The sequence below is a fragment of the Ideonella azotifigens genome, from assembly GCF_021043325.1.
GTDB lineage: Bacteria > Pseudomonadota > Gammaproteobacteria > Burkholderiales > Burkholderiaceae_C > Ideonella > Ideonella azotifigens.
Window position 1 is genome coordinate 1 of sequence record NZ_JAJNKD010000022.1, and the last position, 57,671, is coordinate 57,671.

Sequence of the window (57,671 nt, forward strand, 5' to 3'; positions counted from 1 at the left end):
CCGGCCAGCATTCGGGCATGGTCGCCAGCGAAGCAACGGCCTGATTCAACTGCCTGATTCAAATACCTCTTCAATTCACAAACGTCCTGGGAGAAATTCTGCATGTTCAAGAACCTGAAGATCGGCGTGCGGCTGATTGCCGGCTTTGTGCTGGTAGCCGCCATCAGTGCCGTGGTCGGTGCCATCGGCATCAACAACGCCGCGCTGATGAATGAGAAGGCCGACGCGATGTACACCAACGAGCTGATGGGGCTCTCGTACATCAAGGAAGCCAACATCAACCTGGTCTACATCGGCCGCGCGCGTGCGAACTTCCTGCTGGCCACCAGCCAGGCGGAACGCGAAAAGCACCTGGCCTCCATCGCCAAAAGCAGTGCCGCGATGAAGGAACTGCTGGAAAAGGCCCGCCCGCTGTTCTTCAGCGACCGTGCCAAGGAAATCTTCAGCAGCTACGCCAGCCTGACAACCGAATACGAACGCGAAATGCAGCAGGCGCTTTCGTTGGCGGCGACCAAGAAGCTCGCGGAGCGCGACGACGTCCTGGCCGCCCTGCTCGAAAGCGTGCGCGAGAAGGCCGACCGGCTGGACAAGATGCTGGACGAGCTGATCACGCAAAAGGAAGCGCGCGCCAAGAAGGCCTCCGAGGAAACCGAGGCCCTTTATCTCTCCGGCCGCACGCTGATGATCTCGCTGATTGGCGGCGGTGTGCTGCTGGGCGTTGCACTGGGCTGGTTGATCAGCCGCAGCGTGACCCGGCCGCTGAGCCGCGCAGTCGATGTGGCAAATCGCCTGGCCGAGGGTGACCTGACGGTCGACGTGCAGGTCGACAGCCGCGACGAGACCGGCCAGCTGCTGCAGTCCATGCAGCACATGATCACCAAGCTCTCGCAGGTGGTGACCGAAGTCAACGGTGGCGCCGAGTCGCTGGCCGGTGCTTCGGAAGAAGTGAGCGCCACCGCGCAGTCGCTGTCGCAAGCCGCCAGCGAGCAGGCCGCCGGTGTCGAGGAAACCAGCGCCTCGATGGAGCAGATGACGGCTTCCATCTCGCAGAACACCGAAAACGCCAAGGTCACCGACGGCATGGCCTCCAAGGCCGCGACCGAAGCGGCCGAAGGCGGCGAGGCTGTGAAGGCCACCGTTGCCGCGATGAAGCAGATCGCGCAGAAGATCGTGATCATCGACGACATCGCCTACCAGACCAACCTGCTGGCGCTGAACGCGGCCATCGAGGCCGCACGTGCCGGCGAACACGGCAAGGGCTTTGCGGTCGTGGCTGCCGAGGTGCGCAAGCTGGCCGAGCGCAGCCAGGTCGCGGCGCAGGAGATCGGCACTGTGGCCTCGTCCAGCGTGGAGCTGGCCGAGCGGGCTGGCCAGCTGCTGAGCCAGATCGTGCCCAACATCCGCCGCACCTCGGACCTGGTGCAGGAGATCACCGCCGCTTCGGAAGAGCAGTCTTCCGGCGTGGGCCAGATCAATGGCGCCGTGACCCAGCTCAGCCAGACCACGCAGCAGAACGCTTCCAGCTCCGAGGAGCTGGCCGCCACGGCAGAAGAAATGAGCAGCCAGGCCGAGCAGCTGCAGCAGACCATGGCCTTCTTCAAGCTGGCCGGCGGCCACCGCGACGCTGGCTTGCCGCGCCCGCGCCCCAACCCGCAGCGCCCTGCCCCCGCACGCCGCAATGCCTCACCGGGACGGCCACGCGCCGGCAATTTCCAGCCCGCCGCCAGCATGGCTTTTGCCGCGGCCAATGCCCATGTGCCCACAGAGAGCGTGGACGAATCCCAGTTCGCTCGTTTTTGACCCTGCCGCAGCGGGTGAACAGCAGATAAGCGGTCCTGCCAGACACCCTCCGCCCCCGCCCAGCAAGCCCAGCGCCTTCCTCGCCCCTTCTACCCAGAGACCGCCATGTTCCAAATCAAGACCACTCGCCAGACCCAGCAGGAAGCGTCGGCATTTGCCGCCGTCATCGACACCCAGCTGGCCAAGGTGCTGACGGCTGCTGCCGCTGGCGACCTGTCAGGCCGGGTCGACATGCGCGCACTGCCGCCAGCGCTGCACAGCACGGCGGAAGCCACCAACCGGCTGCTGGACGAATTGCAGGCCATGCGCGTCGACCTGGCCCGCATGGCCGCCGCTCACGAGCAAGGCGACATTGACGCGGTGATGGACACGACGCGCCCGCCCGGCGAGTTCGCCAACGTGGCGCGCCAGGTCAACGCACTGGTGGGCTCGCACATCGCGGTGAAGAAGCTGGCAATGGGCGTGGTGGCGGAATTCGGCCGTGGCAACTTCGACGCGCCAATGGCCGCGTTGCCCGGCAAGAAGGCCTTCATCACCGAGACCATCGAACGTGTGCGGGCCAACCTCAAGGGCCTGATCGCCGGCATGAACCACATGAGCGCCGAGCACGAGCGCGGCGAGATCGATGCGCTCATCGACACCCACAAGTTCGACGGCGACTTCCGCACCATGGCCCAGGGCGTCAATGAAATGGTCGGCGCCCACATCGGTGTGAAGAAGCTGGCAATGGGCGTAATCAGCGAATTCGGCCGCGGCAACTTCGAGGCGCCCATGGCCCAGCTGCCAGGCAAGAAGGCCTTCATCAACGACACCATCGAGCGCCTGCGCAGCAACCTCAAGGGCTTGATCGCCGAGCTCAACCACATGAGCACGGAGCACGACAAGGGCGACATCGACGTGGTCATTGACGCCAACCGCTTCGAAGGCGACTACCGCTCGATGGCCAAGGGCGTCAACGACATGGTCGCCGCCCACATCGCGGTCAAGAAGCTGGCGATGGGCGTCGTGGCCGAATTCGGCCGTGGCAATTTCGAGGCACCGATGCCTCAGCTGCCAGGCAAGAAGGCCTTCATCAACGACACCATCGAGAAGGCACGCAGCAATCTGCGCAGCGTGGTCGACGTGGTCGACCTGATGGGTGCGATGAGCCGCGGTGACCTCACCCGCACCGTCGAAGGCGAGTACGAAGGCACGTTCGCCGACCTGCAGACCTATGTCAACGCGATGATCGAGAAGCTGCTGCAGGTCGTCGGCGATGTCAACTCCGGCGCCGAGTCGCTGGTCAGTGCATCGGAAGAAGTCAGCGCCACCGCGCAGGCCCTGTCGCAGGCTGCCACCGAGCAGGCCGCCAGCGTCGAAGAGACCAGCGCGTCGATGGAGCAGATGACGGCTTCCATCTCGCAGAACGCCGAGAACGCCAAGGTCACCGACAGCATGGCCACCAAGGCCACCGCCGAAGCGGCCGAAGGCGGTGAAGCGGTCAAGGCCACCGTCGCGGCGATGAAGCAGATCGCCAAGAAGATCGTGATCATTGACGACATCGCCTACCAGACCAACCTGCTGGCGCTGAACGCGGCCATCGAAGCGGCCCGTGCGGGCGAACACGGCAAGGGCTTTGCAGTCGTCGCCGCCGAGGTTCGCAAGCTGGCCGAGCGCAGCCAGATCGCGGCCCAGGAAATCGGTGAAGTGGCATCGTCCAGCGTGGAGCTGGCCGAGCGCGCCGGCAAGCTGCTGGACCAGATCGTGCCGAACATCCGCAAGACCTCGGACCTGGTGCAGGAGATCAGCGCCGCTTCGGAAGAGCAGTCTTCCGGCGTGGGCCAGATCAACGGCGCCGTGACCCAGCTGAGCCAGACCACCCAGCAGAACGCCGCCAGCTCCGAAGAGCTGGCCGCCACCGCCGAGGAAATGAGCGGCCAGGCCGAGCAGCTGCAGCAGACCATGGCCTTCTTCAAGCTGGCGCGTGCCGAGCAGCGCCCGGCGCCCACCACCAACATTAAGCCCCGCGCCGCCGCGTCCGCCAGGAAATCGGGCACGGTGACACGCCGCAGCCCGGCAGTGTTCGCCCAGGGCCGCGCTGCTGCCGTGATGGCCACGGCCGAAGCGGTGGACGAGGCGCACTTCACGCGGTATTGAACCCCTCAAACGCCGGCATTGCGCTCGCGTACTTGCACGCTAGGAAAACCCTGTCATGTTGAAGAATCTCAAACTCGGACCAAAGCTGTTCGGTGCCTTTGCCGTGGTCCTGGTGCTGATGGCCGGCCTGGGGCTTTATGCCATTTCGCAGCTGGCTGCAGTCAACGCCTCCACTGTGGACCTGGCGACCAACTGGATGCCCAGCGTTCGAAACATCCTGCTGAGCAAATCCAACCTCAACCGGCTGCGGGTGCTGGAGTTGCGCAGCATCGTCGCTACCGAGGCCAATGAACTGGCCAACGCCGAGCGGGAAAGCAACGAGCGCATCGCCGCCACGCGCAAGCTTTGGGATGACTACGGCAAGCTGATTGCTTCACCCGAAGAGCAGAAGATGTACGACCAATTCAAGAGCGATCTGGACGTATTCCTGGCCGAGCACACAAAGATCGTGGCCCTGGGACGGCAAAACAAGAACGACGAAGCCAAGATGCTGCTCGACGCTGAATCCCTGCGGCGATACAACGCCTTGCGCGAGGTCGCCGACAAGCTCAGCGACCTGAACATCGATGGCGGTGTCAAGGCCTCCGAGCAGGCCGCCAGCAGCTACGCCAGCGCCCGAAACTGGGTCATTGCCATCCTGGGCATCTGCACGGTCTTGGGCATGTCCATGGCGTGGATCATCACTCGCGCCATCACGCGACCCATTGCCCAGGCGGTGAACGTCGCCAATCAACTGGCCCAAGGCGACATGTCGGTCCACATCGATGTCGAGGGCAAGGACGAAACCGCCCAGTTGCTGCAATCGATGAAAGACATGGCGGGCTCAACCGCGGCCAGCGTATCGGACGTGGTGCGGGTGATGGGCGCCATGGCGCAAGGCGACCTGACACAGCAGATCGAGGCGCAGTACCCCGGCGTCTATGCCGACCTCACGCGCTATGTCAACGCCACCGTGGTCAAGATGGCCGAAGTGGTGGCGGAAGTGAATTCCAGCGCCGAATCTCTGGCTGGCGCGTCCGAGGAAGTCAGCGCCACTGCGCAGGCCCTGTCGCAGGCGGCCAGCGAACAGGCAGCCGGCGTCGAAGAAACCAGCGCCTCAATGGAGCAGATGACGGCTTCCATCTCGCAGAACACCGAAAACGCCAAGGTCACCGATGGCATGGCCACGCGGGCCGCCACCGAAGCCGCCGAGGGCGGCGAGGCGGTCAAGGCCACGGTGGTCGCGATGAAGCAGATCGCGCAGAAGATCGTGATCATCGACGACATCGCCTACCAGACCAACCTGCTGGCGCTGAATGCGGCCATCGAGGCCGCCCGTGCCGGCGAACATGGCAAGGGCTTTGCGGTCGTGGCCGCCGAAGTGCGCAAGCTGGCCGAGCGCAGCCAGATCGCGGCGCAGGAGATCGGCACCGTGGCCTCGTCCAGCGTGGAGCTGGCCGAACGGGCCGGCCAGCTGCTGAGCCAGATCGTGCCCAACATCCGCAAGACCTCGGACCTGGTGCAGGAGATCACCGCCGCTTCGGAGGAGCAGTCTTCCGGTGTCGGTCAGATCAACGGCGCGGTCACGCAGCTCAGCCAGACCACGCAGCAGAACGCTTCCAGCTCCGAGGAGCTGGCCGCCACGGCAGAAGAAATGAGCAGCCAGGCCGAGCAGCTGCAGCAGACCATGTCCTTCTTCAAGCTGAGCGGCGGCGGCCAGCGCCGCCTGCCTCCAGCCCCGATTCGCCAGGCTGGCAAGCCGGCAGCCCGCAATGGCCGCCCGGCCCAGGCCGGTGGCGCGCGACCGCCCGTTGCACGCCCCGCCGCCATGGCCATGACCACGACCGACAGCATCGACGAATCTCAGTTCGCCCGCTTCTGATCGATCCCCAGCACTCAAGCCCACAGGACACCTCCCCATGAGCGCACTGGTTCCCCACACGTCTTCCGCCGCCCTCACCGCAGCGCAGGCACCGGCAACTGCCGAGCCCGGCCAGTACCTGACCTTCATGCTGGCTGGCGAGGTCTTCGCGATCGGCATCCTGGCGATCAAGGAAATCATCGAGTACCACAGCCTGACCGAGGTCCCGATGATGCCGGCCTGCGTGCGCGGCGTGATCAACCTTCGCGGCGCGGTGGTGCCGGTGATGGACCCGCTGGCGCGCTTCGGCCGCAAGTCCAGCGATGTCACCAAGCGCACCTGCATCGTCATCGTCGAGACCGAGGTCGACAACGATGGCCGGCTGGAACGCCAGGTCATCGGCGTGGTGGTCGACGCGGTCAACGAAGTGCTGGAAATCGCATCGAGCGACATCGAGCCGGCACCGGCCTTTGGCGCCCGCATCCGCAGCGAGTTCATCCAGGGCGTGGGCAAGGTCAAGGGCAAGTTCGTGATCCTGCTGGACGTGAACCATGTGCTGTCGATCGACGAAATCGGCCAGGCTGGCGGACCGGTCGCCGCCGAGGCGGCCTCGCTGGCGCACTGAGCGCCGGCCACCTTCTCTTTCAGTTTTTCCAAAGGTTCCCCATGAACTGGTTCCTCCGTCTCAAGCTGGCGCACAAGCTGCTGCTGACCTTCCTCGTCTGCTCGGTCCTGACAGGCATCGTCGGTGGCTTTGGCCTGCTGCGCATCACGGAGCTGGGCAAGTCGCTGGACAACACCTACACCGGCACCGTCGTGCCGGCGCAGTACGTGGCGGAAGCGGCTGCGCGCCTGACTGCGCACTCGCGCGCCATGGTGCGGCTGCCTGCGCTGAAGGAACCGGCCGATGTGAAGGACGCCGTCAAGCGCGCCGAAGCCCACATGGACAAGTTCCGCAAGGTGCTGGACACCTACCGCGCGACCGATCTGCAGCCCAAGGAAAGGGAACTGCTGACCAAGCTGGACGGCCTGATCCCGAACTACCTGGCGCAGAACAACAAGGTGGCGGACCTGGCCTCGGCCGGCAACTTCGCTGCCGCTGCCGAGCTGAGCAACGGCGATGCCCGCAAGGCCATCAATGCCGCCGAAGAAGTCGTCAGCCAGCTGATCGACGAACTCGCGTCGCAGGCCAAGGCTGCCAACGAAAACGGCCAGGTCACCGTCGAGCATGCCCGCATGGTCTTGATGGGCGTGGTCGCCGCGTCGGTGGTGCTGGCGGTGTTGCTGGGCCTGATGGTGACCCGCGTCATCTCGCGTGACCTGGGTGGCGAGCCGGCCCAAGCCGCCGAGCTGCTGCGCCGCGTGGCCGATGGCGACCTGAGCGCCGAGATCCACCTTCGCGAGAACGACACCCGCAGCATGCTGTTTGCCGTCAAGCAGATGATGACCCGCCTGGCCCAGGTGGTGGACGGCCAGCGTCAAGTGGTAGCCGCGGCCAACGCCGGCAACTTCGATGCACGCATCGACCTGAACGGCCTGCAAGGCTTCCAGCGCGACATGGGCGAAGGCCTGAACCAGTTGATGGCCACCACCGGCGCCAGCGTGCACGACGTCGTGCGGGTCATGGAGGCGCTGTCCGAAGGCGACCTGACGCAAGGCATCGAGCGCGACTACCAGGGCGCCTTCGGCCAGATGAAGGCCTATGTCAACCGCACGATGGAAAAGCTCGCCGAGGTGGTGACCGAAGTCAACAGCGGCGCAGAGTCGCTGGCCGGTGCTTCGGAGGAAGTCAGCGCCACCGCGCAGGCCTTGTCGCAGGCGGCCAGCGAGCAGGCTGCAGGCGTCGAAGAGACCAGCGCCTCGATGGAGCAGATGACGGCTTCCATCTCGCAGAACACCGAAAACGCCAAGGTCACCGACGGCATGGCCACCAAGGCTGCTGCCGAAGCCGCCGAAGGTGGCGAGGCGGTCAGGGCCACGGTGGTGGCCATGAAGCAGATCGCGCAGAAGATCGTGATCATCGACGACATCGCCTACCAGACCAACCTGCTGGCGCTGAACGCCGCCATCGAGGCCGCACGTGCCGGCGAACACGGCAAGGGCTTTGCGGTCGTGGCCGCCGAGGTGCGCAAGCTGGCCGAGCGCAGCCAGGTGGCGGCGCAGGAGATTGGCACCGTGGCCTCGTCCAGCGTGGAGCTGGCCGAGCGGGCCGGCCAGTTGCTGAGCCAGATCGTGCCGAACATCCGCAAGACCTCGGACCTGGTGCAGGAAATCACCGCTGCTTCGGAGGAGCAGTCCTCCGGCGTAGGCCAGATCAACGGCGCCGTGACCCAGCTCAGCCAGACCACGCAGCAGAACGCTTCCAGCTCCGAAGAGCTGGCCGCCACGGCAGAAGAAATGAGCAGCCAGGCCGAGCAGCTGCAGCAGGCCATGTCCTTCTTCAAGCTGGCCGGCAACGAAGTGCGCAAGCCGGTGCCTGCCCCCATGCCTGCCCCCAAGCCTGTGGCCAGGGCCAGCCGCAAGCCCAGCCCGCGCGTGGCGTCCGCGCCCGCCCCGGCGCTGGCCGTGGCGCACGGTCCGGACGAAACCCACTTCACCCGGTTCTGAACCCCTCCCGCAGCCGCCCACGCCTCGGCCCAGCATGACGCAGCACGGCAATACCCCCTGCCCGGTCGGCTCGCTGCTCATCGTCGATGACAGCGGCGTGCAGCGCATGCATGCCGTCGACCTGTGCCGGCAGTTCGGCGTGCCGCTGATCTACGAGGCCGCTACCGGCAGCGAAGCACTGGAACTGCTGGGCCTTCTGGCGCTGTCGCCGGACCTACTGATCGTCGACTTGGAAATGCCGGGCATGGACGGTGTGGAGCTGATCCAGCAGTTGCACCAGCGCCAGATCCACATCCCGCTGGTCGTGGCTTCGGTCCGCGAGCTTTCGCTGATCCATTCGGTGGAGCTGATGGCGCGCAACCTGGGGCTGCCAGTGCTGGGCGGGCTGCAGAAGCCGCTGACGCTGCCGCCGCTGCAAGCCATGCTGCAGCGCTTTGGCGAGCTGGCGCGCTGCCAGGGCGCCGCCGCACCGGCTCCTGCGAACCCGGCCGTCAGCATCTGCCGCGAGGAGCTGGCCTCGGCCATTGCCCGCGGCGAACTGGGCGTGCATTACCAGCCCAAGGTGGACATGCGCACCGGCATCGTGCGTGGTGTGGAGGCGCTGGCGCGCTGGCACCGGCACGGCACGGGCTTTGTGCGGCCCGACCTGTTCGTGGCGCTGGCCGAGGAAGAAAACCTGATCCACGAACTGACGCTCTCGGTGATGGGCCAGGCCCTGGCCCAGGCCGCGGAATGGAACGCCCGGGGGCTCAAGCTGTCGATGGCAATCAACCTGTCGCAGCGCCTGCTGGACCGGCCCACGCTGGTCGATGAAGTCTCGGCGCTGGTGCAGCAACGTGGCCTGAAGGCAGACCAGGTGGTGCTGGAGATCACCGAAAGCACGCTGGCCGACCGGCTGGGCACGGCGCTGGGCGCGCTGGCGCGGCTGCGGCTCAAGGGCTTCGGCCTGTCGATCGACGACTACGGCACCGGCTTCTCTTCGATGCAGCAGCTGGCCCGCATTCCGTTCACTGAATTGAAGATTGACCGCTCCTTCGTGCACGGCGCACACCAGCGCAGCAACCTGCGGGTGATCCTGCAGTCGGCCCTCGAACTGGCGCGCCAGCTGGGCCTGGTCACGGTGGCCGAAGGCGTCGAGACGCTGGAGGACTGGCGGCTGCTGCAGCAAGGCGGCTGCAACGTCGGCCAGGGCTACCTGATTGCCAAGCCGATGCCGGCCAGCGAGATGCTGCTGTGGATCAAGCGCCACCAGCCGCGCCTGCGCGAGCTGCGTCACGAATCGACCGGCGCCGGCCCCTCTCCCGAGCTGCCGCCGGAAAACCCTGCACTGCAGTAACCCGCGCAAGTTGCCGATAAGTTCTTCGATGAACACGACGATCACCGACACCGAATTCGGCCACTTCCAGCGCTTCATCTTCGAGGCCGCCGGCATCACGCTGTCGCCGGCCAAGAAGGCACTGGTGAGCGGCCGTCTGTCCAAACGCCTGGCCGCCCACCAGCTGTCCACCTACGGCGAGTACTTCAAGCTGCTGCGCGACGGCTCCGCGCCAGCCGAGGTGCAGACTGCAGTGGACCTGTTGACGACCAACGAAACCTATTTCTTCCGCGAGCCCAAGCACTTCGACCTGCTGCGCGAGCTGGCCACGGCCGCCGCTGCGGCGCGCGGCACGCAGCCGTTCCGCGTCTGGAGCGCCGCCTCGTCCACCGGCGAAGAGGGCTACAGCATCGCGATGGTGCTGGCCGACTGCCTGGGCAGCGCTCCCTGGGACGTGCTGGGCACCGACATCAGCACCCGGGTGCTGGCCAAGGCCCGCACCGGCCACTTCCCGCTGGAGCGCACCCGGCTGATCCCGCCGCCCTACCTGAAGCGCTTCTGCCTGAAGGGCCACGGCGAGCAGGAAGGTACGCTGCTGGTCGAGCGCGCACTGCGCCAGCGCGTCAGCTTCGTGCATGCCAACCTGAACACCGAGCTGCCGCGCCTGGGGCAATTCGACGTGATCTTCCTGCGCAACGTGATGATCTACTTCAATGGCGACACCAAGCGCCAGGTGGTGGCACGCGTGCTGTCGCTGCTGAAGCCGGGCGGCCACTTCTGCATCGGCCACTCGGAAAGCCTGAACGACATCAACAACTCGGTGACGCAGGTCGCGCCGTCCATCTACCGCAAGCCCCTGTGATGCCGGACTTCCGCCCCCTTCAACAGACGCCCGGCAGCTGTACGCTGGCAAGCCAAGCCCGCTGCGGCTGACTGGCCATGGACCCTTCCCAGAGCCCCGCGCCGCCGCCTTCCGGCAGGCAGGGCGATGTCTTCCTGCAGCCGGGCGAATTTTTTGTCGGCGACGCGCAGCACCGCATCCGCACGCTGCTGGGCTCCTGTGTGTCCATCACCTTGTGGTGCGCCACCAGGCGCATGGGCGCGATGTCGCATTTCCTGCTGGCCAAGCGCGGCCGGTCGCGCCACGCCGACGAGACGCTGGATGGCCGCTATGCCGACGAGGCCTTGCGCCTGATGCTGGACCTGCTGGCCCGGCGTGACGTGAAGCCCGCCGACTGCCAGGCCAAGATCTTCGGCGGCGGCGAAATGTTCCCCGAGAACAAGCCCAGCAGCCAGATGGGCATTGGCCGGCGCAACGGCGAAGCAGCGCGCAGGCTGCTGCAGGGCCATGGCATCCAGGTGGTGTCCGAAAGCCTGTTTGGCAACGGCCACCGCCAGATCATCTTCGACGTGGGCAGCGGCGACGTGTGGGCGCGCCAAATGGCGGTGCAGACCGAGTCCCCGGTGCTGCCTGCCCTGCCCTTCCCGCTTGGCACACCGTTGCCGTCCGCGCCCCCGTCCACTTCAAGCTGAGCGGCCCCGCGCCGCCGGAGACAGTCAACAATGCAAGCTGCTATCAAGGTCATGGTGGTCGACGATTCCGCCGTCGTACGGCAGGTCGTCGCCGGCATGCTGAGCGCAACGCCCGGCATCGTGGTGATTGCCGCGGTGGCAGACCCGCTGCTGGCCATGGAGCGCATGAAGCAGCAGTGGCCCGACGTGATCGTGCTGGACGTGGAAATGCCCCGCATGGACGGCATCACCTTCCTGCGCAAGATCATGAGCGAGCGGCCGACGCCTGTCGTCATCTGCTCGACGCTGACCGAAAAAGGCGCCAAGACCACGCTCGAAGCCATGGCCGCCGGTGCGGTGGCCATCGTCACCAAGCCCAAGCTGGGCTTGAAGCAGTTCCTGGTCGAAGCCAGCAACGACCTGGTCTCGACCGTCAAGGCCGCCGCGCGCGCCAATGTGCGCCGGCTCTCGCCGCGGGCCGAAGGCGCAGCGCCGCTGACCGCGCCGGTCAAGCACACCGCCGACGTGATCCTGGCCCCCGCCTCGGGCAGCCCGCGCGCGATGGCGCAGACCACCGAACGCGTGATCGCCATCGGCACTTCCACCGGCGGCACGCAGGCACTGGAAGAAGTCCTGACCATGCTGCCGCGCGTCTCGCCGGGCATCCTGATCGTGCAGCACATGCCGGAGAAATTCACCGCCGCCTTCGCGGCCCGGCTGGACAGCATCTGCCAGATCCAGGTCAAGGAAGCCGAGACCAACGACCGCATCGTGCCCGGCCGCGCGCTGATCGCCCCCGGCGGCAAGCACGTGCTGATGAAGCGCAGCGGCGCGCAGTACATGGTCGAGGTGGTCGACGGGCCGCTGGTCAACCGCCACCGGCCCTCGGTCGACGTGATGTTCCGCTCGGTGGCCAAGGCCGCCGGCGTGAATGCGCTCGGCATCATCATGACCGGCATGGGCGACGATGGCGCCGCCGGCCTGCTGGAAATGCGCAACGCCGGCGCCCGCACCGTGGCCCAGGACGAAGAGAGCTGCGTGGTCTTCGGCATGCCCAAGGAAGCCATCAAGCGCGGCGGCGTCGAGCGCATCGTGCCGCTGGGCGGCGTGGCGCAGGAAATCATGAAGCAGCTGTGAGCCAGCCTCAGGACCGGGCCGGCGGGGCCAAGGCCGGTTCGGTGCCGCCGGGCGCCGGCGACAGGTCCAGCGTCCGGAACTGCCAGCCGGCCGAACTGCTGTGCCGGCCCACGGCCCTCAGCAGCGCGCTGCCGCGTGGGCCGCTCAGCCTCAGGGTCAGCACGGCACTGTCGTTGTCCACCCGCGAAGGACCGCCTTGCGTGGCGCGCAGCGGCGTGCCCAGTTGCTCGACGATGTGCCGGTCCTGCCCTGCAGCGGCCAGGGCCGCCAGGAAAGCCAGGCTGTCGGAAATGGCCGGCACGGGCGGCAACATGGGCGGCGGCGGAGGCACTGGTGGCAGCGGTGGCGGCTCGGCGGCCCGCCTGGCCACCCACTGGCGCACAGCTTCGTCGATCGGCGCAGGCTCGCCGCCCACGCTGTAACTCTCCTTCACGCCGCCACCAAAGCCGGCCCACTGCTTGTAGACGCGCTCTTGGGCGCCCTCGCCTTCGTGCAGCTCAAACGAGTTGCCCACCGGGCTGTACCAGTGCCCGGTGACCAGCGGCAGCATCGCGCTGCTGGCAGCCGAGGCCGGTGCCGCAGCGGCCGCCGGCGCGGGCTGGGCCACGGGCGCCGGCTTTGGCAGGGCGGAATGGGCCGGCGCTGGCGCAACTCCGGCGACCGGCGCCACCCCGGCAACCGGCGCCACGCTGGCCACAGGCGACGGCGCGGCCACGGTAACCACCGGCTTCGCAGGGACGCGAACCGCAGTTGTCGGCGGCAGCTGCGCGGCCAGCAGCGCGCCGCCAAACAGCAGGCCGCAGGCCGCCAGCAGCCCGGCCTGCAGGCGCCAGTGCAGCCGCGGCTGCGGCCGGGGCGACAGCAGGCGCGTGACCCGGTCCAGCAGCGGGCCCTGCGCCGCCGTGAGCGCCAGCGCGCCGATGGCCCGCTGCCCGGCCGCTGATGCGCCGGCCAGCATTGCCAGCCCTTCGGCCAGCGGCAAGGCCTGGCCGCCGCAGGCCACCACGGCCAGGTCGTCACAGGCATGCTCGCGGGCCTGGCGGATGCGCCGGCTCAGCCACCACACGGCGGGGTGGAAAAACAGCAGCGATTCGGCCGCGCACTGCAACCCGTTCCACAGCCAGTCGCGCCGCTGCACATGGGCCAGCTCATGCGCCAGCACGGCTTCGAGCTGGTCCGGCGACAGACCTGTCAGCGCCGAGGCCGGCAGCCACACCAGCGGGCGCAGCCAGCGCGCGGCGCAAGGCGTCTCCAGTTGCGCCAGCAGGCGCACTTCGACCGGCCGCACCAGCCCCAGCGCACGGCTCAGCCGCCGCACCCGCTGCGCCCACTCGGCCGGCAACGGCTGGAACGGCTGGCGCTCCAGGGCCCGCACCTGGCGCAGGCCCAGCGCCACGCGCAGGCCCATCAGCGCCACGCCCACGAGCCATGCCCCGGCGAGCCAGCCCGGCAGCCAGCTGGGCAGCTGCATCAGCTTGGCGCCGATGACCAGCACCGCCGGCCCGGCCTCGGCCCAGTCCGTCGCCGCCACGCCACCGGGTGCGTCCGCCGGCCCCTGCGGGGCGAAGGCCGACACGAAAGTGGCCGCCATTGCCGCCGGCATCGTCAGCAGCGCCAGCATGCCCAGCGCATGCCGCGCCGCCGCCCGCTGCGGGCCCAGCCAGGCCATGCCGGCTGCCGCCAGCAGGGCCAACAGCGTGCCTTGCCACAAGGCATGCAACAGGCTCAGCGCGAGCGCGGCCTGGATGTGTTCGAAGAGATTCATGGGGGCACCTCTTTCAGGTGGATTTGCGCTGGCGCGCCTTGGCCTCGGCGATCACGCGGGCAATCGCGTCCAGCTCCGAAGCGCTGGCCTTGTCCACATCCAGCGCGCGCTGCACCAGCTGCAAAGCCGAGCCGGAAAACGCGCGCTGCATCAGGTCCTTCAGCAGCACGGCCTGCACCTCGGGCTCGGGCTGGGCCGCGCTGTAGCGATGCCGGCGGTCGCTGTCGTCACGTGTCACCAGGCCCTTCTCGGCCATGATGCTCAGCATTTTCAGCACCGTGGTGTAGGCCGTGTCCTTGGCCTGTGACAGCACCTCGTGCACCTGGTGCACGGTGCAGGGCCCGTCGCTCTGCCAGAGCACGCGCAGGATCGCGAGCTCGCCTTCGGTCGGTCGGGGTAAGGTCATCGCCAAGCCAGTCGCAGTAAAGTATTAGGCGAATAGTACTAAACGATTAGTAGATGTCAAGCGCCTGCTCGACTGACCTGTCGCGCGGTGTCGCCAAAGTGTCCTTTGCTACCCGGCTGCTCCTGCGGACGCCGCTGCCTCGAACCATCCCTTCGGAGACACGCATGCAGGTCGTCGGCCACGCTGCCCATCAACTCGGCAGCCCGCTGGCGCCCTGGACCCGCGGTGCCAGGCCACGAGATCATCGCCACCTCTGAAGAACGGCTGGAACGCGGCGAAGTGAAGGGCTGAGCGCAGAGCTGCCTTTGCTTTTCGCCTATTCCAGCTTCAGCGCTCGCAGCCGAAGCGCATTGCCGATGACGCTGACCGATGACAGCGCCATGGCCGCGGCGGCAACGACAGGCGACAGCAAGAGCCCGAACAAGGGATAGAGCACACCGGCGGCAAGCGGGATGCCGGCCACGTTGTAGACGAAGCTCAGCGTGAGGTTCTGCCGGATGTTTCGCATCGTGGCCTGCGACAAGGTCCTCGCGCGAACAATGCCCATCAGGTCGCCCTTGAGCAGCGTGATGCCGGCGCTCTCCATGGCCACGTCCGTCCCGGTGCCCATCGCGATGCCGACCGTCGCGGCGGCCAGCGCCGGTGAATCGTTGACACCGTCGCCGCCCATGGCCACGATCCTTCCCTCTTTCATCAGGCGCTGCACCACCGCGACCTTGTCTTCCGGAAGCACCTCGGCGACGACCTCGTCGATGCCGAGCTGCCTGCCGACCGCTTCGGCCGTGGTCTTGCCGTCACCCGTCAGCATCACGATGCGAATGCCCGCGGCCTTCAAGGCCTGAAGCGCCTGGGGCGTCGTGGCCTTGATGGGATCGGCGATGGCCACAAAGCCCGCAAGCTTGCCGTCGACCCCGACGAAGATGACGGTGGCCGCGTTGGCACGCTGCGCTTCTGCCGGCTGATTCAATGGCGCACAGTCGATGCCACGCTCGGCCAGGAACTTCGCGCTGCCGGAGACCACTCGCCTTCCGTCGACCGTGCCGACCACGCCCTTGCCGACGGGAGAATCGAAGTCGGTGACTGCCGACAGGTTCAGCCTGCCCTCCTGCGCGGCGTTGACGATGGCCGTGGCCAGCGGGTGCTCACTGGCCCGCTCGACGCTCGCGAGCTTCTGCAGTACGTCGTCCTTGCTGAAACCTCGGGCCGGTTCGACCTGAACGACGCTCGGGCGACCTTCGGTCAAGGTCCCCGTCTTGTCGAGCACCAGCGTGTCGACCTTCTCCATGCGCTCCAGCGCTTCGGCGTCGCGGATCAGCACGCCATGTTGCGCACCCTTGCCAACGCCGACCATGATGGACATCGGCGTGGCCAGGCCCAGCGCGCATGGACAGGCAATGATGAGCACGGCGACCGCTGTGACGAGCGCGTAGCTGAAGGCCGGCGGCGGGCCCCACACCAGCCAGGCGACAAACGTGAGCACCGCCATCAGGATGACCACCGGCACGAACCAGCCCGCGACCAGGTCGGCCATGCGCTGGATGGGCGCGCGGCTGCGCTGCGCCGCGGCCACCATGTGGACGATCTGGGCCAGCAGCGTGTCCGCGCCGACCTTCTCAGCGCGCATCACGAAGCCGCCTGTCTGGTTGAGTGTTCCGGCTGTCAGCTTGGCGCCAAGGGCCTTCGCGACCGGAATGGGCTCGCCAGTGACCATCGACTCGTCCACATTGCCCTTGCCTTCGGTGAGTTCACCGTCGACCGGCACCCTCTCGCCGGGACGCACGCGCAAGAACTCGCCAACCTGGATGGCGTCCACCTGAACGGTTTCGTCAGTGCCATCGGCCTTCACCTTGACCGCCGTTTTCGGCGCAAGCCCGAGCAAGGCCTTGATGGCACCCGATGTCTTCTCGCGTGCCCGGAGTTCGAGCACCTGGCCCAGCAACACCAGCACGGTGATGACGGCCGCCGCCTCGAAGTAGATCTGCACGGCACCAACAGCCAACCGGAGCTCGGCCGGGAACAGGCTGGGCGCAAGAGTTCCGACCATGCTGTAGATCCAGGCCGCCCCTGTGCCGAGCGCAATGAGCGAGAACATGTTCAGGCTTCGGTTCTTCACGGACGCCACGGCGCGCACGAAGAATGGCCATCCGGCCCACAGCACAACCGGCGTTCCCAGCAGCAGTTGCACCCAGTTCGAGGTCTGCTGCGCGATGAGGTGATGGATGTTGAAGAGGTGTCCACCCATCTCCAGCGCGAAGACCGGCAGCGTCAGTGCCGTGGCAATCCAGAAACGCCCCGTCATGTCGCGCAGCTCTGGGCTCTCTCCGGCATCCGCCGTCGCCAACACCCGCTCCAGCGTCATGCCGCAGATGGGGCAATTGCCCGGGCCCATCTGGCGCACCTGCGGGTGCATCGGGCAGGTGTACTCGACCTGGCCGTGGCCGCCCTCGGCCGACAGTTTTGCCGCAGCGGGGGTACCACCCATCACCATACCGTCAGGCATCACATGCTGGCCGTGATGTGCAGTGCTGCGGGGTGTATCCGTGTGGCTTGTCATGGCGCTCTCCTGTTCCTGTCTGCAGTCTCCCTTTACTGGGGTGCCGCGGCCTTCATTGCCTCGCGGTCCATCATCATCTGCATCATCATGTCCATCATGTCCATGCGGCGCCTCATCATCGAAGCGTCCATGGGCATTGCCGACTTGCCACCGGCCACGGCTTTGCCGCCCATCATTGCGCCGCGCATCTGGTCCATCATCCCCATGCCGTCCTGCATGGCCTTCATGTGATCCTTCATCAGCGCGGCGCGCTCCTCGGGCGACTTGGCAGCGGCCATTTGCTGGTGCATTTCCTGCATCTTCTTCATCTGCTGGTCGTAGCCGGCAGGCGCGGGCAATGCCACAGGGCTGGCGGGGTGGTGCGCAGCCTGTTCTTCAGCCTCGTTGGCGGCCCTTGCGGGCATCGCCGGATATCCGGCCAACAAGGCGACGGCCAGCGCGCTCAAACCGGGGGCGAGTTTCATGGTGACGATTCCTTGTGTTTTGGATGCGCCATCCGCGCCCCTTGAGGACAGGTTGCACCCGGCCCCTATGCCCGCCGTTGATGCAGGTCAAGTCAAGACCCGCAAAGGCAAGGGTCAGCGGCGGCAGCAAGGCCTGGCCCTGCGCGTGCACGAGCCCGAGCCCGAGAACATGGACCTGCGCACCCAGCGCACCCAGCGCACTCAGCGCGGTGATCGACATGGGGGCGGTGAGGGGTTGGGCGGAAAGAAAAAACGGCCAGCGCCTTTCGGTGCTGGCCGTTTTGCTCCGGGCAACAGGATCAACGGCCGCCGTTTGCGGTGGACAGCACGGTGCCGGCGTCGCCACCCATCCAACCCGTGAGTGGGTCGTCGAAGTAGACCGACCACAGCGTTCTACCTGTGCCTGTTGGCTGAATCACCCAGGTCTTGCCACCGTCGCGGGTACTCAGCACCGTGCCGCGGTCGCCCACGATCCAGCCATTGAGCGGTCCATTGAACTGGATGTCAGTCAGCAGCGCTTGTGTCGGCAACGGCACGCTCTTCCAGGTCAACCCAGCATCACTGCTGTGAAGCAGCGTGCCTTGAGCACCGATGGCCCATGCGTCCATGCCGGTAGAAAAGTACACACGCTGCAGACGAGCACCTGTGTTGGAAGCACGTGACGTCCAGGTGGCGCCACCATCCGCGGTGCGGGAAATGAGGCCGGCGTACCCCACCACCAAACCGACTTGGTCATCGAAGAAGCGCACGCCCAACAACCCGCTTGCTGCGCTGCCGATCTTTGTCCAACTCTGTGCGGCGTCGTTACTTTTGTAAATGGAGCCGTCGTCACCGACGCTCCATCCGGTTGCGGAATCAATGAATTGAAAATCCGACAGATTGCGTTCCACACTACCCGCCGGCTGCAACCATGATTGACCCGCGTTTGAACTTCGCAGCAGTCCACTCTCCCACGACAGCATCCAGCCGTTCACGGCATCGGAGAACTGAAGCTTCCCCAGCGATGGACCATGAGGTTCCACCGTGGCGCGCCGCTGCCAAGTTGCGCCTCCATCCGAGGTATCCAGAAGCCAGCCGCTGGAGGTGGACGCAAGACCTTTGCGGCCGTCAAACATCCAGATGCCGACGACGGCGCCATAGTCGTCCTTCGGATCATTGCCGAGCACACGCTGCCACGTCAAACCGTTATCAGCAGAGCGATAGGTTCGTTCGTTGACGGTCAGCAGCAGCACGTCACCCAGTTGCCGAATCGTTGGCGTATAAAAAAGCTGCTGGTCTTCGATCACAAACGAAGTCCAGTTGGCACCACCATCCCTGGTCAGATGAAACCTGCCGTCACCGCTGCCCGAGGTAGAGACGGACTGGCCATCAAGAAAGTCGACATTCGACAGTAGATAGTCCGAGCGCTCGCCGCTGAGCGCCCAATTGATACCGCCGTCCGTGGTGCGATAGAGCTTGCCGGCGCCGGATAGACCCCAACCAATTTTTTGGCTGAAAAATTTTGCGCGCCAGGTGGCTCCATCGGTCGGCAACGCGGCAGGCCGGATGTCTTGCCAAGTGATCCCGCCGTCAGCCGTATCCATGTACTCCAGCTTGCCGGAGAAATAGTCATAGGTGTGCAGCTTGGCATGTTGATCGTCGAAGAAATTGGCGTCGACCAACTGCCTGCCCGGGTATCCTGGCAAGCCCTCCTCAGCATCCGCCAAACTCACAGAAAAGTGCTGGCCAGCATCGGTTGAACGAAGAACCTTTCGGCTGGGTCCATACGATCCGTACGACCAAATCGTTGTGGGGCTGGTGACCACCGGATGATCCACTGCCTCGATCACCGCCCAATGTTCACCACCATCAGCAGTGACTCGAGACTCATTGCCCGACAGCAGGGCATGTTGAGCATCTGACACAACGAGTTGATGATCGTAGTCGTGCAGCGACTGCAATCCCAGCGCCTGCTGGATCCAGTGCTGGCCTCCATCTGTGGTGTGCAACAGGGTCGCGCCGTCGCCAAACACCCAACCATTGTTCGCATCCGCGAACACCACTTGCAACAGGGTGCTGTCAACGCCGGATCGTTGTGCTTGCCAGGTAGCCCCAGCGTCGATGGTTTTCAGGATCTGGCCCGCACTGCCCACCGCCCAGCCGATCTTCGCGTCCAAAAACCAGATGTTGGGCGTGTCATTGCCAACCGGCAGCGGATGCTGCCAGCACCAGCCACCCTGCTCGGCGCCACTGCAAACGGCACCGTTCACATTCGCCAGGTGCCGCACCGAAACCGGAACGCTGATCTTGTAGACCCCGCCAGCGGCGTCGGTCGCCGCGAGCGACACCTCGTAGTCGCCGGCCTTGGCGTACCGGTGGGATGGCTCAGCTTCATGGCTGGTGCTGCCGTCGCCAAAGTCCCAGCTCAGGGTCAGGCCGGTGGTACTCCCCAGCGTGCTCCTGAATGCCACAGGCTGGTCTGCGTCTGCCACCGTAGGCGCAACGATCTGGAACTTCTCGGGCGCTGCCCCCCCGGGCTCGTCCCCGCCACCGCCCCCACACGCGCTCAGCGCGATGCTGACCACCAGCCCCATGCCCAGTTGCAGGCACGCATGCGCCCACCCGGGCCTTTTTTGTCGGCTCGTCATTCCTCACTCCCCGTGGTCTTGTTTGAACCGGCGGGATTGTAAAGACGCGTGAAGCGGCTCAGATCCCGCTGGCGAAGCCCGCGCTGTCTTGCTGGCCCCAGCGGGCGGCCACGGCTTGGATGGCTTCGGGGATCTGCTCGGGGGGCACCGGGCGGCTGAACAGGTAGCCCTGGGCGTGGGCCACGCCGCGCTGGGTGAGCCAGGCTTGCTGGCGCTCGGTCTCGACGCCTTCGGCCACCACCTGCAGGCCCAGTGCGTGGGCGAGCGAGACGATGGCTTCGACGATGGCGCCGTCTTCGGCGGCGTCTGGCAGGTCGCGCACGAAGCTGCGGTCGATCTTCAGCTTGTCGATCGGCAGGCGCTTCAGGTAGGCCAGCGAGGAAAGGCCGGTGCCGAAGTCATCGATGGCGATCTGTACGCCTCGCGCGCGCAGTGCAGCCAGCGTGCCGACATTGGCCGCCACGTCTTCGACCAGCGTGTGCTCGGTGATCTCGATCTGCAGCCGGCCGGGGTCGGCGCCGCTGCTGGCCAGCGCGTCGGCCACCTGCTGCTCCAGCAGCCTGCGCTTGAACTGGCGGCCCGAGGCATTGACCGCGATGAACAGCTGGCCCAGGCCGGCTTCGCGCCAGGCCGCCTGCTGGCGCGCGGCGGCCTGCAGCACCCAGGCGCCGAGGTCGCTGACCAGGCCGGTGCGTTCGGCCATGTCGATGAAGGCAGCCGGCATCAGCAGGCCGCGCTCGGGGTGCTGCCAGCGCACCAGCGCCTCGGTGCCTATGACCCGGCCCTGGCGCAGGTCGATGATGGGCTGGTAGTGCAGCAGCAGTTCGTCGCCGCGGATCGCCCGGCGCAGCTCGGCGTCCAGCTGCAGCTGCGAAGACGCAGCCTCGTTCATCGAGCGGCTGAAGACCGCGAAGGTGTTCTTGCCGCTGGCCTTGGCGGCGTACATCGCGGTGTCTGCCGCGCGCAGCAGGGCTTCGGCGCTGTCTGCATCGGACGGGAAACGTGCCAGGCCGACGCTGCCGCGGGCATGGATCTCCTGCCCGCCGGCCTGCAGCGGTGCGTCCAGGCAGGCCAGCGCGGCCCGACCCAGCCGGTCCAGCGCTTCGTCATCGCCCTGGTGCTCGCACACGACGATGAACTCGTCGCCGCCAAAGCGGAACACCAGGTCATTGCGGCGCAGGCCGCGCTGCAGCCGCCCGGCCAGCAGGCGCAGCACCTCGTCGCCGACGACGTGGCCCAGCGTGTCGTTGATCAGCTTGAAGTCGTCGAGGTCCAGCAGCATCAGCACGAAGCCATGGCCCAGTGCGCGGGCGCTGTCGACCATGGCGCGCAGGTGCTCGTTGGCGGCGTGGCGGTTGTACAGGCCGGTCACAGGGTCGAAGTAGGCCAGCTGGTCCAGCCTGGCCTCGGTGTGGTCGATGGCCCGGCGGACCCGCCGCACCCGCAGGTAGGCGATGACCAGCGCCAGCAGCGCCGAGACCACCGTCAGCAGCGCGAAGATCAGCGCGCGTTCGTGCAGCGGCGTCAGCGAGACCCGCAGCACGATGCGGCCGACCACCCGCTGCTTGAGTTCGACCAGCGTTTCCACCACCATGCCGTCATCGCTGCCGCCCGCGTTTCGCCGGTAGCTGGCAAACAGCCGGCCATCGGGGGTGTAGAGCAGCGCCTCGGCGACGGCCGGCGCCGCGCGCAGCGAGGCCAGGGTTTCGGTGGCCGCCTTGACATCGGCAAACAACAAGGCCGCGGCGCTGTTGTCGGCCGCCATCCGGGCCTGCACCAGCGCATCTTCATGCAACGCGACACGCGACCAGGCATGCAGCGACAGGTTCAACACCAGCCCGGCCACGGCCAGCGCCACGCCGGCCGATGCCACGGCCGCCCGGGTCAGCTGGCGGCCCAGGCCGCGGCGCTGGGCACGGGCCAGCAGCGGCACGGCAGGTGTCTCGCGAAGGGCCTGGAAAGGCAGCGGGGCGGGGTCTGGCCGGTTCATCCAGTGACCTTTCGTGCCAGCCGCAGCAGGCGTGAGCTGACCTGCAGCCTGGCTTCCCGGGCCTCGACCAGGTCGATCTCGAACACCATGCGGCCATCGGCCTGCGCCAGCCGGATGGTGATGCCGTCGTCGGGCTGGGCCGGGCCGTCGCCGATCAGCAGCAACGCAGTGGCCCGCGGTGGGCGGTGGCGGGCGGGCGGCTCGCCGTCGATGAACAAGGCATGGCAGCCATGCGGCGCCTCAGCCGGCTCCAGCGTGCGCACCGCCAGCCGCAGCGGCCCCACCGGCCGGCCTTCCAGCGACTTGACCGGGCCGCGCAAGGGGCTGCCCTGCGCCAGGCACAGCACCAGCGCACCACCGGCAGCCGGCAGGGCCTCGGCGGGCCATTCCACGTACTGCAGCAGGTTGTAGACGATGGCCGACTCCAGGTCGGCCCGCTCGACGGCGTGCGCCAGCGGCAGGCCCAGCACGGCCAGGCCGGGCAGCCAGCACAGCCGCCTGAAGAAGGACGTGCAGGACAGGCGCATCGCGTCAGAACGCAAAGTCCAGACGCAGCTCGACGCTGCGGCCCGCCTGCGGCAGCACCGGCTGGGTCGTGGCGTCACCACCAGGGTCCTGATGGCGCCGGTCGAACAGGTCGAACACGCTGGCCGAGAAGGACCAGCCGCGCGAGGCCAGCGGTGTCGAGAGCGTCAGGTTGCTCAACTGGTAGGCAGCCGCTGCGCCGCGCCGGCCGATGCCCTGCCATTCCAGCCCGGCCTGCCAGCCCCGTCCCAGCGGCAAGATCGCCGCCAGCTTGGCCATGCGCTCGGCCGAGTAGCCGGCCACCTGGGTGTCCATGTCGCTGTCGCGGCCGTGCTGCAGCGTCAGGTTGGCGCGCAGCCTGCCGCCGCTGGCCCAGATGCGCTCCCATTCCAGCTCGGCGCCGTGGGTCCGCACGCCGCCCTGGTTGTCGAAGCGATAGCGCTCGCTGTCCGGGTCGCGGTTGAGCACCAGCAGCTGGCGCGCCCGATTGCTGAACAGCGACAGGCTGTAGCGGTCCTGCGAATCGGGCCGCCAGTCCAGCGCCAGCTCGCTGCCGCGCACGCCTTCGCTGGTCAGCTTCGGATTGATTTCATAGCCACCGCTGCCGGGGACCTGGTAGTGGGCCTCGAAAGCATTCGGCGCACGGTAGGCGGTGCCATGGATCAGCTTGGCCACCAGCGTGTCGTCGGCCCGCCAGATCAGCCCCGCGCGCAGGCTGAATTCACGCGCGCTGCCACTGGTCTGGTCCCAGCGCAGTCCCGTGTCCAGCGTCCAGTCGCGGGCCAGCGCGTATTGGTCCTCGACGAACAAGGCATGGCGCTGCAGGCTGCGGCGGTCGTCGAGCAGCGGCGCGGTGGGGGGATCGATGTCGGCATTGCGCTGCAGCAGCAGCGGCAAGACCTGCAGCTCGGCGCCCACCAGCAGCTTATGGTCCTGCCAGCGGGTGCTGAGCCAGCGGCCTTCCAGGCCCCACCAGCGGCCCACCGCAATGTCCTGGTTCACCGTCACCGGCGGATAGTCCATCGCATAGCGGCCCTCGAAGCGGTAGCGCCCGGCAAAGCCGCGCGCCGTGAGCTCGTCGCCCTCGTCGGTCGCATGCACCCAGCTCAGGTCCAGCAATGACTGCTCGTCATGGTTGACGGTGCGCGGGTCGCCCTGCACACCGTCTGGAAACAGCGGATTCCCTTTGGTGCGCAGCGCATGCAGCACCGTGGCCCGCCAGTCGCCCTGGCGGACGCGGGCGAACAGCGTGGTGCGGCCTTCCGCGTCGCCATGGCGGGCCGAGCCGCCGTCTGGCAGCGGCACCGTGTCGCCGGCCATCACTGCGCGGCTGATGGACCATTGCAGCGCCGCGCCGCCGGGCAGCTGCACGCTGTCGGCCAGCCGCAGGCTGCGCGCGCCGAAGCTGCCGGCCGAGACGCTGGCCAGCGAAGTGCCGGCCGCACCGGGCTGGCGCGTGACCACGTTGACGACGCCGAACAAGGCATTGCCGCCATACACGGCCGAGCCCTGTCCGGGAATGAATTCGACACGCTCGACCATCGCCAGGTCCAGCGGCATCTCGCTGCCGAGGTAGGCCTGGTCGTAGATGGTGTCGTTGATCCGGTTGCCGTCGATCAGCAGCAGCACGCGGGTGTTGTAGTCGCCCGGCACATAGAAGCCGCGCACGCCGATGTAGCTGTACGAGCGGTCGGTGGTCACCATCACGCCACGCATCGAGGCCAGCACATCGGCCAGCGTGCGGTAGCCGAGCGCGCGGATCTCCTCGGCACTGACCACTGTCACCGCAGCAGCCGCGCTGCTGGCGCGCGAAGCGAATTTGGAGGCGCCGGTGACCGGCAGGTCCAGCAGCGTGTCCAGCGGCAAGGCCGCCAGCTCGGCCGCGCTGGTCGGCTCGGCGGCGCTCAACGGCAGGCTGATGACGCCGCAAGCCAGGGCACAGGCAGAACCGAAAAACTGCAGGGACGACAGGGACAAACGCATGGCGGCACGCGGCTGCAGCGCGGCGGGCACTGGACCCAGCGCCGCGTAGCGCAAAAAAAGAGAAGTTCAAAACCGGGCGGCACGTGCGGCCCACCCGGTCCGGCCGCGGGACCGACCCCACAGCATCTCGACTATATCGACCGCCAAGGTCAGGCCTTGAGGGCCGGCGCGGCGCCACCGCGGGCCCTGGCGCGCCGCTGCCAAGCCTCTCAGCCCATCAAGTCATCCAGCACCTTGCCTGAGGCCGCATCGGCCAGGCCGTCGAAGCGGCCTTCGGTGGCGATCAGGCTGGCGGCGCGCATCAGGCCGCCCCATGCGGCGCGGGCCAGGCCGCCGCCAATGCTGACGCGGCGCACGCCCAGCGCGGCAATGTCCTGCAGCGTCAAGGGGCTGGCGGAGCCGACCAGCAAATTGACGGGCTTGGGGGCGACCGCGGCAACGACGGCGGCGATCTCTTCGGGCGTGCGGATGCCGGGGGCATAGAGGCAGTCGGCGCCGGCCTCGGCGTAGGCCTGCAGGCGCCGCAAGGTGTCGGCCAGGTCCGGGCGGCCGAGGAAGAAGTTCTCGGCGCGGCCAACCAACAGCGTGTCGCCCCCGGTTTCGTCAATCGCCCGGCGGGCGGCGCGAATCCGGGCCACGGCGTCGCCGATGTCGCGTACCGGCTTTGCGGCGTCGCCGGTCGAGTCTTCGATCGACAGGCCGGCCACGCCGGTGGCAACGGCCAGCCGCACGCTCTCGGTCACGCCATGCGGATCGTCCGCGTAGCCGCTCTCGAAGTCGGCGTTGATCGGCAGGTCCGTGGCGGCCACCATGTCGCGCAAGTGGGCCAGCACCTGCGCGCGGCTGAGGCGGCCATCGGGCAGGCCTTGCGACCAGGCGAAGCCGGAACTGGTCGTCGCCAGCGCCTGGAAGCCCAGGCTTTGCAGGTAGCAGGCGCTGCCGGCATCCCAGGGATTGGGCAGCACGAAGCAACCGCTTTCGTGCAGGCGCTTGAACTCGCGGCGCCGGACGGCGATGCGATCGGAGGTGTTGTTCATGGTGGAACCCTCGGCTGGGGTTGGCGGCGGGACCGGCAGGGAGCCGACCAGTGTGCCGCAAGCTCAGCTGGCTTCCAACTGATGTCGATGGACGAGCGCAGTGCGGAGAACAGCGCCTCAGGGCGCCACGCGCTGCGCGTCCAGCGCGCGGCGCAGGCCTTCGGCTTCGTCTTCCAGCGTGACGGCGCCCAGCGCCAGGAAGGGCTCGCTGCGGGCGCGCATGGCTTCGGGGGTGCGCTGGGTGTAGGCATCCACCGCCTGCAGGCCCAGGCCGTGCAGCGTGCGGTTGGCCTGCTCGGCGCGGGCCAGCGAGGCCACGCTTTTTTCCAGCAGTGCGGTGACGGCGGCGGTGACCTGGCGCTGCGATGCGAGCGCCTGCTGGCCTTGCGCAGTCGCATCGGCCGCGGCACGTTCGGCCCGCTCGCGACGCTGATGTTCGGCTGCCAGCTCGGTGCGCAACTGCGCCAGCTCGGCCTGCGCGACCGTCAGTGCCTGCGCTTGTTGGACCTTGGCGGCCTGTTCGCCGCGCGCCGCCCCTTCGGCGCGGGACAGCCGCTGGGCCAGCTGTTCCTTCTCGGCCTTGTCGGTGGCCTGCTGCTGGCGCAGCGTGTCGCGCTCCTGCTGGGCTTGCTGAAGCGCGGCCTGGGCGGCGCGGGCGACTTCCTTGGCCTGGGCAAGCCGCTTGTCGCCACCGTCTGCGGCGTGGGCCAGCGCAACGCTGCAGAGCACGGCCAGTGCGGCGCAGCGGATCATTGAGAGACCTGATTGCATGCTCAGAACTTCAGGTTGGTTTCGAGCTGCAACACGTCGATCTTCAGCGGCGCGCTGCTGAGGTTGCCGCTGATCGAGCTGGGGTCGCCGGGGATGCTCAGGAAGCGCACGTTGTCGTCCAGGTTGCGGGTGCTGGTGAAGCGCAGGCCCAGCGTGGCCTTGTTGTCGAAGGCGTACTGGCCGCCGACGCTGAAGCCCTTGTAGTTGGTGCCGCCCAGGTGCCAGGTGGTGTCGGTGTAGGCATCGATCCAGGCGTCGCGCTCCAAATGGCGGAAGGCCGCGAAGACCTGCCACTGGCCGGGCTCGATCAGCTTGGCATGGCCGAACTGCAGCCTGGCCTGGTAGCCCAGCGTCTTGTCCTTCAGGTCGGCCACCGCGGTGGTGCCGGCGCGGCGCTGGATGTCATCGTTGTCGAAGCCGGTGTTCTTCACCACATGGAACGAGAAGTTGACTTCGTAGGGGTTGTAGTGGCGCGCGGTGAGGCTCAGGCTCAGGTCCACAGGCTTGAAGCGCGAGGCCAGGCCCCAGACCGGCGCGGCGGTCGAGGTGGGCGCGTTGAGGTTGATCAGCGTGTTGCCCTTCTGCCGGATGGCCGCCGGGTAGGCGCTGTTCTGGTACGGCGCAACGCCGGCCAGCGCACCGGTGGGCGGCAGCTCGTTTTCGCGCACGCCCTGCACGTTGCGGAAGTTGTAGGCGCCTGCGGCCACGCGCAGCTGCCAGGCGTCGCCAAACGCCCAGTCCAGGCCCAGCTGGCCGCCGACCAGCGCCTTGTCCTTCTGGCTGTTGGCGAACTCGGACAGCGCGAAGCCGCCCGCGGTGGCAAAGCCGTACAGGCCGCTGGCCATGTCCAGCTCGCCGTGGCCGGCCAGGCCGTCCAGGCCCATGTCGTCCGGCCAAGTCAGGTCGCTGCCATCGAACGGCACGCCCATGCGACCGGCGTCCAGCCGATTGCCCTGCAGCGGCTCCCAGCGCACCGAAGCGCGGTCCACGCCAATGCTGAACCGGTTGCCGTCATTGCCGGCGGTGACCGACTCGGAGGTGGGGCTGCCCGTCGTGCTGCCGGTCGCCAGGCGCACGGTGCCGCTGAAGCTGTCGCTGGCCTTGGCATGGAAGCCGACGCGGGCGCGCAGCGTGGCGCGCTGGCGATCATTGCGGGTGTTGGTCAGGTCTGGCGCCCAGGCGGGCGAGTCGGTCTGGGCGTGGAAGATCTCGGGCGCGACGTTGTCGTTGGCGAACATCTCGTCCTGTGCACGCACGCGGATGTCGCCGTCAATCGACACCGAGCGCAGCCAGCCCGGCAGGCGGCGGCCGTCGGTCCAGCCTTCTTCGCGTGCGGCGATCAGCACCTCGTTGCGCACCTCGTCCTTGATCCTGGCGCGCGTGCTGTCGCTCAGGTAAGGCACGCGCACCACCGAGCGCGGCGCGCCCCAGCCGGTCTCGGCCGGCAGCGGTGCCGGGCTACCGGCGGCCACCGCATCGCCAGCAGCCTTGGCCCTGCGCAGCAGCTCATCGGCCTTGGCGCGGGTCAGCAGGCCTTGTTCGACCAGCGCGTCGATCAGCGCCAGCGTGGTGGCTTTCAACTCGCCCAGTGCGGCAGCTTCGCTGGTGGTGGGCGCCGTGTCGGCATGGGCCTGCGGCAGCGCAGCCAGCAAGGCCAGGGCCAGCGGCGCGAGGCGGAAGGAGATTCGGGTCATGGGGTTCTCGAAAGACATGGGTTGTTCTCACGCACCGGCGCGCACGGTCAGGCGAAAGCGCATCGGTTGGGCCACAGCCGGCGGCACCGGCAGGCGCAGCGCTTCGGCGCTGGCGTCCAGCGCGGTCTTCAGCGCGGGGGTGCCGCCGTCGGCTTCCCAGCGGGCGATGTGGCCATCGGGGTTGATCCACAGCGCGAAGTTCGCGCTGAGCTCGCCGGCCTCAGGTGCCAGCCGGCGCTCCATCTCGGCCAGCAACAGTTGGCGCACGGTGTTGGCATACAGCCGCTCGGCCGCACGGTCGGCCACACCGGGCGAGGACGCGCCGCCGCTGCTGGTGGGGCCGGCGCGGTATTCGTTGTTGACGGCACCGGCCGCGAACGCGCTGGGCCCGTTGCCAGCCGCGCCCTCCATCTTCAGCGGCTCGTTGGCCGGCTGCGGCGGCTTGGGCGCCTGCTCGGGTTGGGCCTGCGGCCGCGGCTGCGGTTTGGGCTCTTCCTTCTTCTGCTCCTTCGGTGGCGGCGGAGGGGGTGGCGGCGTGTCCGGCAGCAGCGCAATGCGCGCCACCTGGCGCTTCGGGCCAGCCGTGCTGCCGCTGGCGAAATGGACCAGGGTCCAGATCACCAGCGCGGTGCCGGCGCACAGCAGCAAGCCCAGTGCGAGCCGGCGCAGCAGCGGCTGCGAGACGCGGCCGGTTTCCTGCTGGCTGCTCAGGCCCAGGCGCTGGCGGCGGGCGATCAGGGCGGTGGTGTGGTGCATGTCAGGTCCCGCTCATGTGCCGATCCGCGACGTGACCAGCGCCATGTCCACCGCCAGCCGGTTGCACAGGTCAATCACTTTGACCACCGGCTCGTAGCTGGCCTGGCCGTCGCCCTTGATGGCCACGGTGATCTTCGGGTCCGCGGCCTTGGCTGCGGCGAGGCGTTGCTCGATCTCCTGCGCCGTGAGCGCCGCGCCATTGAGCAGCAGCGCGCCCTCGGCCGTGATCTGCACCACCAGCAGTTCGTGGTGCTCGCTGCTGGGCGTGTTCGACGGCTTGGGCAGCGTGATGGACAGGCCTTGCACCGAGGCGGTCGTCATCAGGATGAAGACCACCAGCAGCACATAGGCCAGGTCCAGCATCGGCGTGACGTTGATCGTGTCGTAGGGCTTGGTGTCGTTCTGGACTTGCATGGCGTGCGCTCCCGTTTGTTCACTGCGCTTCGCGCTGCGTCACCAGGCCAAGCTCGGTGATGTCCAGCTTCTTGGCCACTTCCAGCACCTCGGTCACCTTCTGGTACTGGGTGCGCGCATCGGCCTTGAGCACCACCGGCAAGGAGGGGTTGGCCGCCTTCATCGCCGAGAGGCGCTGAGACAGTTCCTCCAGCGTGACCGGGTACGCGTCCAGGTAGACCGCGCCTTCCTTGGTGATGGTCACCGCGCGCGTCTGCGGCTTGGCCAGCTGGTTGGCCGCCAGCGTGCGCGGCGAGTTGACCTTCACGCCTTGCACAGAGGCGGTCGTCAGGATGATGAAGGTGACCAGCAGCACATAGGCCAGGTCCAGCATCGGCGTGATGTTGATGTCGTCGTACGGCTCATTGCCGCTCTTCACGTCAGCTGACATGGCCTGTTAGTCGCTTATTGCGGACCATGCAGCTCGGCTGCGCGGGTCACGAACTCGTCGACAAAAATTTGCATGTCGGCCGAGATGGTCTTGATGCGCGAGGCCAGCCAGTTGTAGCCAAACAGCGCGGGGATCGCGACGCCCAGGCCGGCAACGGTGGCCAGCAGCGCGGCGGCAATGCCGGGGGCAATCGCGTTGACGTTGACGTCGCCGGCCGCGGCAATGGCGGCGAAGGTGATCATCACGCCGACCACGGTGCCGAGCAGGCCAAGGAACGGGCCGCCGGAGATGGCAATCGTCAGCAGCACCATGCGGGCGTTCAGCACGTGGTTCTCGCGCACCTGCACCGCGTCCATCGTCGCCTTGATCGAGTTCAGCGAGGCGCCGGTCAGCGTCTGCATGCCACGCTCGCGGCGCTTGGCGATCTCGGCCTCGCCGGTGGCATAGAGCCGGTACAGCGTGGAGTGCACGAACTCGCCCGCAGTCTTCAGGCCCTGGCCGGTGAAGTCGGCACGGAAGCGTTCCAGGAAACGCTCGTTGTCGCGGCCCACGCGCTGGACCAGCATGGCCTTGGTGACCATCACCGCAGCGGCGATGAAGAACATCACGATCAGCACGCCAATCACCGCCCAGGCGTCACCGGTTAGGTTCTTCAACAGGATGCCGAAGTAGCCGCCACCGCCGGACTCGCCACCGCCGTCGGCGCTTTCCTTCTGGCTCTTGATGAAGCTGCCGTCCATGCCTTGCGCCGCGGCGGCCAGTCTGACCCAGCCGGCGTCGCGTGCGGCCGGCAGGATCTGCAGTTCGTCCACCAGGCCCTTGTAGCCCTCGCCCAGCACCATGGCTGGCGTGGCTGCTGCGGGCAGCAAGGCATCGGCCTGGCCCACCGGCTTGCCGTTGATGTAGAGCTGGGCCTTGCCCTGCCCCACCGTGAGCACCACGTGCGACCAGGCCGAGCCGGGCAGCGCCGCGCCGCCCAGGCGCTCGTCGCCGATGCGGGCTTCGAGCTGGTCCAGCACGCGCATCAGCTTGACGGGGCCCAGCGCCAGCAGCGTCGAGGATTCGGTCGGCGCGTCGGGCTTGAGCCACAGCGCAATCGTCAGCCCGCCTTCGGGTGACAGCACCAGCCGCGCATTGGGGCCGAAGCTCAGCGGCGTGCCGGCCAGGCGCACCGCACCGCCGAGCAGGCCGTTGGGCTCGCGTTGCATCACGGTTGTGCTGACCGCGCTGCTGGTGGCGTCATGCGCAGGGCCGTCGGCCGGCTCGCTGAAGTGCAGCACCGCGGCATGGTCGGCCGCGAACAGGCCAGGCTTGGCTTCGGCCGTGGCCTTGTCGTTGCCGGCGTAGACGTGCAGCAGGTTCTTGTCGCTGCCCTGCGCCACGCTGGGCATGCGCACCCACAACACAGCCAGTTCGTTGATCGCGTCGAAACGCTCGATCTCGAACGGCAGTGGCGTCTTGTCGTCGGCGCCGACGACGCGCAGGTCCGCGCCGTCCGGCAGCGCCAGCGCGAAGTCGAAGTTGCCCGAGTGCAGGCGCACCGGCACCAGCACATCGGCCTGCGCATTGGGCAGCGCCAGGCCCTTGGCCGTCGTGTCCAGCTCGACGCGGGTGCGGGTGGTCCAGGCGTCGTTCCACCAGGCGTGGGCCGGCGTGGCGAGGACCGTGGACAGGGCCAGGGCAGTCAGCAGTTGGCGAATCATGGGTGGGTTTCTTTTCTTCGGATCGGAATGGAATCAGCCCTGGCCAAAGCCAAGGAACTCGAGCAGCAACTGGCGGCGCGCACGGCGCTTGCGGCGCCGCTCCTCTTCGTCGTCGCCGGCTGCCTTGGCGGCGCTGGCGCTGGCCTCGTTGACCTGGGCCAGGCCGGCGGTGAGGCCCACGTTGGGCGCGGCCGGCGGCGCACCGACGACCGAGCCACCGACGATGTCGTCCGCGCCGCGCACCACGTCCGCACCCAGCGTCACCGTGCCCAGCGCGCGGATGCCGGCCTCGCCAGCATCAATTGCGCCGGCCGGCGCGTACAAGTCCAGCGCGCTGTTAGCGTCCAGCACGGCAATGCCGCTGCCGCTGAACGAGCCGCTGGTGTCGACCACGATGCGGCCGTTGCCGTCCAGCCGGAACACCGGCGGCGGTGCGCCGACGACCGTCTTCGCGCCACGCCCGGCGTCCACGTCGCCTGTGGACGACCACAGCAGGATGTCGCCCTGGGCCAGCGTGAAGATGCGGGACTGGTTGACCAGGATGTCGCCATGCGCAATGCCATCGATGTCGCCACCGGCGACGGTGACGATGCCCAGCTCGCTGGCCGGCTTCTGGCTGCCGCCGCTCTCGCCGGCATTCACCGCGCCACCGGGCGCCAGCAGCGTGATGCCGGAGCCCTGCAGCGTGCGCGCCTGGGTGGCAGGCAGGCGGATCTCGCCGCCCGGCCGGCCGTTGCCTTCCAGCGGGAACAGCGCGTTGATGGCCGCGTAGCCGCGGTCGTAGGCGGCCTCCTTGTCGTCGGCCAGGCGCGCGGCGACCGCGGCGCGGCCCTGGGTGCGCACCTCGTCGACCAGCACCGCGTTCAGGCGCAGCAGCTGGCGCTCCTGCGGCAAGGCCTCGAAGGCGACCAGCGCGGCATCCAGCGACAGGGCCTGGCCAGTCTGCGCCTGCATGAAGTCGACCAGCGCCTTGGCGCCGGCCGGCGTGTCGGCCTTCGCGACCGCGGCGATGAAGGGCTGGCGCCGCGCGGCGTCGGCCCGGCCCAGCGCCTCGGCCAGCAGCGCGGCCGGTGCGGCCGCCTGCTTGACGGCCGACAGCGTGCCCAAGGCGGCGAGCGCCTGCGCGTCGCTGTCGCTGGCATGGCCCGGCAGGCTGCGCACGTAGCGCACCACTGCGGCCTGGTAGCCGGCGTCGCCCAGCAAGGCCTTCACCTGCGCGAGCTGTGCCTGGGTGCCCTGCGCCGCAAACGCCTTCGCGGCCTCGCTGCCCAGCGCGGGCACCTGGCCGTCGGCTGCGCTCAACAAGGCATAGACGTCGCCTGCGCGGGCCGCAAGCGCAGCGGCGCCCAGCACGCCAAAGCCGCGGCGGGCCGCGTCGGCGTAGTCGGCACCGTCGGCGCGCAGGCCGGCCACCAGCGTCAGGTGGGCGCTGCCTTCGGACAGGCGCGTGCTGTTGTCCACATTGCCCACTGCCTGCAGGCCGGCGGCGCTGCCGAGGTCGATGTCGCGACCCGCCGTCAGCACCAGGTCGCCGGGGCCGGCCACGCGGATGGAGGCCAGACCGAGCTGGATGTCGCGCCCGGCCTGCAGCAGGCTCAGCTCGCTGGCGGGCGCGTTGATGGCTGGCGTGTTGCCGTCCAGCCGCACAGCCTGCTGCTGGACCTCCAGGCCGGCGTTGACATTGCTGCCTGTGAGCAGGATGTCGCGTTCTGCCATCAACCGCACCGGGCGGGCCGAGCGCAGCGAGCTCTGCACCTCCAGGTCGCCACCCGCGGCGATCATGCGCACCGGCGTGCGGTCCGTGCGGTCCAGGCCGTTGCCGTCGCCGCGCGCGAGGTCGCCATAGCCCAGTGCGAGCCAGGCGCTGCCAGGCAGGCCCTGACCGTTCAGGCTCTGCGCGTCGATGCCGCTGTCATCCTGGTACGACACGCCTTGCGTCCAGCTGGCATTGACCTGCAGGCTGGTCGCCAGCGTGAGCTGCTGGCCGGCCAGCAGGTCCAGCCGTGCGGCAGCCGCTTCGGCTTGCTGGATGACCGGAGCGGCCAGGTAGCCGCCAACCTGCAGCGAACCGGATGGCGCGGCCATCAGCACCTGCGTTGGCAGCAGGTTGACGGTCTGCGCGTCGCCGGCGGTGTTGAGCGGTGTGTCGGGTTCGGCATCGGCCCGGTAGCGCAGGTCACCGCCTGCGGCGCGCAAGCTCAGCGAGGCCTGGCCATCCAGTCCGCTGATCCAGCGGCCATCGACGGCATGGCTGCTGACATCCGAGCCCAGCGTCAGGTCGCGCCGCGCACTGATGTCCATCGTGGTGTTCTCGTGCGCCAGCTGCAGCCCGGCAGTGATCGCACCGCGCTCGGTCAGCGCCTGGTTCTCCTGCCAGGCCACGTCGCGGCCGGCCTGCACCGTGAGCTCCCGGCCGCCGGCCTGGATCAGGCCACCGACCACGTCGCGCCCGGCCTGCACATGCACGCTGCCACCGCCGTAGCTGTGCGCGCCGTCGGCATCAATGAAGCCTGTCGTCGGCGCAGCCAGCATCAGCTCACGCACATCCGTACCGGCGCTCACGTCGATGCAGCCACCGCCAAACGACGCCAGGCCGTGCTGGAAGCCGGCTTCGTAGGTGTCCGGCTCGGAAGTCCAGTAGACCAGCGGGCCGCGCTCGGTGATGCGCGTCCAGCCGTTGGCATGGGCCGACTGCAAGGTGTTGGTGTAGTACTGCTGGTACGGATCCGCGGTCACCGAGCGCGAGCGCACCGACTGGCCGGCGCTGACGCGCAGGTCGCCCGCGTCCACGCGGAACAGGTCGGCCTGGCCTAGCGTCTTGCTCGCGGCCAGCGCCGCCGCATCGGTGCTGCCCACGCCCCAGCTGTAGAGCCGGGTCTGGCCCTGGGTCAGGTCAATGTCGCGGGCGGCGGCCAGCGTGATGTCGCCGGTGGTCGTGCGCACCGTGGTGACCGCCGGCGTGCCGCTTTGCATGCGGCCGATGCTCAGGTCGGCATTGCTGCCGCGCTGCACCGCGTTGACCGCTGCCGCGTTCAGGTCTGCGCCGGCGACGAAGCGCAGGCTGCCGCCGGCGCTGCTGAGCCCGCTCCAGTGGAAGCCGGCGGCGATGGACGAGCCGACGCTCAGGCTGCCTGCTGCGCGCAGCGTGATGCTGCTGTCGCCCACATGGCTGGCCTCGCCGTCGTTCTGCTGCACGGTCGCGCGTTCGGTGGGCGTGGCCCAGGTGCCGCCCTGCATGGCCACCGACAGGTCGCCTTCGCTGCGGATCTCGGCGCCGGCATGGATGCGCAGGGCAGCCAGCAGGTCGGCATTGCCACCCGCGAGACGGTTCGCAAGCAGCTCGGCCTTGCCGCCGTTGGCGCCGATGAAGTTCTGGCCTTCGGTGGCCAGCGTGCTGGCCAGCAGGGTGCCGGCGGCCGGTGCCGCGTAGTCGGTGACGGTATCGATGCCGTCGTAGACCTTGACGGCTTCGACGTCGATGCGACCGGCGCCGGTGATGCTGGCGGCCAACGGCGCGATGGCCACGCCGGCGCCGTCGGGGTTGTCGGCGGTGATGCCTTGCCGCGCTGCACGCAGCAGCAGCCGGCCCGCATCGCCGTTGACGCCACCGGCCACGTCGATGCGGCTGCCGGCCTGCAGTTGCAGCGCGCCGGCGCTCGCATTCAGTTCGACCCGGCCGCCGTCGCCGCTGCCGTCCACGGCCTGCGCCGAGGCCAGCAGCGCCGAGCCGGACGCAAGCGTCAGGGCATCGCGTGACGCCAGTGCGATGCGACCACCGTCGGCGCCGCGGGCGTCCAGCGTGCCGCGCACGGTCAGCGCGCCGCCATCGGTGCTGAGCTCGATCTCGCGTGCGGCCAGCTGCGTCTGCGCGCCGATCAGCAGGTCACCACTGCGCTGGTGCACCCGGATGGCGCCGGCAAAGCTTGCCGGGTCACTTTCGCCCATGCGCTGGGCCAGTGCGGCCAGGTCCACCGCCGCGCCGCTGTCGACCGACAGCTCTGCGCCGGTCTGGCCCTGGCTGCTGCCAACCAGCTGGCCAGCCAGCAGCTGCACCGCGCCCTGCGGTGCGGCCAGACTGAGCCGGCCGCCTTCGGCATTGCCGGCAGCCGAGACGTTGATCACGCCGCCCTGCATCATCACGTCGCCGGCCTGCGCGCTCAGGTTCACCTGGCCGCCGCCGAGGTCCACGCTGGCCTCGCCCACCGCCACCGTGCGGCCGGACACGTCAATGCGGCTGCCGGCGCCCAGCACCACGCCATCGCGCGCGCTCAGGCTCACGTCGCCGGACGGCAGCACGATGCGGCCGTCCTGCTGGATCTGCGCGGCTTCGAGGTGGAAGGCCGCGCCCAGTGCGGAAGGCGGGGCCACGCTGTCTGCAGTGGCCGTCAGCCAGGCCTTGCCACCGGCTTGCAGCGTGGCGTCGGCACCGGCGGTTTCGGCGACCACGCCGCGCGATTGCAGCGTGAGGTCACCGGCGCTGGCCAGTGCGGCGTCGCGCCCGGCAATGGCGACGGCGTTGTCGGCCTGCAGCGTCAGCGAAGCCGCACCCTGGGCGACCATGCGGCCGCTGGCCAGGCGAATGTCGCCGCTGCCGCCGGCCGCCGCGCTGGCATGCAGCGTGACCTGGCCGTCGCCGGCCTGCGCCGCGCCTCCGGTCAAACCGGCGCTGTTCGTGAGCGTGATCTCGCCGGCGGTGATGCGTGCACCGGCGCCGGTGGCTTCGATGGCACGCAGCGTCGGCGTGTCCAGCACCAGGCGGTCCAGCGTGGGCGTGCCGTCCGCCGCTTCGCCAAGCACTGCGCCGTCCTTGAGGTTGATGAAGCGGTAGGCGTGCAGCGTGAGCTGGTTGGCCTGGCTGGCCTGGGCCAGCAGCGCGGGCGTGAGCGACAGCACGCCAGGCCCGCCGGCCGGGCCGCCGATGGTCAGCGTCGGCGCGCCCAGCGTCAGCTCGCTGGCCAGCAACTGGGCCGAGCCGGCGATCTTGGCGTCCTGGGTCGCGTCCAGCAGCAGGCTGCCACTGCTGGCCTGCAGCTGCACCTGGCCGCCGACGCTCAAGGCGCCGGCCTGCAGCGTGGTGCCCTGGCGGCTCAGCGTGGCGCCGGGCGCGCTGGCCAGGCGTAGCGCGGCACCGTCGCCCTGCAGGCTGTAGGTGGCGGGTGCGTCGGCCGCAGCGCTGGCAGGTGCTGCGCGCAGGACCGAGCCGGCAGCGATGTCGACCTTGTCGGTCGCGGCGATCACCAGGTCCGGCACGCTCAGCACCTCGCCGTTGGTGGCGACGGTGACGTGTTGCGCGTTGACGTTCAGCGGCACGCTGCCGTCTTCCGCGGCACTGCCGCTGCGTGCGCCCAGCACCAGCGTCTGCGCGCCGAGCTGGTTCAGCGTGGCAACACCGAGCTGCAGTGCACCGTCGCCAGCGCCGCCTTCGACGGCGCCCACGGCGATCTCGGCCGCGCTGAATTCGGCCCTGCCGCCGCGCCCTGCGGCCTGGCCGGTGCCGGCCTTGGCGCCGGCCATCGCCACCTGGCCCTGCAGCGTCGCGTTGACGGTGGACAGCGCCAGCGTGCCAGCGTCCATCGGGCGCTCCAGCGTGGCCGTGCCGGCAGTCGCCGCACGGTCCGTGAAGGTGGTGTTGGCGGATGCGCTGCGGACCTCGCTGCGCGTGCTGGCAATCTCCCGGGTGGTGATGCGCCAGGTGCTGGTCTGCTGGTCCGCCGCGCCGGTGCCGGCGGTGGACAGCCGGGCGCCGACCCAGACTGAACCGTCGGTCTGGGTGACGGCGGTGTTCAGCGCCAGCGGCGTGCTGGCCTTGACTGGCTCGACCAGGAAGGCGCCGGGCTGCAGCGCGTAGCGCGCCGGCAGCAAGGTGTAGGTGCCCGCCGGCACCGGGCCGCCGGTGCCGATCTCGATCTGCCGGCCCTGGGCTGCGGCGCCGGCCAGCGTGCTGTCGTACAGCGCTGCGCCGTGCACCGTGGGCACCAGCGCGTAGGCGCCGTTGCCGCCGGCGAACACGTCGGTCGAGCCGCCACGGCCGGGCACGAAGGTGTAGGCCGCGAGGTCGCCGCCGCCGGACAGGTCCAGCTGCGCACCGGCGGCCACGGCCACGTCGGGCGAGGCGATGTCGATGCGCTTGGTGGGCGCCGCCGCGAGTACGCTGCCGTCCGGTGCCAGCCAGCGGTCTTCGCTGCCGGTGCCGTAGGGCAGCAGCAGGCCGGCGGCCGAGACCGAGGTGCTGCTGCCGGCCTCGAAGCGCACGGCTTCGCTGGCTGTCAGCAGGATCTGGCCCTGCGGCGCGCGCACCACGCCGCCCTGGGTGATGGTCGCCGCCGTGATGCCCAGCGTGCCGCCGGCCGACAGCGGCGCGGCGATCTTGGTGGCGTCCGCGCCGTTGCCGGCGATGCTCACGTCATGGTCCACCGCGCTGATGCGGAAGTCCACGCCGGTGCCGGGATAGAGCTGGCGCGCGCGCAGCGACAGGTCGCCAGCGGTGACCAGGCTGCCCTTGAGCGCGCTGCTGTTCAGGCCCTGCAGCATCAGGTCGCCCTCGGCCGCCAGCGCCAGCTTGGCCAGGTCTTGCGTGACCCAGTTGCCCGAGACCAGCAGGCCATCGCGCGAGTGGATGCCCAGCGTGGCATCGCCAGCGCGGGCCTGCATCACCGGCATGGCGGTGCCGTTGGCCCCGCTCACGCCCCCTTGAAGCTGCACCTGGCCGGCATTCAGCTGCACCGCCTGGCCGGGCTGCACGCCCAGCGAGCGCGAGGCAAGTGTCAGCGTGCCGGTGAGATCCAGGTTGGCGCCACCGAGGAAGCGCAAGCTGTCGCGTGCGCTCAGGCCCAGGTTGGCCACACCGGAGGCGCGGATGGCGGCGGTGGAGATCGAAGCCGTGTCATTCAGACCATCGATGGCGGCGGTGTCGCCCAGCGTCACGCCGGCGGTCTTCTCGGTCGGGCCTGTGGCAATGCGCAGTTCGTGCCGGACGTTCTCGGCATTGCCGGGCTGCTGCGTGGCGGCTGCATTCAGCGTCACGTTCAGCGTGCCGCCGCTGGCCTTTGCACCCCCCGCGTGCAGGTCGATGCTGCCTTCGGTGACCAGCGCGCGGCCGGCCTCTATGCTCAGCGTGCCACCGTTGCTGTCGACCTGCTGGCGCGCCCAGCGCACGCCGCCTTCGCCCAGGCTGCTGCGGTCCAGCTCGGCACTGGCGCCATGGGCGGCCAGCGTCGCGCCCTGCTGGATCACCAGCACCGGAGAAGTGGCCGGCACATCGCTGCCGACCTTCAGCGCGATGCTGCCGCCGTCCAGCACCTGGCCCTGGCGCAGGCCGTTGGTGGTCGGGCTCGGCAGCGTGGTGCCGGAGACATCGACGCTGCTGTGCGAGCCCAGCCACAGCATCGTGTCGCTGGGCGCGCCTGCAACTTCTTCCTTGGTGGCCGAGACCGCCAGCGCCACCTTGCCGCCGGCGGTGTGCAAGGCACCGTCCATCAGCAGCTGGTTGCGCGCGCTCAGGGACAGCGTGGACAAGGCAGTCGACTCGATCACCGCGCCCTGGTTGACGACCAGCCGGCCGTCGGTGCTGTCGGTGCCGCTGGCACGCAGGCTCAGGTTCACCGCGGCCGGCGCCACGCCGGGCAGCGGGCCGGCGGTGGCCAGGCTGCGCCAGTCGCTGCCGCTCGCCGCCAGCACGGCCAGGCGCGGGTCGAGCTGCCATTCGTCGCGGTGCAGCGTGACATGGCTGCCGGCCGCCACCCGCAGTTCGTGCCTGCCGTCCAGCACGAAGCTGCCGAAGCCGCCTTGCTGCAGCAGCGAAGCGTTCACGAGCTGGGTGCCGGCCGCTGGGGCGACGGCCGAGCTGCCGAGCTGCAAGCTCGGCGCGGTGAGGCTCAGCGTGCCGCCGGTGGCCAGTGACTGGCCCAGCAACTGGCCGCCCAACTGCAGGCCCGGCGCTTCGGGCAGGTCGAGCGCGGTATAGGCCAGCGCGATGCTGCCGGCATTGCCGCCACGCAGCGTGCCGTCGGTGCCGACCACGGCGCCGCCGGACACGTCCACCACACTGCCCCGGCCCAGCTGCACACCGGTGTTGCCCGAGGCCGAGAAGCTGCCGCCGGTGCTGGCGGAGGTCGCCTTCGGCCCGTCGATCAGCGTGTTGATGAAGCGGCCTTGCAGCTGCACCGTGGTGCCGTTCGCCAGTGTTGCCTGACCCTGCTTGCTGTTCAGCTCGACCTTGCCGCCAGCGCTGCGCACCTGGCCGCCGAGCTGCACGTCGCCACGGCTGGACAGCAGCCGCAACGTGGCCTGGTCGCCCAGGTCCAGCGCGGCGTTGGTCGACTGGCCGAGCACCGAGACATTGCCGTTGGCGGCAATCGCCACCTGGCCGAAGCCGGCGTCCAGCAGCGTGTCGCGCGACATGCCCGAGGCGGCAGGCAATGCTGCGGCCATCGCGTCGGTCCACAGGCCCTCATCCACCTGCGGACCCTGGGTGCTGAGGTTGAAGAAGTCCAGCACCGCGTCGCCGTTGTACTTGTCGCTGCTGAAATCCTGCTGCCGCTGGACCACTGCGCCGATGTTCAGGCTGCCGCGCACGGCCTGCGCGTCCAGCCCCTGCTGCTGGCGCGTGCCCTGCATCACGTGCGCGTCCATCGCGCCCTGCGCGACCACGCGGGGCGCGACGATGGCGACGCTGCCGGCGGCGCGGCCTTCGGTGTAGCCGTCTTCGTGGTGGGTCGGCGTCAGGCTGCCGTAGTTGACCTTCACGCCCCAGCGGTCGTAGCCGGCGGCGCTGCCCTTCTGCAGGTTCAGCGCGCTGTTGTAGACCAGGTCGGCCGGGGCGCTGTTGAGGTCGTAGAGCTGGCCTGTGCTGCTGATCAGCTGGGTCTCGCGCACCTCGGCCGCCGTGTAGGCCACCTGGCCGCCGGACACGTCGATGCGCGAGCCGGCGCGGATCAGCACGCCGCTGCCGGCCGTCAGCCGCACCTTGCCGCCGGCCGAGAGCCGCTCGCCAATCGTCTGCTGGATGCCGTCGCGGTAGCCTTCCAGGCTGCCGAGCAGGGCAGAGTCCTGGCGCACGTCCACGGTGACCTTGCTGCGGTAGAGCAGGCCGTCCTTCTGGATGGGCGCGTCCTTCAGGTCGTTGCTGCCCAGCAGGCCGGTGGTGACGAAGAATTGCGAGACGCTGGCGACCGTGTCGGTGGTGCCGGAGACGTCGATCAGCGCGTCCTCGGCCAGCACGATGCGCGAAGCCTCGTCCACGCCCTTGTCGGCCGCGTAGCCGCGCGTGGCGGTGGGCTCGTAGTTGGGCACCTTCTCGGCCCGCACGTCCACCGTGGCGCCGGGCGCGATGATCTTCGCGCCGGTGTCCAGCAGCACGCTGGCGCCGGCCAGGTCGATGCGCGGTGCGACGAAGGTGGCGTTGCCGTCGCTGGTCAACGGCTTGTTGCCGTTCTGCTCGGCCGCGTTGTCAGGGGCAATCGTCGTCTGGCTGCCGGCACCCAGCACCAGCGCGCCGGCCTGGGTCGCGTCCACGCTGCTGGTGCCGGCCTTGGCGTTGCCCTGGGCGCGCAGGATGATGCTGCCGTTTTCGGTGACGCTGGTGGTCGCGCTGATGCGGCCCATCTGGTTCACCGTCATGCCCACCAGCGTGGTGTTGCCGCGCGCCGTGCTGATCAGGCCGCTCGTGGTGTTGACGACGCTGCCCTGGCGGTCTTCCGCGTCCTTCGGGCCCGCGCCCACCTCGACCAGCAGGCCGCGCAGCGCGGGCACGTCCGGGTTGGTCTCGGAGGCATACAGCGGCCGGCTGTCGGGCCGCTGCAGGTAGATGGCGCCGCCGCCGGCCAGCAGGGTCTGGCCGCCGGGCGTGCTGATGCTGCCGGCGTTTTCCACCCGCTTGGCGAACAGGAAGACCCGGCCGCCGTTGTCGGTGGTGATGGTCGCGCCCTCGTCCACGCGCACGAAGTTCTTGCTGTCGACGAAGTTGGCGGCCTCGCCGTCGTACTTGAAGGTGGGCGAGAGGGTGTTGTAGAGCAGGCTGTTGGTCAGGCCGGACTTGAACTCGTCATCCGTGAGGTTCAGCGCCGAGGCGATCAGCGAGCCGGTGTTGACCTGCGCGCCCTTGCCGAACAGGATGCCGTTGGCATTGATCAGGTAGATCTCGCCGCCCTTGGTGGCCGTGAGCTTGCCGAAGATCTGCGACGGCGCAGTGCCACCCATCACGCGGTTCAGCGCGCTGTAGCCTTTGTCCGCCATGTCGAAAGTGACGCTGCTGTTGGCGCCGATGTCGAAGCTCTGCCACTGGTAGATGGCGCGCTGGCTGGTCTGGCTGATGCTCTGGTTCACGCCGCCACTGGCATTGGGCGTGTTGACCGGCGCGGCACCGCCGCTGCCGTAGACCCGCCAGCTGGCCGAGGGCACCGGCACCGCCGCGACCGGTGGGGCGGCCGGCCTGGCCTGGGCCGCGACCCACAGCGGCCAGCAGGTGGCCAGCGCGGCCATCAGCGGGGTCAGCGAAGACGGGAAGCGGAGCGCGCGGGGGGAAGCCATGCCGGAAGCCATTGGTGAGGTCTCTCAGAAGCGCGCGGCCAGGCGCGCATGCAGGTGCAGGTCGTACTTCGCGGCGTTGGTGCTGGCGCGCAGCGGCCAGGCGAAATCCAGCCCGCCTTCGGTCGAGCCGCTGGTGTCGCCGCCGGACCAGCGCAGCCCGAAGCCGGCGCCGCTGAGCGACTGCCGGGTGAGCTGGCCGACCGGGGCGTCGGTCGTGAAGACACGGCCGGCGTCGATGAAGATCAGCGGCGTGATCTCGCGCCAGCCAGGGATGTCACTCGGCGCCAGGTTGGCCACGCGCCATTCCATCGAGCCGAGCAGCGCGTGGTCGCCGGTGGCCTCGCTTTCGTCGTAGCCGCGCACGCTGTCGGCGCCGCCCAGCGAATACTGCTCAGGCCCGACCAGCGCATGCGAAGCCGCCTGGCCGCCCAGGCGCCACGACAAGGCGCCGCTGCCCAGGCGCTGCTGCGCACGCAGGTCCAGCCGGCCGATCAGGAAGCTGCCGTCGCCGCCCTTGCGCTTGCAGGCGAACTGGTCGTCCTGGCCGGTGCCGCTGTCGGCCGCCGGGCAGTCCACCTGGCGCTCCAGCAGACCACGCGCCGCGGCGGTGACGCTGGCGTTCCACTGCATGCGCCAGTCGCCGTCGCTCATCTGGTCGCTGTAGGCGAGCTGGAACGGCAGGTAGTGCAGCGGCGTGGCGATCTCGCCGGCACCGAACACGGTGCGCTCGCGCAGCAGCTTCAGGTCGGCGCCCCAGCTCAGCGTGGCGGTGCGTTCGCCGCCGTGATGCGAGAAGACGGTGGCGCGGCGCAGGCCCAGCGTCGTGCCGCGACCCAGCACCTGGCTGCCGCCCAGCGTTTCCACGTCGCTGTTCGACAAGGTCAGCGAGAAGTTCCAGCTCTCGGTCTCGCTGTCGGGAACCGTGTAGTTGGCCACCAGCACCTTGGACTGTTGCGGTGCCAACGGCGCGGTGATGAAGTTCAGCTGCAGCGCATGGTCGCGCTGGAACAGGTTCTCGTAGCGCAGCGTGGCCTGCAGACGGATCGGCTCGGTGCCGGCCGAATGCTGGTTGTGCACTTCGACCGAGCCGGAGAACGGCAGCTTGTCGTCGACCTGCAGTTCCACGTCCACAGTGCCGGGCAGGCGGCCGGGCTTGAGCACCGGCTGCACCCGCCTGTCCTCGCTGCGGTTGACCTCCGCCAGCTGGGTCTGCACGCGATTGAAGTCCGGCACGCCGCCAGGCTTCAGTTCGGTCACCTTGCTGCGGATGTAGCCCTGGTCGTGGTACTTCGAGCCGACGACATAGAGCGCGCCGACACGGCCTTCGATGACGACCAGCCGCACCACGCCGCCGTCCACCCGCTGCTCGGGCACGTCGACCAGCACCGTCAGGTAACCCGCCCTCTGGTAGACCGCCTCCAGCGCGGTGCGCGCCGCGTCCACGCCCTTCATGCCCTGGCCGGGGCCGAGGAAGGGCTCGACGGTGGCCGCTATGAGCGCATCGGGCAGCACGGTGTTGCCTTCGACCTGCAGCTCCAGCAGATCGAAGCCTGCAGGCTGCGCCTGGGCGAGAACCGGCAGAGCGGCCAGCACCAGCGCAAGCGCGGGCGCGAGCAGACGAGCGCAAAGGACAGAAGCAGCGGCGAGATGATTCACGCTTCGCATGTTCGGTGGATGGGGTGACGCAGCGGGCCTGGCGGCATGGCCCGAACGGCCCATGCCAACCCGGCCCGCGAGGCGGATTTGTGACGGAGGCAGCGCCGGCTGCAGCAGAAGAAAAAACGGGTGGGGCCGCGCGATGTGGCACCCACCCTGCATGCGGCCCGGAGCGAGCTCCGGGCCGGCCCGGCGCGAAGCCGGGAAGCGTTGTCGTGACTTACTTGACGATGCGCATCGGCGAGCACGAAGCCGCGATGTTGCGGTCCATGCGCGAAGCGAACTTCAGCGTGACCGGGTCGGTCTGGTCTTCGTAGGCGCCGGTGTAGCTGGCCGGAGCGGCCATCACGCCTTGCTGGGTATCCACGTCTGCAACGTTCAGCTGCGCAGCCTTGCCGCCGTTGGCGCGCAGGGCCGTCAGGAAGGCCTTGACGTCCGCGTCGGTCAGCGTGGTCTTGCTCCACTGCATCGTGGCGTTGTAGACGAACTTGTAGTTGCCGACCTTGGCCGAGTCACGGGCCGGCGAAACGCCGTCCAGCTTGACGAAGCGGTAGCCCTTGTCGGTGCTGGTGCCCGTCGGGGTCGGGGTGTTTTCGCGGCTCAGCATGCCGATGGCGTAGGCGGTGCCAGGCAGGCCTTCGACGGTGGTGCCCAGGCAGGTCTCGACGGCGCCGGAGCCCGAACCGAGGTTCCAGGCCAGCGTGCCGGTTTCGGCCAGCGCGGGCGAAGCGACGACGGTGGAGTTGTCGGTGCCGACGGTCTGGCCGACCGGTGCATAGGTCGCCGTGCCGGTGCCGCAGCCGGCGTTCAGCAGTTCGACGTTGAAGCTGGCCTGGGTGCCCGAGCCGATGTTGCGGCGGCAGACGTTGACCTGCTTGCCCAGCACGGCGGCGTCGACGCTGGCCGGCACGACGATGTTCCAGCCGCGCTTGTCGGCGGTGCTGCCGGTCAGTTGACCCGACATGGCCGAAGCGACGAAGGTGCGCGACAGCGTGGGCATCTTGTTCGGGGCTTCGTCGATCACGCCACCGGCGGCGATCAGGCCCTGGGCTTCCTGCAGCGCGCGGTACAGCTTCTTGTTGACCACCACACCCATGATGGTCTGGTTGAAGGCCTTGGAGTCCAGCGTCGTGGTGTCGACCTTGACTTGCGGCGCGGGCAGGTTGACCGGCTTCTGGAACAGCGCCGGCTCGACGTCGGAGACGCCGGCATCGGCCAGGCGCGAGACGGTGTTGTTGCAGGCGAAGCTGGGGACCAGGATGTCGGTGGCCGGCGAAGCGTTGCCGGTGGCGGTGCAGGTGCCGTTGACGGCCATCAGGTCCTGCGGGGTGGCGGTGGCGATCGGGTTCACGCCCTGGAACGAACCACCTGCGTCACGCTTGACGAACAGCACCGGGGTGCCGACCACCCAGTTGCCAACCTTCTTCTTCAGGTTGCAGGAATAGGCGCGGTAGTTGCTGCCGGAAGGCGCGGCACCGGTGCCGTTGAAGAACACGTCGAACGTCGACGGGTTGCACTGCGCCTGGAACCAGGCACCGACGAACAGGCGCTGGGCCGAGCCGCCGGCCATGTAGACCTCTTTCAAGGTGCCGGCGGTGCGGGCTGCGTCGATTTGGGCGGGGCTCAGGGCGTGGGCGCTGCCAACAGCAGCCATCGCGGCCAGGGCGATCAGGCGAGTTTTCATGTGTGACTCCATCAAGGGAATTTGGTTGTCGGGCAGTTGCGCTTCATACAACGTGCAACAGGCCTGACTATCTCCAGCGGGAGTGACACCGCGAGGGGCACGCAGGCCGATTGCGATGCGGCATTCGGACCATGCGCAACCGGCCAGCTGTCATTCAAGGGGGAATGGGCTGGCAACCCCCTAATGCAGCGCGGCATGCCCGTAAATCGCCTCTGGGCTGACCCTGTGTGCGCGGGCGCACGCTGTCACGATGCTCGGGCGCCCGTCAGATCTGCACGCGCGTGCCCAACTCCACAACGCAGCCGTGCGGCAGCTTGAAAAATTCCGCAACGCTGCCAGCGTTGCGCGACATCGTTGCGAACAAGGATTCGCGCCAATGCGCCATGCCTGACCCAGGTGTCGGCACGACGATCTCACGGCTCAGGAAATAGGAGGTTGCCCCCTGATCGATGGTCAGCCCCTGACTCGCGCACTGTTCGAGCGCGGTCGGGATGTCGGGCTCGTCCATGAAGCCGTAACTCATTTCCACGCGCCAAAAGCCCTTGACCAAGTGAGTCACCCGTACACGCTCGCCAATCGGCACACGAGGTACCTCCTCGAACTTCACGGTCAGGATCAGGTTCTGCTCATGAAGGACCTGGTAGTGCTTCATGTTGTGCATCAGGGCTTGCGGCACTGTGCCGGGATTGGCAACGGCGTACACGGCGGTGCGCTCGATGCGGTGTGCTTCCTTGTCCTCGGCCAGAGACGTGATGAAAGGAATCAGGTCAGGATCGTCCCTTCGGATGTGTTCGATCAGCAACTCGCGTCCGCGTTTCCAGGTCGACATGATCGCGAATATCGCGGCCCCCATCACCAGCGGGAACCAGCCGCCTTGCAGCAGCTTGAGGGAGCACGACACCACGAGGACTGCGTCAATCAGAAGGAACAGCCCGGTGGCCGCAAGCGCCAGCGCAAGCGAGTGGTTCCAGGCGTAGCGGACCACGAAAAAGGTGAGCATCGTGGTGATGAACATCGTGATCGTCACGGCGATGCCATAGGCCGAAGCCAGTGCGGACGAACTGCCAAAGCCCACCGTCGCCAGCAGCACCGCGACCATCACGACCCAATTCACCATCGGTACGTAGATCTGCCCGGCTTCCTTCTCGGAGGTGTTGAGGATGTGCATGCGCGGCAGCAGCCCGAGCTGGATGGCCTGCTTCGTCATGGAGTAGGCCCCCGAAATCACCGCCTGCGATGCGATCACCGAGGCGGCGGTCGCCAGCAGCACCGCCGGGATCAGCAGGGACGACGGGAACAAGCGGTAGAACGGGCTTTCCAGCGCGCCAGGGTCGCTCATCAGCAGCGCCCCCTGCCCCATGTAGTTGAGCGCCAACGATGGCAGCACCAGGGTCGTCCAGGCAATTCGAATGGGCCGCGCGCCAAAGTGCCCCATGTCGGCATACAGCGCCTCTGCACCGGTGAGCGCCAGCACGATGGAGCCCATGATGACGAACAGGTGCCAGCCGCGCGCTTGCAGGAAAGCAAAGGCTTCCAGCGGATTCAGGGCTTCCAGGATGCCGGGTTGCCGGGCAATCTGCAGGGCGCCCATGACGCCCAGCACCAGGAACCAGACCGTGATGATCGGCCCGAACAGCTTGCCCACAGCTTCAGTGCCAAAACGCTGTGCCATGAAGAGGCCGATGATCACGATCAGCGAGATGGGCAGCACATACGGCTTGAAGGCGGGCGTGATCGCTTCGAGTCCCTCGACGGCCCCGAGCACCGAGATCGCCGGTGTGATGACACTGTCCCCGTAAAACAGCGCGGCCCCCAGGACACCGGTCAGCAGCAGCGCGGTCCGGCGTGTCGGCGTGCTGGTGGCGGCCAACGCAGTCAGGGCCATGATGCCGCCTTCGCCGCGGTTGTCGGCCCGCAAGATCAGGATGACGTACTTGAGCGTGACGACCAGCATCAGCGCCCAGAAGATCACCGAGACCGCCCCGATGATGTTGGTCGCGTCCAGCGGCACGTTGTTGGCGGGGTTGAACACCTCCTTCATCGTGTAGAGCGGGCTGGTGCCAATGTCGCCGTAGACGACGCCCAATGCGCCCAGCGTCAGTGCGCCCAAGCCATGCCGGTCGTTGGTTCTTGTCATGGCCGGGACCGTACCACGACGCGCGCCCGCCAATGCTTGCCATCGCTGAGCCGCCACGCCGCTGCGCTTGGCACTCTCGGATCCATCAACACCTCAGTTTGGTTGCGGGCGCATTGGGCACTTCACAGGTCACGGTCCGCAGCCGTCAGAAGAATGAACGGCAGAGTGTCACCATCCCGTCAAGCCACCGGCCTAGCCTGAGTCCGCCACCAACAGAGGACAGTCCATGCGATCAGCCGAAACGCTTTTACGGCGAGCTTGAAGCGTTGACCCTGGAGATCGCTTCCGAGGCTCCCGCGCTGCAGTCGCATTGGCCGACCCGGATCGGGCGCGCCAGCTTCGAATCCGGTGCGCGCAACCTGGCGGCCTATCTCTGCCTGAGGAAACGCGATCCTCGTCCGCAGCAAAGAGACTTGATGCTGTTGGGACTGTCATCCCTGGGCCGAGATGACCGACGCGGCCATGGGTGCCAGGGCCGAATGCGTGATGCTGAACAAGGGTCCGCACTTGCTGGAAGCGGTGGACATCCTGCGCGACCTGTTCGGCCGGATGGACGCGCAAATGCACAAGAAGACGCCGCAGTTGCGGCGGTTGAAGAGTTGGTGAGATTCGAGTGACGACAAGCGCCATCCGATAAGCCCCTTTGGGACTGATGATCCAGCCAGACTTGCCCGAGGCCTCGGCGCGTCCTACCATCGGCCAGCGCACACCCATGACCGGGTGATGACGCGAGGCAAGTTCATTGCCCCTTCAGAAAGCCGCGTCAACGTGGCCACTGCTTGCTTGAATGTGACGAGTGGCCAGGACGAAGCGTGGTCCCGGGCCATCACGGCAACTGCGACGACCCGGCGCTTGGCGCCGCCCCCTGCGCACGACTTTTGAAGGAGCCACCCGTGTACATGCCCAATGATCTCAGAGGCGACCTTGTGCTCGCCCGCACCCAGAACGGCCAGAAGGTGGCTGTGGAGGATTCTTCCACCCTGGAAACCGATGACCGCCGCCTGCTGCTGCTGGTCAATGGCTTCACGCCGTTGAGCCACCTGGAGGAACGCCTGCCCATCGGCAATGAACTCAAGGCGGCAGTGCGCAAGCTGCTGGACCGTGGATTGGTTTCGCAAGTGCAGGCTGCTGAGCCCGCCGCTTGGTCCCCAGCATCCGTGAGACCGCATTGAGCGTTGTCCCCTTGATGTGGGGACAAGCCGTGGACAAGTACGGCGGCCTCCGGCCAAGTCCGCGCCCGGCTTGGCTTCCGGACAGATTGCTGCACCATGAGGCACGCATGACGGCCGGCGTCCAGTCACGCTGAGTCACGCTGCTGTCGTTACGTTCGCTAACACTGCAGGCTTTAACGGAAGCTCGGGCGATTGGCTTTGCGCAATGGCCGGGCTTGCGCTGCATGAACCCCGATGCCATTCCCTGCAAGACCGAGCTCGCGCGCGAGTTGCTTCGCCAGCGCAATGCGCTGCCAAGGAGCCAGCGGCTGTTCCTGATCATGATCGACGGCCGACAGCCGCTGCGGCACTTCGCGCAAGCTGCCGCGCAGTTGGGCATCGGTGCTTCGGCTTTGAACAACCTCGTCAGCGACGGGCTACTGCAGTGGGGCGCCAACCAGCCGGCGCCGGGCCAGAAAGCCGCGGCACCGCTTCCCGCCGAACCCGAGCCACCCACGGCAAGCCCGCAGCGTGCACCCGCGCCCATGCCCTCGCTGGCGGCGGCCAAGATGTACGCCATGGATTTGGCGGCATTGATGCTGCCCGGGCAGGACGGCGCCATCCGGCAGGCCTCGCGCGCCGTGATTGGCCCAGGCGAGTTGCGAATCTGGCTGGGCGAGACCGCCCGCTTGATCGCCGAGCAGGCAGGCCCTCAACGGGCTGCGTTGTTCCTGGAGAAAGTCGGCGCGATGCTGCCGGATGACGCGAGGCTCAGCTGAGCGCCGAGGCATCTTGCTGGCGTATCGAACAGGCAGTCACCTTCGAAAGTCGCCGGCGGCCCTTCGTCGTGGCAGCCGTGTGACCCGTTTGGCTCAAGCGATGAGCCTGCGCGCCATGGCCTCGGCCACCGCATGCGCGCGGTTGCGTGCGCCCAGCTTGCGCTGGATGCTGCGCAGGTGGTTCTTCACCGTCAGCGGACTGATGCCCAGCAGTTCGCCGATCTGCGCATTGGCGTGTGAATCCCGCACGGCCGAGAGCACCTGCAACTCGCGCGCAGACAGCGCCGAGCCCTCGCCCACTGGCTGCCGGCGCGAGGCCAGCTGCGCCCCGCCCTCGGCGCGCATCCAGGCAAAGTGCAGGTAGGGCACCCAGAGCTCCAGCGCCGTCAGCGCGTCGGCCATGCAGGCCTCGCTGGCGGGCTGCTGGCTGACAAAGGCAAACAACAGCTCCGGCCCGCCACGCGACAGGCCCGTGTGCAGCGCATGCACGCGCAGGCTGCGAAAACCGGCCTCGCCCAGGCCTGCAAACAGCGGCTGGGCGGTATCGCCTTCGCGCCGGTTGCCCGGTGCCTCCAGCTGCGCCAGCGGGATCTGCAGCGCGCGTTCGTCACCGCGCTCCCACAGCTCGAGCAGGCGGCGCCACACTGGCGCGTCGGGGTCTGCCAACGAAAGTTTCAGTGCTTCGGGCAGCGGCACGCAGTTCAGCATGCGGGTCCGCCGCATGCCGCGGCCGCCGTCCATGCGGCACAAGGCCAGCTCGTGCGGCACGAAGCGATGAATGTGCAGCCGCAGCCAGACAAAGAACTGCTGCGGCGAGCCAATCGCATGCGCCGCTTCCATACCGCGCAGGAATGCATCGCCAAATTCCACTTGGCTGGACAGCGGTGGTCGCAATGAATTCATGGGCGACCGGTCGCCTGGACGCGCCGTTCGCAAGTTAGGTACTGCATTTGATGTCTCCTCCCGGAACGGGCGCGAGCTTAGGCCGCCAGCATGACCTTTACATGACGTTTACGCTTCTACAAACGCCAGCCTTATGCGCCTGCTGACGTGAAACCGTCATCGGCCGCAACGAAGATGCCCAGGCCTGCAAGATCCGGCCCCTTCGGCCCCAGCCCGTGACACCGCCCTCGCCCATCCCCCTGCAACCCTGGCACCGACAAGCCGGCACCGACTGGTACCGGCTGCAAGGCATCGACAGGTCCATGCTGGGTGCCCAGCAGCTTTACCTCGCCGGCAGCGAAGGCCTGATGCTGGCCGCCTCGCAAGCCGCGCTGGAACTGCGGGCCGACGACTGGCTGGGCAGCGGCACCCTGCGCAACAGCTTTTATGTCGAGCCCTGGGCCCAGCTCTCCACTGCGCGCGAACTGGCCCTGGTGCTGGACGCGCAGGGCAGCTTCCGGGTGCGCGTGATGCGCGCTTCGCGCGGGCAAACCCCGGTGGTGCTGCGCGAGCTGCATGTGGACAGCGCCTCGCGCAGCTGCCATGCACTGCCGCTGGGCTCGCTGTCGGCGCTGCCGGAAAACAGCCGCCTGTTCTGGCATGTGGACGCCATCGACGGCGCGCGCATCCACCAGGCCGCCTGGTGCACCCGCGCCCGGCCACGCGAGCGCCTGCGCCTGGCGGTGCTGCTGCGCACCTGGGGCCGCACGCACGAGCTGCAGGCCCAGTTGGAGCGGCTGGCGCAAGGTGCGCAGGAAGATCCCTTCCATGCCGAACTGCTGGGCCAGATGCAGTTCTGGGTGCTGGACACCAGTGCCGATGCCGGTGAACTCTGGCCTGCCACGCCCACCGCCGCACTGGGCCTGAACCTGCGGGTGCTCACCGGCCCGAACCTGGGCGGCGGCGGCAATGCCAGCCACCTGATCCACCAGTTGCTGCAGCACTGCGACGCCACGCCAAAAGAGGCACCTCAGGAAGTGCTGATCCTGGACGACGACCTGGTGCTGTCGATGGAGTCGCTGGCGCGGCACTTCATGGCCTGCGCCTACCGGGCAGTCGAACACGTGGCCAGCCTGCCGGTGCTGATGAAGAGCAAGCCCACGCAGGTCTGGGAAGACGGCGGTTTCTGGGGCCGGCTGAACTTCCACGCCCGCGGCGATTTCGGCCGCAAGCGCAACCTGTTCCCGCACCTGCTCAAGCATGGCCTGTCGCTTGAGAACTTCGCCCACCTGGACGAATTCGGCCCGCTGAACCACTGCGAATACACCACCTTCATCTTCTTCGCGCTGCCGCTGGCCACGCTGCGCCGCATCGGCCTGCCGGCGGCGTTTTTCCTGCGTGGCGACGACATCGAATTTTCGCTGCGCGCGCAGGCCGCCGGCGTGCCGGTGATCACCAACCCCAACCTCGCCGCCTGGCACGAGCCCGGCCATTCCTATGGCCAGGAGTACATGGCCATCCTGCATGCGGTGCTGATCAACCTGACGCATTCCGACGGTGGTGCAGCCGAGCTGGCGCGTTGGTTCGAGCAGCGCATGGTGGAGCACGGCTCGATCGACGACCTGGCCGGCATGCAGCTCTACCTGCGCGTGCTGGAAACCCTGCTGGACCGCGAAAGCCTGGTGCTGACGCCGCAGTTCGAGCAGCACTACCTGCGGGCCCTGCCGGCCTGCCTGGCCGCCCGCATGAGCCCGCTGCCGGAGGCCGACCGCCAGCGGCTCGAACGCGATGCGGGCGACAGCGGCGTGCTGCTGCGGCCATTTGTCTACCCCGGCTACCAGCCCGATGCCGCGCGCCACCGCGCGGTGGTGCTGGTCAATGGCGGCGCCGGCAGCTACCGCGAGCTGCCGCCGGTCACGCCTGCCGAGCGCCTGGCGCTGATGACGCGCTACCTGGCAGCACTCAGCCGCTGGGTGCAGGAATTCGATGCCTTGCAGCCGTTCTGGCAGCAGCGCCTGGCCGCTTCGGGCCGGGCCGAGTTCTGGTGCGAGGTGGCGCAGCAGCATGCCGCCGCCACGCAGCTGCTGGCCGAGACCAGCGCCCGCCGGCCAGCACCCGGCACCGGCCGCTGCGGCAACACACCGCTGGAAGCCTTGCCGGTGGCCAGCCGCAGCCATGAACCGGCGCTGCCGCAGGCGGTGCCGGTGCGCGAGCTGCGCCAGCGCATGGAGCGTGAGCTCGCCAACCTGACCCGCCTGCGCCGCCAGGCCGCAGGCAGCGAAGCCGAGGCCTCTTCCAGCGGGAGCCTGCGCGGCCTGGCCGGCTGGTGGCACGATTTGCGGCGCCCGACCGCCTCGCGCGGCAACCGCCGCCGAAGTGCCCACACGGAAGCGCCGCTGCCGGCCGATTTCGATCCCGCGCAATACCTCGCGCTGAACGCCGATGTGGCCCGCACCGGCATGGACCCTGGCCAGCACTACGCCCGCTTCGGCCGCGGCGAAGGCCGGCGCTACCGGCTGTGAGCCAGGCCACCCGCCCTCGCCTGGTGCTTCACATCGGCACCCACAAGACCGGCACCACCAGCCTGCAGCATGGCCTGGCCACCGCGCGCGAACGGCTGCTGCAGGACCACGGCCTGTTCTATCCGGACACCAGCCGACCGCCGCTGCCAGCACAGCCCAAGCACTGCTCGGTGTTCCGCGCCGCGATCTCGGACGACGCGCAGCTGCAGGACCGCGAGCGCAGCACGCTGATGCGGGAGTGGCAGGCCGCGGCAGCGCTGGGCGCGCACACGATGCTGATCAGCGAGGAGGGCCTGTCCGAACCGGTGCCACGCATCCCGGCGTTTTTCGCGCCGCTGGCGGACAGTTTCGACATCGAGGTGCTGTGCTACCTGCGCCGGCAGGACTTGTTTGCCGAATCGCTGTTCAACCAGTTCACGCGGGAAGTGCTGCGCCGCGAGGCCAGGCCGATGCTGGGCTTCGTTCGCGCCGAGGCCACGCGGGCGCGACTGGACTACCACGCCATGCTCTCGCGCTGGGCTGCGCTGCCGGCCCGGGTGCGGGTGTCGGACTTCGACGGCCCCGCCGTGCGCGAGATCGGGCTGCTGGCCTCGTTCGAACAATGCCTGGGCCTGCCGGCGCTGGACCTGCCCGGGGAGCAGGCCAATGTCTCGCCCGACATGCGGCTGGCGCTGCTGCTCAACCGCATGAACCGCATGCAGCTGGACTACGCGCTGCCGCCGCTGATGCGCGCCGCCGAGGCCCTGGCACGCGACGGCTTGCCGGCCAGGAGGCACCTGCTGGGCCGCCACGAGCGCCAGCAGCTGCTGGCCGATTTCGCAGGCTGCAACCAGCGCCTGGCCGAGGACTTCGGCGTGCGCTTCGGCGATTCGCTGCCTGCTGGCGAAGGCGAAGAAGCCACCGAGGACCTGGAACTGCCCTTCCTGCTGCGCCTGCTGGAACAGCTCTCGCAGCGGGCAGCGCACAAGCCGGGTGCGGCGGCATAGACCTTCGCGCCAGAGGCGGTCACGGCGTGGTCATGAACGGGGCCGGCCAAGTCAGCGAAAATACCGGGTTTTCCCGCGCCGCCGTCACTGCTGTACCCCATGAGCCTGTTCCTTCCTGCCGCCGCCCAGCGCGTCGCCTCCCCCCGCCACAGGCGTGGACTTCTGCCGCTGCTGTCGGCGTGCCTGGTCGGCCTGACCGGACTGTGCGGTGTCCAACCGGCCCGGGCGGAAGCCATCACAGGCGCCGGCTCGTCGGCCGCAGCACCGGTCTACCGCATCTGGGGCGCCGAGTACGCCAGGGAAAAGGGCGACACGCTGAGCTACGAGCCAGTCGGCTCGGGCGCGGGCATGGCCCGCATTGCCAAGCGCGACGTGGACTTCGGCGCCTCGGACGTGATGACCAGCGCCGAGGACCTGAAGAAAAACGACCTGGTGATGTTCCCCACGGTGATCACCGGCGTGGTGCCGGTGGTCAACCTGCCGCGCATCGGGCCAAACGCGCTGAAGCTGGACGGCCCGCTGCTGGCCCGCATCTTCCTCGGCCAGGTCACGCAGTGGGATGCGCCGGAGCTGAAGGCGCTGAACCCGGAGCTGAAGCTGCCTTCGTTGGCGATCAGGCTGGTAGTGCGGGCCGATGGCTCGGGCACGACCTGGCACTTCGCCGACTACATGGCCCGCGTCAGCCCGGAATGGAAGCAGCGCCGCGGCGTGGCCAACCATTTCGACTGGCCGGCAGGCGCACTGGCGGTCAAGGGCAGCAGCGCCGTCTCCGAGACGCTGCGCGCGACCTCCGGCGCAATTGCTTACATCGACTACAACTATGTACTGGACGATGGCCTGGCCGGCGTGATGCTGAAAAACGCCGAAGGGCAGTTCGTCGCCCCTGGCGTCGAGGGCTTTCGCGAAGCGGTGACCCACAGCACCTGGTACAGCAACGGCGACTTCTCGGCGCCGATCAACAACATGCGCGGCCAGCGCACCTGGCCCATCACGATGGGCACCTACATTGCCGTGCCGCGCGTGGCCCAGCAGACCGAGCGGGCGGAACGCGCCCTGCAGTTCGTCACCTGGGCTTACCTGCACGGCGACGCGCTGGCCCGCCAGGCCAAGTTCGTGCCGCTGCCCGACAAGGTGCAGGCCAGCGCCTACCGCGAAATTTCCAAGGTGACAGGCGCCAAGGGCGAAATGCTGGGCGTGAAGTTGATTGGCCGGCTGCTCAACTGATTTTCCCTGCGGCAGGCCTGGCAAAGGGAACAGGCCCGCCCTGGCCGATTGGCCGGGACAGGCACTTTGGGGGCCACAGCCTGGGGAGACTGGCCCTATGATGATTGCCACAAGACCTGAGCGCCCCTGCCCTCCCCTTGGAGCGAGACAACACCCGCCAACCGGGTGCGTTCCATTGCCCGCGAACATCGCCGGCACGCCATGTGCTGCGGTTCGCGCAACGAAACCCGCCGCGTATCCACGAAGGAGTTTCCATGCACTTCCAGGCTGAATTGAACGGTGAAGCGGTCTTCGCCCGCACGCCCGAAGGCCAGCAACAGGTGATCGACAGCCACCTCGAACTGGCCGAGCCGCTGCGCCGCCTGCTGCTGCTGGTCAATGGCTACACGCCGCTGGCCCACCTGGCCGACCTGCTGGACGCCGAGGCTGCCGCCAAATGGCCAACCGCCCAGAGCAGCGTGCCCGACAGCGTGCAGGCGCTGCTGCAAAAGGGGCTGATCACCCAGGTCGACCCGGCCACGCAGGACCCCGTCTCGACGATCTCGCCAGCCTTCATGCCTTGAGCGCGCAGACCCATCGCAACCTGGGCCAGCCCTGAGAGGCTGAGACCTGGCGCTGCCGATGGTCACGGCCAGCGGCAGCAGCATCCGGGTCCGCACGCAGGGCCAGATCGAGCAAGAGGAAGGCCGGCCGGCGCGCCTGAGCGCCTCCGTTCTTGATGCGCATCAACGCGCCCGGGGTTCCGGTGTTCATGATGGGACGCTGCGCTGTTCCATTCGCGCCCAACCGGAGGCCCTCGCCATGAAGCACATCCTCGTCCACCTCGACGCATCGACCCGCTCGGCCGACCGGCTCACGCTGGCCCAGGGGCTGGCGCGTGAACACCAGGCGGCGCTGACTGCGCTGTACGCCGTGGTGCCCACGCTGCTGGCCCTGCCGTTTGCCGGCGCAGCGGGCGCCGAATCGGCCTATGCCGTGTTCGAACAGCTGGACCGGGAACAGCGCGGCCGTGCGCGCGCACTGTTCGAGCGCCAGTTGCCTGCGGGCACCATGGCCTGGGCCGAGACCGGCAACGAGCTTTTCGAATCCACCGTGCTGCAGCATGCGCTGCTGGCCGATCTGCTGGTGCTCGGCCAGGTCGACCCGCAGGACGGCATGGCCGGCGCCGTGCCGCCCGGCTTCATCGCCACGCTGCTGACCGACAGCGGCAAGCCGGCGCTGATCCTGCCGCACACCGGCCGCTTCCAGCCCATCGGGCGCGAGGTGCTGCTGGCATGGAAGCCCACGCGCGAGGCCGCCCGCGCGGCGACCGCGGCCCTGCCCTGGCTGCGCCAGGCCAAGTCCATCCACCTGGCCTGCGACACCGCGACACGCGACGCCGACCGGGTCGGCAGTGCAGCCGTCGAACGCTGGCTGCGGCTGAACGGCGTGACCGCCCCGATGGCCGTGCACGGCCTGCCCGAGCAGCAGGTGGGAGAAGCCTTGCTGTCGCTGGCAGCCGATGCCTCGGCCGACCTGCTGGTCATGGGCTGCTACGGCCACAACCGCCTGCGCGAATGGGTGCTGGGCGGCGCCACCCGCACCGTGCTGGACTCGATGACCCTGCCGGTTTTGATGGCCCACTGATGGAGAACACAATGAACCAGGCAACAGACAACCCGTCGACAGACGCTTCCCTCGGGACGCTGCGCGAACTGCTGAGCTTCCGCCGCAGCGAACTGCAGTCGGCCGTGCAGGCGGCCGATCTGGCGCGGCAACAACAGCGGGAGCAGGCGGCACCGGATGTCATGGACCAAAAGGACCTGGGCGAGGTCGAGGTCGAAGCCCACCTGGTGCAGGCGCATGAGGACCGCGACCGTTTCGAGCTGCGCCAGGTCGACCAGGCCTTGCAGCGCATGTCCGAAGGCCGCTTCGGCAACTGCGTCGACTGCGGCGAACCCATCGGCATGCCGCGGCTGCTGGTGCAACCTGCCGCCCAGCGCTGCACGCGCTGCGAAACCGCGCATGAAGCACGTGCCCATGGCGGCTGAGCGGGCCGCTGCCTGCCCGGCCCGTCATCGGCACTATCATCGCGGCCCATGAGCACACTTCAAGAACTTCTGGCCCAAAAAGCCGCGCTGGACAAGCAGATCACTGAAATGCAGACCGGCGCCCGCGCCGATGCAATCGGCAAGATCAAGTCGCTGATGGCCGAATACGGCCTGACGGTGGACGACATCGCTGCCGCCGGCCGCAAGCCCGCTGGCGCCAAGGTGCCGAGCGAAGGCCGCGCCAAGGTCGCTGCGAAGTACCGCGACGCCGCCACCGGCCAGGAATGGTCCGGCCGCGGGCTCAAGCCGCGCTGGTTGACGGCCGCGATCAACAGCGGCAAGTCGCTGGAAGACTTCGCGGTCTGAACCTCCCGGTCCCTCAACTTCCTTGCGTCCTGCGAGCCGCCCGGCCATGCCGCGGCTCGCCTCACTGCCTGATCTCAGGCCAGGCCTGCTTCAGGCCTTTGACGACAACACGCCCGCATAGGTGAGCGAGCTGCTCGCCGCGGACAGCGAGAACGTGGCCGGTGTCGCATCCTGCTGCGCCAGCAGCGAGCTGTACATCGACATCACATTGCCGGAGGCACCGGCATAGCGCGCAGCCTGCGAAATCGCGGCGCTCTGCCG

General features: G+C 68.5%; 40 protein-coding genes (1 of these 40 running past the window's edge). 19 read left to right on the forward strand and 21 right to left on the reverse strand.

The window, feature by feature from the left end; translation table 11 throughout:
• Window positions 1-102: 102 nt before the first annotated feature.
• The 9 genes from LRH25_RS29020 (at window position 103) to LRH25_RS29060 (ending at window position 12,347) form a co-directional block, all read left to right on the forward strand.
• Window positions 103-1,800, forward strand: a complete 1,698-nt coding sequence (locus LRH25_RS29020; protein WP_231013017.1) for a methyl-accepting chemotaxis protein — start codon at window positions 103-105, stop codon at window positions 1,798-1,800.
• A gap of 105 nt (window positions 1,801-1,905) precedes the next feature.
• The gene (locus LRH25_RS29025; RefSeq protein ID WP_141290059.1) at window positions 1,906-3,936 is read left to right on the forward strand and encodes a methyl-accepting chemotaxis protein; all 2,031 of its coding nucleotides are present in this window, start codon (window positions 1,906-1,908) and stop codon (window positions 3,934-3,936) included.
• A gap of 55 nt (window positions 3,937-3,991) precedes the next feature.
• Complete coding sequence (locus LRH25_RS29030; protein WP_231013018.1) at window positions 3,992-5,797, forward strand: methyl-accepting chemotaxis protein; 1,806 nt, start codon at window positions 3,992-3,994, stop codon at window positions 5,795-5,797.
• A gap of 37 nt (window positions 5,798-5,834) precedes the next feature.
• The gene (locus tag LRH25_RS29035; RefSeq protein WP_231013019.1) at window positions 5,835-6,401 is read left to right on the forward strand and encodes a chemotaxis protein CheW; all 567 of its coding nucleotides are present in this window, start codon (window positions 5,835-5,837) and stop codon (window positions 6,399-6,401) included.
• A gap of 41 nt (window positions 6,402-6,442) precedes the next feature.
• Window positions 6,443-8,383: a methyl-accepting chemotaxis protein gene (locus LRH25_RS29040; RefSeq protein ID WP_231013020.1), complete on the forward strand. Its 1,941-nt coding sequence runs from the start codon at window positions 6,443-6,445 to the stop codon at window positions 8,381-8,383.
• Window positions 8,384-8,417: 34 nt separating this feature from the next.
• Window positions 8,418-9,719, forward strand: coding sequence for an EAL domain-containing response regulator (locus LRH25_RS29045; RefSeq protein WP_141290060.1), 1,302 nt, complete (start codon window positions 8,418-8,420; stop codon window positions 9,717-9,719).
• 28 nt (window positions 9,720-9,747) lie between these two features.
• Window positions 9,748-10,560, forward strand: coding sequence for a CheR family methyltransferase (locus LRH25_RS29050; protein ID WP_141290061.1), 813 nt, complete (start codon window positions 9,748-9,750; stop codon window positions 10,558-10,560).
• A gap of 77 nt (window positions 10,561-10,637) precedes the next feature.
• Window positions 10,638-11,231, forward strand: coding sequence for a chemotaxis protein CheD (locus LRH25_RS29055; protein ID WP_141290062.1), 594 nt, complete (start codon window positions 10,638-10,640; stop codon window positions 11,229-11,231).
• Between the two features lie 30 nt (window positions 11,232-11,261).
• Complete coding sequence (locus tag LRH25_RS29060; RefSeq protein ID WP_231013021.1) at window positions 11,262-12,347, forward strand: protein-glutamate methylesterase/protein-glutamine glutaminase; 1,086 nt, start codon at window positions 11,262-11,264, stop codon at window positions 12,345-12,347.
• A gap of 7 nt (window positions 12,348-12,354) precedes the next feature.
• On the opposite strand, the gene LRH25_RS29065 is transcribed toward LRH25_RS29060, so the two are convergent.
• The 19 genes from LRH25_RS29065 to LRH25_RS29155 all read right to left on the reverse strand — a co-directional run bounded on the left by LRH25_RS29065 (window position 12,355) and on the right by LRH25_RS29155 (window position 47,470).
• Window positions 12,355-14,112 carry a M56 family metallopeptidase gene (locus LRH25_RS29065; protein WP_231013022.1) on the reverse strand — a complete coding sequence of 586 codons (1,758 nt, stop codon included), beginning with the start codon at window positions 14,110-14,112 and terminating at the stop codon, window positions 12,355-12,357.
• Window positions 14,113-14,125: 13 nt separating this feature from the next.
• Window positions 14,126-14,518 (reverse strand): BlaI/MecI/CopY family transcriptional regulator, encoded by a 393-nt coding sequence (locus tag LRH25_RS29070; RefSeq protein ID WP_141288603.1) that lies wholly within the window; start codon window positions 14,516-14,518, stop codon window positions 14,126-14,128.
• 316 nt (window positions 14,519-14,834) lie between these two features.
• Window positions 14,835-17,072, reverse strand: a complete 2,238-nt coding sequence (locus LRH25_RS29075; RefSeq protein ID WP_425551810.1) for a copper-transporting P-type ATPase — start codon at window positions 17,070-17,072, stop codon at window positions 14,835-14,837.
• A gap of 32 nt (window positions 17,073-17,104) precedes the next feature.
• The gene (locus tag LRH25_RS29080; RefSeq protein WP_141288602.1) at window positions 17,105-17,536 is read right to left on the reverse strand and encodes a hypothetical protein; all 432 of its coding nucleotides are present in this window, start codon (window positions 17,534-17,536) and stop codon (window positions 17,105-17,107) included.
• Window positions 17,537-17,835: 299 nt separating this feature from the next.
• On the reverse strand, window positions 17,836-20,163 hold the full coding sequence (locus LRH25_RS29085) for a YCF48-related protein (RefSeq protein WP_141288601.1): 2,328 nt from the start codon (window positions 20,161-20,163) through the stop codon (window positions 17,836-17,838).
• A gap of 58 nt (window positions 20,164-20,221) precedes the next feature.
• Window positions 20,222-22,153, reverse strand: coding sequence for a putative bifunctional diguanylate cyclase/phosphodiesterase (locus LRH25_RS29090; RefSeq protein WP_231013023.1), 1,932 nt, complete (start codon window positions 22,151-22,153; stop codon window positions 20,222-20,224).
• Window positions 22,150-22,680 carry a YfiR family protein gene (locus tag LRH25_RS29095; RefSeq protein ID WP_231013024.1) on the reverse strand — a complete coding sequence of 177 codons (531 nt, stop codon included), beginning with the start codon at window positions 22,678-22,680 and terminating at the stop codon, window positions 22,150-22,152. The genes LRH25_RS29090 and LRH25_RS29095 overlap by 4 nt, the downstream gene beginning before the upstream one ends.
• A gap of 4 nt (window positions 22,681-22,684) precedes the next feature.
• Window positions 22,685-24,661 carry a TonB-dependent receptor plug domain-containing protein gene (locus tag LRH25_RS29100; RefSeq protein WP_231013025.1) on the reverse strand — a complete coding sequence of 659 codons (1,977 nt, stop codon included), beginning with the start codon at window positions 24,659-24,661 and terminating at the stop codon, window positions 22,685-22,687.
• A 209-nt stretch (window positions 24,662-24,870) separates the two neighbouring features.
• Window positions 24,871-25,698, reverse strand: coding sequence for an isocitrate lyase/PEP mutase family protein (locus LRH25_RS29105; RefSeq protein WP_231013026.1), 828 nt, complete (start codon window positions 25,696-25,698; stop codon window positions 24,871-24,873).
• Between the two features lie 117 nt (window positions 25,699-25,815).
• Window positions 25,816-26,469, reverse strand: coding sequence for a hypothetical protein (locus LRH25_RS29110; protein ID WP_231013027.1), 654 nt, complete (start codon window positions 26,467-26,469; stop codon window positions 25,816-25,818).
• A 2-nt stretch (window positions 26,470-26,471) separates the two neighbouring features.
• Window positions 26,472-28,163 (reverse strand): putative porin, encoded by a 1,692-nt coding sequence (locus tag LRH25_RS29115; protein ID WP_170201137.1) that lies wholly within the window; start codon window positions 28,161-28,163, stop codon window positions 26,472-26,474.
• A 27-nt stretch (window positions 28,164-28,190) separates the two neighbouring features.
• Window positions 28,191-28,919: a hypothetical protein gene (locus tag LRH25_RS29120; protein ID WP_231013028.1), complete on the reverse strand. Its 729-nt coding sequence runs from the start codon at window positions 28,917-28,919 to the stop codon at window positions 28,191-28,193.
• Between the two features lie 12 nt (window positions 28,920-28,931).
• Complete coding sequence (locus LRH25_RS29125; protein ID WP_141290819.1) at window positions 28,932-29,333, reverse strand: ExbD/TolR family protein; 402 nt, start codon at window positions 29,331-29,333, stop codon at window positions 28,932-28,934.
• 19 nt (window positions 29,334-29,352) lie between these two features.
• Window positions 29,353-29,763, reverse strand: a complete 411-nt coding sequence (locus tag LRH25_RS29130; protein WP_141290817.1) for an ExbD/TolR family protein — start codon at window positions 29,761-29,763, stop codon at window positions 29,353-29,355.
• 14 nt (window positions 29,764-29,777) lie between these two features.
• Window positions 29,778-31,466, reverse strand: coding sequence for a DUF2341 domain-containing protein (locus tag LRH25_RS29135; protein WP_141290815.1), 1,689 nt, complete (start codon window positions 31,464-31,466; stop codon window positions 29,778-29,780).
• Between the two features lie 33 nt (window positions 31,467-31,499).
• Window positions 31,500-41,993, reverse strand: coding sequence for a filamentous hemagglutinin family protein (locus tag LRH25_RS29140; RefSeq protein ID WP_231013029.1), 10,494 nt, complete (start codon window positions 41,991-41,993; stop codon window positions 31,500-31,502).
• A gap of 24 nt (window positions 41,994-42,017) precedes the next feature.
• Window positions 42,018-43,649, reverse strand: a complete 1,632-nt coding sequence (locus LRH25_RS29145; RefSeq protein WP_231013030.1) for a ShlB/FhaC/HecB family hemolysin secretion/activation protein — start codon at window positions 43,647-43,649, stop codon at window positions 42,018-42,020.
• A gap of 220 nt (window positions 43,650-43,869) precedes the next feature.
• Window positions 43,870-45,333 carry a hypothetical protein gene (locus LRH25_RS29150; protein WP_141288087.1) on the reverse strand — a complete coding sequence of 488 codons (1,464 nt, stop codon included), beginning with the start codon at window positions 45,331-45,333 and terminating at the stop codon, window positions 43,870-43,872.
• A 265-nt stretch (window positions 45,334-45,598) separates the two neighbouring features.
• A complete protein-coding gene (locus tag LRH25_RS29155; RefSeq protein ID WP_141288086.1) occupies window positions 45,599-47,470 on the reverse strand; it encodes a potassium transporter Kup in 1,872 nt (623 codons plus the stop codon).
• A 447-nt stretch (window positions 47,471-47,917) separates the two neighbouring features.
• Here LRH25_RS29155 and LRH25_RS29160 point away from each other — a divergent pair, with 447 nt between their 5' ends.
• From LRH25_RS29160 to LRH25_RS29170, 3 genes are all read left to right on the forward strand, one after another.
• The gene (locus tag LRH25_RS29160) at window positions 47,918-48,076 is read left to right on the forward strand and encodes a hypothetical protein (RefSeq protein WP_211361407.1); all 159 of its coding nucleotides are present in this window, start codon (window positions 47,918-47,920) and stop codon (window positions 48,074-48,076) included.
• Window positions 48,077-48,363: 287 nt separating this feature from the next.
• Complete coding sequence (locus LRH25_RS29165; protein WP_141288085.1) at window positions 48,364-48,642, forward strand: hypothetical protein; 279 nt, start codon at window positions 48,364-48,366, stop codon at window positions 48,640-48,642.
• A gap of 224 nt (window positions 48,643-48,866) precedes the next feature.
• Window positions 48,867-49,400 (forward strand): hypothetical protein, encoded by a 534-nt coding sequence (locus LRH25_RS29170; RefSeq protein WP_141288084.1) that lies wholly within the window; start codon window positions 48,867-48,869, stop codon window positions 49,398-49,400.
• 93 nt (window positions 49,401-49,493) lie between these two features.
• Here LRH25_RS29170 and LRH25_RS29175 read toward each other — a convergent pair whose 3' ends face one another.
• Window positions 49,494-50,303, reverse strand: coding sequence for a helix-turn-helix transcriptional regulator (locus LRH25_RS29175; RefSeq protein ID WP_141288083.1), 810 nt, complete (start codon window positions 50,301-50,303; stop codon window positions 49,494-49,496).
• A 215-nt stretch (window positions 50,304-50,518) separates the two neighbouring features.
• Between LRH25_RS29175 and LRH25_RS29180 the strand changes: the two genes are divergently transcribed.
• The 7 genes from LRH25_RS29180 (at window position 50,519) to LRH25_RS29210 (ending at window position 57,410) form a co-directional block, all read left to right on the forward strand.
• Window positions 50,519-52,804, forward strand: coding sequence for a hypothetical protein (locus tag LRH25_RS29180; RefSeq protein ID WP_231013031.1), 2,286 nt, complete (start codon window positions 50,519-50,521; stop codon window positions 52,802-52,804).
• Window positions 52,801-53,790: a hypothetical protein gene (locus LRH25_RS29185; protein WP_141290239.1), complete on the forward strand. Its 990-nt coding sequence runs from the start codon at window positions 52,801-52,803 to the stop codon at window positions 53,788-53,790. The genes LRH25_RS29180 and LRH25_RS29185 overlap by 4 nt, the downstream gene beginning before the upstream one ends.
• Window positions 53,791-53,889: 99 nt before the next feature.
• Window positions 53,890-55,014 carry a phosphate ABC transporter substrate-binding protein PstS gene (gene pstS / locus LRH25_RS29190; protein WP_141290240.1) on the forward strand — a complete coding sequence of 375 codons (1,125 nt, stop codon included), beginning with the start codon at window positions 53,890-53,892 and terminating at the stop codon, window positions 55,012-55,014.
• A gap of 254 nt (window positions 55,015-55,268) precedes the next feature.
• Window positions 55,269-55,577 (forward strand): hypothetical protein, encoded by a 309-nt coding sequence (locus tag LRH25_RS29195; RefSeq protein ID WP_141290241.1) that lies wholly within the window; start codon window positions 55,269-55,271, stop codon window positions 55,575-55,577.
• 238 nt (window positions 55,578-55,815) lie between these two features.
• The gene (locus LRH25_RS29200; RefSeq protein WP_231013032.1) at window positions 55,816-56,640 is read left to right on the forward strand and encodes a universal stress protein; all 825 of its coding nucleotides are present in this window, start codon (window positions 55,816-55,818) and stop codon (window positions 56,638-56,640) included.
• Between the two features lie 11 nt (window positions 56,641-56,651).
• Window positions 56,652-57,044, forward strand: coding sequence for a TraR/DksA family transcriptional regulator (locus LRH25_RS29205; protein ID WP_141287103.1), 393 nt, complete (start codon window positions 56,652-56,654; stop codon window positions 57,042-57,044).
• A 48-nt stretch (window positions 57,045-57,092) separates the two neighbouring features.
• Window positions 57,093-57,410: an H-NS histone family protein gene (locus LRH25_RS29210; protein ID WP_141287105.1), complete on the forward strand. Its 318-nt coding sequence runs from the start codon at window positions 57,093-57,095 to the stop codon at window positions 57,408-57,410.
• A gap of 90 nt (window positions 57,411-57,500) precedes the next feature.
• Here the strand turns inward: LRH25_RS29210 and LRH25_RS29215 are convergent, their stop codons facing one another.
• Window positions 57,501-57,671 carry the 3' end of a hypothetical protein gene (locus LRH25_RS29215; RefSeq protein WP_141287107.1) on the reverse strand. The gene runs 453 nt beyond the window's last position, so only the last 171 of its 624 coding nucleotides appear in the window; its start codon lies off the right edge, out of view; the stop codon is at window positions 57,501-57,503.

Bases quoted from the DNA above. Each gene is read 5' to 3' on its own strand.
- LRH25_RS29020 (WP_231013017.1), top strand. From the start codon at position 103: ATGTTCAAGAACCTGAAGATCGGCGTGCGGCTGATTGCCGGCTTTGTG.
- LRH25_RS29025 (WP_141290059.1), top strand. From the start codon at position 1,906: ATGTTCCAAATCAAGACCACTCGCCAGACCCAGCAGGAAGCGTCGGCA.
- LRH25_RS29030 (WP_231013018.1), top strand. From the start codon at position 3,992: ATGTTGAAGAATCTCAAACTCGGACCAAAGCTGTTCGGTGCCTTTGCC.
- LRH25_RS29035 (WP_231013019.1), top strand. From the start codon at position 5,835: ATGAGCGCACTGGTTCCCCACACGTCTTCCGCCGCCCTCACCGCAGCG.
- LRH25_RS29040 (WP_231013020.1), top strand. From the start codon at position 6,443: ATGAACTGGTTCCTCCGTCTCAAGCTGGCGCACAAGCTGCTGCTGACC.
- LRH25_RS29045 (WP_141290060.1), top strand. From the start codon at position 8,418: ATGACGCAGCACGGCAATACCCCCTGCCCGGTCGGCTCGCTGCTCATC.
- LRH25_RS29050 (WP_141290061.1), top strand. From the start codon at position 9,748: ATGAACACGACGATCACCGACACCGAATTCGGCCACTTCCAGCGCTTC.
- LRH25_RS29055 (WP_141290062.1), top strand. From the start codon at position 10,638: ATGGACCCTTCCCAGAGCCCCGCGCCGCCGCCTTCCGGCAGGCAGGGC.
- LRH25_RS29060 (WP_231013021.1), top strand. From the start codon at position 11,262: ATGCAAGCTGCTATCAAGGTCATGGTGGTCGACGATTCCGCCGTCGTA.
- LRH25_RS29065 (WP_231013022.1), bottom strand. From the start codon at position 14,112: ATGAATCTCTTCGAACACATCCAGGCCGCGCTCGCGCTGAGCCTGTTG.
- LRH25_RS29070 (WP_141288603.1), bottom strand. From the start codon at position 14,518: ATGACCTTACCCCGACCGACCGAAGGCGAGCTCGCGATCCTGCGCGTG.
- LRH25_RS29075 (WP_425551810.1), bottom strand. From the start codon at position 17,072: ATGACAAGCCACACGGATACACCCCGCAGCACTGCACATCACGGCCAG.
- LRH25_RS29080 (WP_141288602.1), bottom strand. From the start codon at position 17,536: ATGAAACTCGCCCCCGGTTTGAGCGCGCTGGCCGTCGCCTTGTTGGCC.
- LRH25_RS29085 (WP_141288601.1), bottom strand. From the start codon at position 20,163: ATGACGAGCCGACAAAAAAGGCCCGGGTGGGCGCATGCGTGCCTGCAA.
- LRH25_RS29090 (WP_231013023.1), bottom strand. From the start codon at position 22,153: ATGAACCGGCCAGACCCCGCCCCGCTGCCTTTCCAGGCCCTTCGCGAG.
- LRH25_RS29095 (WP_231013024.1), bottom strand. From the start codon at position 22,680: ATGCGCCTGTCCTGCACGTCCTTCTTCAGGCGGCTGTGCTGGCTGCCC.
- LRH25_RS29100 (WP_231013025.1), bottom strand. From the start codon at position 24,661: ATGCGTTTGTCCCTGTCGTCCCTGCAGTTTTTCGGTTCTGCCTGTGCC.
- LRH25_RS29105 (WP_231013026.1), bottom strand. From the start codon at position 25,698: ATGAACAACACCTCCGATCGCATCGCCGTCCGGCGCCGCGAGTTCAAG.
- LRH25_RS29110 (WP_231013027.1), bottom strand. From the start codon at position 26,469: ATGCAATCAGGTCTCTCAATGATCCGCTGCGCCGCACTGGCCGTGCTC.
- LRH25_RS29115 (WP_170201137.1), bottom strand. From the start codon at position 28,163: ATGACCCGAATCTCCTTCCGCCTCGCGCCGCTGGCCCTGGCCTTGCTG.
- LRH25_RS29120 (WP_231013028.1), bottom strand. From the start codon at position 28,919: ATGCACCACACCACCGCCCTGATCGCCCGCCGCCAGCGCCTGGGCCTG.
- LRH25_RS29125 (WP_141290819.1), bottom strand. From the start codon at position 29,333: ATGCAAGTCCAGAACGACACCAAGCCCTACGACACGATCAACGTCACG.
- LRH25_RS29130 (WP_141290817.1), bottom strand. From the start codon at position 29,763: ATGTCAGCTGACGTGAAGAGCGGCAATGAGCCGTACGACGACATCAAC.
- LRH25_RS29135 (WP_141290815.1), bottom strand. From the start codon at position 31,466: ATGATTCGCCAACTGCTGACTGCCCTGGCCCTGTCCACGGTCCTCGCC.
- LRH25_RS29140 (WP_231013029.1), bottom strand. From the start codon at position 41,993: ATGGCTTCCCCCCGCGCGCTCCGCTTCCCGTCTTCGCTGACCCCGCTG.
- LRH25_RS29150 (WP_141288087.1), bottom strand. From the start codon at position 45,333: ATGAAAACTCGCCTGATCGCCCTGGCCGCGATGGCTGCTGTTGGCAGC.
- LRH25_RS29155 (WP_141288086.1), bottom strand. From the start codon at position 47,470: ATGACAAGAACCAACGACCGGCATGGCTTGGGCGCACTGACGCTGGGC.
- LRH25_RS29160 (WP_211361407.1), top strand. From the start codon at position 47,918: ATGACCGACGCGGCCATGGGTGCCAGGGCCGAATGCGTGATGCTGAAC.
- LRH25_RS29170 (WP_141288084.1), top strand. From the start codon at position 48,867: ATGAACCCCGATGCCATTCCCTGCAAGACCGAGCTCGCGCGCGAGTTG.
- LRH25_RS29175 (WP_141288083.1), bottom strand. From the start codon at position 50,303: ATGAATTCATTGCGACCACCGCTGTCCAGCCAAGTGGAATTTGGCGAT.
- pstS (WP_141290240.1), top strand. From the start codon at position 53,890: ATGAGCCTGTTCCTTCCTGCCGCCGCCCAGCGCGTCGCCTCCCCCCGC.
- LRH25_RS29195 (WP_141290241.1), top strand. From the start codon at position 55,269: ATGCACTTCCAGGCTGAATTGAACGGTGAAGCGGTCTTCGCCCGCACG.
- LRH25_RS29200 (WP_231013032.1), top strand. From the start codon at position 55,816: ATGAAGCACATCCTCGTCCACCTCGACGCATCGACCCGCTCGGCCGAC.
- LRH25_RS29205 (WP_141287103.1), top strand. From the start codon at position 56,652: ATGAACCAGGCAACAGACAACCCGTCGACAGACGCTTCCCTCGGGACG.
- LRH25_RS29210 (WP_141287105.1), top strand. From the start codon at position 57,093: ATGAGCACACTTCAAGAACTTCTGGCCCAAAAAGCCGCGCTGGACAAG.